The 44,153-nt window shown below is 75.0% G+C and carries 42 protein-coding genes; 21 read left to right on the forward strand and 21 right to left on the reverse strand.

The window, feature by feature from the left end; translation table 11 throughout:
* Window positions 1-145: 145 nt before the first annotated feature.
* The 4 genes from ABTZ17_RS17775 to ABTZ17_RS17790 form a co-directional block, all read right to left on the reverse strand.
* Complete coding sequence (locus ABTZ17_RS17775) at window positions 146-1,081, reverse strand: SigB/SigF/SigG family RNA polymerase sigma factor (RefSeq protein WP_352196566.1); 936 nt, start codon at window positions 1,079-1,081, stop codon at window positions 146-148.
* Window positions 1,082-1,225: 144 nt separating this feature from the next.
* Entirely contained in the window at window positions 1,226-1,639 is a 414-nt protein-coding gene (locus ABTZ17_RS17780) for an SsgA family sporulation/cell division regulator (RefSeq protein WP_352196567.1), read from the reverse strand.
* 299 nt (window positions 1,640-1,938) lie between these two features.
* Window positions 1,939-2,553 carry a 3'-5' exonuclease gene (locus ABTZ17_RS17785; RefSeq protein WP_352196568.1) on the reverse strand — a complete coding sequence of 205 codons (615 nt, stop codon included), beginning with the start codon at window positions 2,551-2,553 and terminating at the stop codon, window positions 1,939-1,941.
* Between the two features lie 63 nt (window positions 2,554-2,616).
* Entirely contained in the window at window positions 2,617-3,552 is a 936-nt protein-coding gene (locus ABTZ17_RS17790) for a GlxA family transcriptional regulator (protein WP_352196569.1), read from the reverse strand.
* A 183-nt stretch (window positions 3,553-3,735) separates the two neighbouring features.
* On the opposite strand from ABTZ17_RS17790, the gene ABTZ17_RS17795 reads away from it, so the two are divergent.
* The 5 genes from ABTZ17_RS17795 to ABTZ17_RS17815 all read left to right on the forward strand — a co-directional run bounded on the left by ABTZ17_RS17795 (window position 3,736) and on the right by ABTZ17_RS17815 (window position 8,578).
* Entirely contained in the window at window positions 3,736-5,241 is a 1,506-nt protein-coding gene (locus ABTZ17_RS17795) for an MFS transporter (RefSeq protein ID WP_352196570.1), read from the forward strand.
* Window positions 5,242-5,491: 250 nt separating this feature from the next.
* Complete coding sequence (locus ABTZ17_RS17800) at window positions 5,492-6,076, forward strand: hypothetical protein (protein ID WP_352196571.1); 585 nt, start codon at window positions 5,492-5,494, stop codon at window positions 6,074-6,076.
* A 435-nt stretch (window positions 6,077-6,511) separates the two neighbouring features.
* Window positions 6,512-7,327 (forward strand): NUDIX hydrolase, encoded by an 816-nt coding sequence (locus ABTZ17_RS17805; protein ID WP_352196572.1) that lies wholly within the window; start codon window positions 6,512-6,514, stop codon window positions 7,325-7,327.
* Window positions 7,324-7,974: a phosphotransferase family protein gene (locus ABTZ17_RS17810; protein WP_502994721.1), complete on the forward strand. Its 651-nt coding sequence runs from the start codon at window positions 7,324-7,326 to the stop codon at window positions 7,972-7,974. Before ABTZ17_RS17805 ends, ABTZ17_RS17810 begins: the two co-directional genes overlap by 4 nt.
* 163 nt (window positions 7,975-8,137) lie before the next feature.
* Window positions 8,138-8,578, forward strand: coding sequence for a hypothetical protein (locus ABTZ17_RS17815; protein ID WP_352196573.1), 441 nt, complete (start codon window positions 8,138-8,140; stop codon window positions 8,576-8,578).
* A gap of 115 nt (window positions 8,579-8,693) precedes the next feature.
* Here the strand turns inward: ABTZ17_RS17815 and ABTZ17_RS17820 are convergent, their stop codons facing one another.
* Window positions 8,694-9,638, reverse strand: coding sequence for an NAD(P)-dependent oxidoreductase (locus ABTZ17_RS17820; protein WP_352196574.1), 945 nt, complete (start codon window positions 9,636-9,638; stop codon window positions 8,694-8,696).
* A gap of 282 nt (window positions 9,639-9,920) precedes the next feature.
* Here ABTZ17_RS17820 and ABTZ17_RS17825 point away from each other — a divergent pair, with 282 nt between their 5' ends.
* Window positions 9,921-12,383 carry an AfsR/SARP family transcriptional regulator gene (locus tag ABTZ17_RS17825; protein WP_352196575.1) on the forward strand — a complete coding sequence of 821 codons (2,463 nt, stop codon included), beginning with the start codon at window positions 9,921-9,923 and terminating at the stop codon, window positions 12,381-12,383.
* Window positions 12,380-13,261 carry a tetratricopeptide repeat-containing protein gene (locus tag ABTZ17_RS17830; protein WP_352196576.1) on the forward strand — a complete coding sequence of 294 codons (882 nt, stop codon included), beginning with the start codon at window positions 12,380-12,382 and terminating at the stop codon, window positions 13,259-13,261. Before ABTZ17_RS17825 ends, ABTZ17_RS17830 begins: the two co-directional genes overlap by 4 nt.
* Before the next feature lie 136 nt (window positions 13,262-13,397).
* Here the strand turns inward: ABTZ17_RS17830 and ABTZ17_RS17835 are convergent, their stop codons facing one another.
* On the reverse strand, window positions 13,398-14,420 hold the full coding sequence (locus ABTZ17_RS17835; RefSeq protein ID WP_352196577.1) for an arylamine N-acetyltransferase family protein: 1,023 nt from the start codon (window positions 14,418-14,420) through the stop codon (window positions 13,398-13,400).
* 116 nt (window positions 14,421-14,536) lie between these two features.
* Entirely contained in the window at window positions 14,537-16,417 is a 1,881-nt protein-coding gene (locus tag ABTZ17_RS17840) for a CocE/NonD family hydrolase (RefSeq protein ID WP_352196578.1), read from the reverse strand.
* A gap of 375 nt (window positions 16,418-16,792) precedes the next feature.
* On the opposite strand from ABTZ17_RS17840, the gene ABTZ17_RS17845 reads away from it, so the two are divergent.
* Window positions 16,793-17,617, forward strand: coding sequence for an NAD(P)H-binding protein (locus tag ABTZ17_RS17845; RefSeq protein WP_352196579.1), 825 nt, complete (start codon window positions 16,793-16,795; stop codon window positions 17,615-17,617).
* Between the two features lie 208 nt (window positions 17,618-17,825).
* Here ABTZ17_RS17845 and ABTZ17_RS17850 read toward each other — a convergent pair whose 3' ends face one another.
* Entirely contained in the window at window positions 17,826-18,374 is a 549-nt protein-coding gene (locus ABTZ17_RS17850; RefSeq protein WP_352196580.1) for a MarR family winged helix-turn-helix transcriptional regulator, read from the reverse strand.
* A 166-nt stretch (window positions 18,375-18,540) separates the two neighbouring features.
* Here ABTZ17_RS17850 and ABTZ17_RS17855 point away from each other — a divergent pair, with 166 nt between their 5' ends.
* The 5 genes from ABTZ17_RS17855 (at window position 18,541) to ABTZ17_RS17875 (ending at window position 23,804) form a co-directional block, all read left to right on the forward strand.
* Window positions 18,541-19,614 carry an alkene reductase gene (locus tag ABTZ17_RS17855; RefSeq protein ID WP_352196581.1) on the forward strand — a complete coding sequence of 358 codons (1,074 nt, stop codon included), beginning with the start codon at window positions 18,541-18,543 and terminating at the stop codon, window positions 19,612-19,614.
* Window positions 19,615-19,942: 328 nt separating this feature from the next.
* Complete coding sequence (locus tag ABTZ17_RS17860; RefSeq protein ID WP_352196582.1) at window positions 19,943-21,250, forward strand: cobalamin B12-binding domain-containing protein; 1,308 nt, start codon at window positions 19,943-19,945, stop codon at window positions 21,248-21,250.
* A gap of 226 nt (window positions 21,251-21,476) precedes the next feature.
* Complete coding sequence (locus ABTZ17_RS17865) at window positions 21,477-22,754, forward strand: chloride channel protein (RefSeq protein WP_352196583.1); 1,278 nt, start codon at window positions 21,477-21,479, stop codon at window positions 22,752-22,754.
* Window positions 22,755-22,945: 191 nt separating this feature from the next.
* The gene (locus tag ABTZ17_RS17870; protein ID WP_352196584.1) at window positions 22,946-23,215 is read left to right on the forward strand and encodes a GlsB/YeaQ/YmgE family stress response membrane protein; all 270 of its coding nucleotides are present in this window, start codon (window positions 22,946-22,948) and stop codon (window positions 23,213-23,215) included.
* Between the two features lie 259 nt (window positions 23,216-23,474).
* Window positions 23,475-23,804: a thioredoxin family protein gene (locus tag ABTZ17_RS17875; protein WP_352196585.1), complete on the forward strand. Its 330-nt coding sequence runs from the start codon at window positions 23,475-23,477 to the stop codon at window positions 23,802-23,804.
* A gap of 125 nt (window positions 23,805-23,929) precedes the next feature.
* Here ABTZ17_RS17875 and ABTZ17_RS17880 read toward each other — a convergent pair whose 3' ends face one another.
* Both ABTZ17_RS17880 and ABTZ17_RS17885 read right to left on the reverse strand, forming a co-directional pair.
* On the reverse strand, window positions 23,930-24,262 hold the full coding sequence (locus ABTZ17_RS17880) for a hypothetical protein (protein WP_352196586.1): 333 nt from the start codon (window positions 24,260-24,262) through the stop codon (window positions 23,930-23,932).
* A 192-nt stretch (window positions 24,263-24,454) separates the two neighbouring features.
* Window positions 24,455-24,691, reverse strand: a complete 237-nt coding sequence (locus ABTZ17_RS17885; protein WP_352196587.1) for a hypothetical protein — start codon at window positions 24,689-24,691, stop codon at window positions 24,455-24,457.
* A 356-nt stretch (window positions 24,692-25,047) separates the two neighbouring features.
* Between ABTZ17_RS17885 and ABTZ17_RS17890 the strand changes: the two genes are divergently transcribed.
* From ABTZ17_RS17890 to ABTZ17_RS17900, 3 genes are all read left to right on the forward strand, one after another.
* Window positions 25,048-25,809 (forward strand): hypothetical protein, encoded by a 762-nt coding sequence (locus ABTZ17_RS17890; RefSeq protein WP_352196588.1) that lies wholly within the window; start codon window positions 25,048-25,050, stop codon window positions 25,807-25,809.
* Window positions 25,810-25,997: 188 nt separating this feature from the next.
* Window positions 25,998-27,773 carry a N,N-dimethylformamidase beta subunit family domain-containing protein gene (locus ABTZ17_RS17895; RefSeq protein WP_352196589.1) on the forward strand — a complete coding sequence of 592 codons (1,776 nt, stop codon included), beginning with the start codon at window positions 25,998-26,000 and terminating at the stop codon, window positions 27,771-27,773.
* Window positions 27,774-27,911: 138 nt separating this feature from the next.
* Complete coding sequence (locus ABTZ17_RS17900; RefSeq protein ID WP_352196590.1) at window positions 27,912-29,246, forward strand: LCP family protein; 1,335 nt, start codon at window positions 27,912-27,914, stop codon at window positions 29,244-29,246.
* A gap of 80 nt (window positions 29,247-29,326) precedes the next feature.
* On the opposite strand, the gene ABTZ17_RS17905 is transcribed toward ABTZ17_RS17900, so the two are convergent.
* Entirely contained in the window at window positions 29,327-29,920 is a 594-nt protein-coding gene (locus ABTZ17_RS17905; RefSeq protein ID WP_352196591.1) for a tetratricopeptide repeat protein, read from the reverse strand.
* A gap of 94 nt (window positions 29,921-30,014) precedes the next feature.
* Window positions 30,015-31,034, reverse strand: a complete 1,020-nt coding sequence (locus tag ABTZ17_RS17910; protein WP_352196592.1) for an ArsR/SmtB family transcription factor — start codon at window positions 31,032-31,034, stop codon at window positions 30,015-30,017.
* A gap of 55 nt (window positions 31,035-31,089) precedes the next feature.
* Here ABTZ17_RS17910 and ABTZ17_RS17915 point away from each other — a divergent pair, with 55 nt between their 5' ends.
* Window positions 31,090-32,418, forward strand: a complete 1,329-nt coding sequence (locus ABTZ17_RS17915) for an MFS transporter (protein ID WP_352196593.1) — start codon at window positions 31,090-31,092, stop codon at window positions 32,416-32,418.
* A gap of 116 nt (window positions 32,419-32,534) precedes the next feature.
* Here the strand turns inward: ABTZ17_RS17915 and ABTZ17_RS17920 are convergent, their stop codons facing one another.
* From ABTZ17_RS17920 to ABTZ17_RS17930, 3 genes are all read right to left on the reverse strand, one after another.
* Window positions 32,535-33,101, reverse strand: coding sequence for a DinB family protein (locus ABTZ17_RS17920; protein ID WP_352196594.1), 567 nt, complete (start codon window positions 33,099-33,101; stop codon window positions 32,535-32,537).
* Window positions 33,102-33,210: 109 nt separating this feature from the next.
* On the reverse strand, window positions 33,211-34,434 hold the full coding sequence (locus ABTZ17_RS17925; RefSeq protein WP_352196607.1) for a pyridoxal-phosphate dependent enzyme: 1,224 nt from the start codon (window positions 34,432-34,434) through the stop codon (window positions 33,211-33,213).
* Between the two features lie 306 nt (window positions 34,435-34,740).
* On the reverse strand, window positions 34,741-34,932 hold the full coding sequence (locus ABTZ17_RS17930) for a chaplin (protein WP_352196595.1): 192 nt from the start codon (window positions 34,930-34,932) through the stop codon (window positions 34,741-34,743).
* 578 nt (window positions 34,933-35,510) lie between these two features.
* Here ABTZ17_RS17930 and ABTZ17_RS17935 point away from each other — a divergent pair.
* Both ABTZ17_RS17935 and ABTZ17_RS17940 read left to right on the forward strand, forming a co-directional pair.
* Window positions 35,511-36,113: a hypothetical protein gene (locus ABTZ17_RS17935; RefSeq protein WP_352196596.1), complete on the forward strand. Its 603-nt coding sequence runs from the start codon at window positions 35,511-35,513 to the stop codon at window positions 36,111-36,113.
* Window positions 36,094-36,768 (forward strand): Fic family protein, encoded by a 675-nt coding sequence (locus tag ABTZ17_RS17940; RefSeq protein WP_352196597.1) that lies wholly within the window; start codon window positions 36,094-36,096, stop codon window positions 36,766-36,768. Before ABTZ17_RS17935 ends, ABTZ17_RS17940 begins: the two co-directional genes overlap by 20 nt.
* Before the next feature lie 7 nt (window positions 36,769-36,775).
* On the opposite strand, the gene ABTZ17_RS17945 is transcribed toward ABTZ17_RS17940, so the two are convergent.
* A complete protein-coding gene (locus tag ABTZ17_RS17945) occupies window positions 36,776-37,786 on the reverse strand; it encodes a quinone oxidoreductase family protein (RefSeq protein ID WP_352196598.1) in 1,011 nt (336 codons plus the stop codon).
* Between the two features lie 82 nt (window positions 37,787-37,868).
* Entirely contained in the window at window positions 37,869-38,255 is a 387-nt protein-coding gene (locus ABTZ17_RS17950) for a MerR family transcriptional regulator (RefSeq protein ID WP_352196599.1), read from the reverse strand.
* 110 nt (window positions 38,256-38,365) lie between these two features.
* On the opposite strand from ABTZ17_RS17950, the gene ABTZ17_RS17955 reads away from it, so the two are divergent.
* On the forward strand, window positions 38,366-39,496 hold the full coding sequence (locus ABTZ17_RS17955) for an alkene reductase (RefSeq protein WP_352196600.1): 1,131 nt from the start codon (window positions 38,366-38,368) through the stop codon (window positions 39,494-39,496).
* Window positions 39,497-39,630: 134 nt separating this feature from the next.
* On the opposite strand, the gene ABTZ17_RS17960 is transcribed toward ABTZ17_RS17955, so the two are convergent.
* Entirely contained in the window at window positions 39,631-40,353 is a 723-nt protein-coding gene (locus tag ABTZ17_RS17960; protein WP_352196601.1) for an SDR family oxidoreductase, read from the reverse strand.
* A 344-nt stretch (window positions 40,354-40,697) separates the two neighbouring features.
* Between ABTZ17_RS17960 and ABTZ17_RS17965 the strand changes: the two genes are divergently transcribed.
* Complete coding sequence (locus tag ABTZ17_RS17965) at window positions 40,698-41,681, forward strand: helix-turn-helix domain-containing protein (RefSeq protein ID WP_352196602.1); 984 nt, start codon at window positions 40,698-40,700, stop codon at window positions 41,679-41,681.
* Window positions 41,682-41,720: 39 nt separating this feature from the next.
* On the opposite strand, the gene ABTZ17_RS17970 is transcribed toward ABTZ17_RS17965, so the two are convergent.
* The 3 genes from ABTZ17_RS17970 to ABTZ17_RS17980 all read right to left on the reverse strand — a co-directional run bounded on the left by ABTZ17_RS17970 (window position 41,721) and on the right by ABTZ17_RS17980 (window position 43,958).
* Window positions 41,721-42,551 (reverse strand): hypothetical protein, encoded by an 831-nt coding sequence (locus tag ABTZ17_RS17970; protein ID WP_352196603.1) that lies wholly within the window; start codon window positions 42,549-42,551, stop codon window positions 41,721-41,723.
* Window positions 42,552-42,710: 159 nt separating this feature from the next.
* Window positions 42,711-43,511 (reverse strand): DJ-1/PfpI family protein, encoded by an 801-nt coding sequence (locus ABTZ17_RS17975; protein ID WP_352196604.1) that lies wholly within the window; start codon window positions 43,509-43,511, stop codon window positions 42,711-42,713.
* A gap of 243 nt (window positions 43,512-43,754) precedes the next feature.
* A complete protein-coding gene (locus tag ABTZ17_RS17980) occupies window positions 43,755-43,958 on the reverse strand; it encodes a cold-shock protein (RefSeq protein WP_352196605.1) in 204 nt (67 codons plus the stop codon).
* Window positions 43,959-44,153: the final 195 nt, after the last annotated feature.

The following is a 44,153-nucleotide window of genomic DNA, read 5'->3' on the forward strand; positions in this document are numbered from 1 at the left end:
GTGGCCCGCGGGACTCGGGGCCGCCGGGCCACTGTGCGCGGGGCCCCTCCCCTTTGTGGTGAGGGGCCCCGCGCTCTGTCCGTGCTTCCTCGTCGGTCCTCGTCGGGCGGCGGGCCCGGGGTCCGGCCGCGGGCCCGGGGTCCGGTCAGGCCGCCAGCAGGCCCTCGCGGAGCTGGGTGAGGATGCGGGCGAGCACCCGGGACACCTGCATCTGGGAGATGCCGAGCTCGGCGCCGATCTGGGCCTGCGTGAGCTCCTCCCCGAAGCGCATCGCGAGGATCCGCCGGTCCCGGTCGCCGAGCCGGGCCAGCAGCGGGGCGAGGGTGTGGCAGTCCTCGAACAGTTCCAGTTCGGGATCCACCGCGCCGAGGGTGTCGGTCAGGGTGCGGCGGCCCGCGCGGACCGCGCCGTCCTGGCCCTCGTTCTCGGAACCGGCGTCCAGGGACTCGGAGCTGTAGCCGTTGGCGGCCACCATGCCCTCGCGGACCTCCTCCTCGGAGAGGCCCAGGTCCTCCGCGAGCTCCGCGACCGTCGGGGCCCGGCCGAAGAGGTCGGACAGCGCCTCCTGGCTCTTGGCCAGGTCGCTGCGGAGCTCCTGGAGGCGCCGCGGCACGTGCACCGACCAGGTCGTGTCGCGGAAGTACCGCTTGATCTCCCCGGTGATAAAGGGCAGGGCCAGCGTGGTGAACTCGACGCCGCGGTCCGGGTCGAAGCGGTCGATGGCCTTGATCAGTCCGATCGTCCCGACCTGGACGATGTCCTCCAGGTCCACGCGCGCCTGCGCGGTCCGCCGGCGGAAGCGCCGCGCCGCGTAGTTGACCAGGGAGACGTTCATCTCGATGAGCACGCCGCGGACGTACCTGTACTCGGGGGTGCCCTCTTCCAACTCGCGCAGGCGCGCCAGGAAGACCTTCGACAGCTCACGGGCGTCGGCGGGAGCGAGCTCCCGCGGCTGGAGGGTCTCCGGCCCCGGCACCGTACGACCGGGTACCGTGGCGGCCGCCGTGTCCGTGGCCGGGTCGGCCGGTGCGACCGGGGCGGTGGCACGTACGGCGGCGGGGGCTGCGGCGGTAGGGGGCATGGTCCGGGCCTCTCTCGTCGGGGCCCCTCGACGGGCCCGTTGCTCCCGCGCCCTTTCCCCGAAATCGCGCGCGTACGCGGCGCCGCGCAGGATTCTTTCATCCTGCCCGGCGCCGTGCCCGTTCCGACCGCCCGGCGCGCCGCTTCAGTTGGCGAGGAGCGCGTCCAAAAGGGCGTCGATGTCAAGGACTTCGGTGCCCGGGGGCACCAGAGCGTGGGTGCCCGACAGGAACCGGGCCAGGGCCACCGCGTCGGCCAGGAACACGGCCGTACCGGGGTCGTCGGCGATCCGGCCGCGCAGTTCGATCCGCAGCGCCGGCCCCCTGCGGGTGGCCGCGGGCCGGAAGCGCACGTCCCCGCCGCCACCCGGCGCCCGCAGCCCCGCCGCCAACGCCTCCCGGTCGAAGTACCAGCAGGCCAGCGTGGCCCCCTCGTGGCGGAACTCCGCCTGGACCGCGTAGGGGTCGGTGGAGGCGTAGGTCAGCCGGAGCCGGAGCGGCACGGAAGGCTGGTCCTCGGCCGTGAGCCGTACGTCGATCTCGGCGGACACGCAGGACATGGACGGCCTCCTGGGGGTTCGGCGCGGGGGGGCGGTGCGGGGGGTGTGGTGCTGCGGTGCGGGAGCGGTGCGGTGGTGAGGGGGTGTCAGCCGCGCGCTTGCCCCGTCCCTTCCGGGTCACACAGGGCCATTGGGGGGAAAGTCACCTTCCTCCACGCGCCCCCGACGTCCGCCCCGTCCGCGCCCCCTCCCCCGAGCGCCTTCCCCGAACTCCCCCGCCACTGCTCGCGTCCCCCGCCCGCGTGCCCTCGTGCCCGCGTGCCCTTCATACCTCTCGCAGTTCGTCGCGTGCCGTCGGCTCAGAAACCCTCGGGGGCGGGGGTGGCGGCGGGCCAGGCGTCACGGCCCGCGAGGTGGAGGACGAGGGCGGCGATGTTCCAGGCGTCGTCCTCGCCCCGGTGGTGCCGGCCCTCCAGCGGCAGCCCCGCGAAGGTCAGGGCACCCGCCATGCCGGGACGCTTGCGGAGCCCGTGCGCCTCGGTGAACACGGCCTTGGCATTGGTGTGCCACCGACCGAAGGGGTACGGCGTACCGGTGGCGCGGCACTGCCGGGTGAACTGGAGCCGGTCGTAGTCCCCCCAACTCGCCCACGGCCGGGCCCCCGCCGCGTGTTCGGCCGCGAGCAGCCGGCAGGCTTCGGCGAAGCCGAGCCCGGAATCGACCTCGGCCTGGGTGAGCCCGGTCAGTTCGGTACAGAAGGCGCTGACGGCGGACCGCTGCGGGCGCACCAACACCCGGTGCCGCCCGACCCGCTCCCCGCGACGCAGGTCCACCACGGTCAGCCCGATCTCGATGATCTCGCTCACGGCCCCGGGCGGCGGCGACCCCGGCCAGCAGGTGGCCTCGACGTCCACGACGTTCAACAGGTGCGCGTCCGGCGCGAAATCGGGGCGGTGGCCCGGGTCGATGTCCATGCCCCGATCATGCGACGCCCCCCGCGCCCCACCAACCGGTTTTCGGGGTCGCGACGGCTGCCGTCAGCCCGCCTTCTCGGCCCGGAAGGCCCGGCGGTAGGCGGCGGGGGTGGTGCGCAGGGCCTCGTGGAAGCGGCGGCGGAGGTTGACGGCCGAGGAGAGGCCGACCCGGTGGGCGATGGTCTCCACGGGCAGGTCGGTCTCCTCCAGGAGGGCGCGGGTGGCGGCGATCCGCCGGTCCAGGAGCCAGCGGCCGGGGCTGATGCCGAGTTGTTCGGTGAAGCGGCGGGTCAGGGTGCGGGAGGAGACCCGGGCGCGGGCGGCCATGTCGGCGACGCTGACCGGCTGGTCCAGGCGTTCGCCGACCCAGTCGAGGAGTGGGGCGAGGGATTCGGCGACCGGTCCGGGGGCGGGCAGTTCGGCGTACTGGAGTTGGCAGCCCTCGCGGTGCGGGGCCATGACCAGGCGGCGGGCGATGCGCATGGCGTACCCGGCTCCCTGGTCGGCGCGGACCAGGTGCAGGCAGAGGTCCACGGCGGCGGCCGAGCCGGCGCTGGTGGCCACGTCCCCGTGGTCCACGTACAGCACGGCGGGGTCCACGCGGACCTCCGGGTGGCGGCCGGCCAGTTCGGCGGCGCGGTCCCAGTGGGTGGCGGCGCGGCGGCCGTCGAGGAGTCCGGCGGCGGCGAGCACGAAGGCGCCCGAGCAGAGGGCGACGACGCGGGCGCCGCGGTGGTGGGCCCGTCGGACGGCCGCCACCACGGCGGGCGGTACCTCCGTGCCCGGCGGCTGCCGCCAGCCCGGTACGAGCACGGTGTCGGCGTGCTCCAGGGCGTCGAGACCGGCCGTGACCAGGAGGTCGTAGCCGCTCTCGGAGCGGACCGGGCCCGGGTGTTCGGCGCAGACCCGGAAGGAGTACCGGACCGGCACCTCCGGGGAGTGGTCGCCGAACACCTCGCTCGCGCAGGCCAGCGGGAACACCGGCTGCGGGGACTGCACGACGGCGACCACCCGGTGGGGCGGGCGGAGCCCGGGGGGTGGGGCGGGAGGCAGTGGGGCGGGGGACGGGGACGGTGGGGCGGGGGACGGTGGGGCGGGGCGGTCGGCCATGGCGGGAAAGTACCCCATCGTGTCGTTCGGGACACTGGGAGGGGCCGAGTGGTCCAGTCCAATATCGGTGAGGTGAAGACGACCCGTACACCCTCCGACCGGCAGCCCGGGGCGCGGACCGATGCCGCGCCGCCGGATGTCGCGCCCGCCGACGCCGCGCCCACCGACGCCGCGCCCACCGGGCCCCCTCGCGAACCCGACCACGGCTCCCCGCCGCACGCCCCCCTGCAACCGCCGCTGCGCACGCCCTTGTGGGACCACCGCTTCTCCCTCTACTTCGCCTCGCGGAGCGTCTCGATGCTCGGCGACGCGATGATGCCCGTCGCCACCGCGCTCGCGGTCGGCGCGCTGTACGGGATCTCCGGGGTCGGCCTCGTCCTCGGCGTCTGGACGGGCACCTTCGTCCTCCTGGTGCTGTTCGGCGGGGTGTTCGCGGACCGGTTCGGCGCCCGCCGGATGATGGTCGGGGCGGACTTCGTGCGGGTCCTGACCCAAGGCGTGCTGGCCGCCGCCTTCTTCACGGGGACACCGCCCTTCTGGCTGCTCGTCACGATGGCGGCGCTGGCCGGCGCGGCCGTGGCGATGTTCCTCCCCGGGGTGAACGGCATGGTCCCGCTGGTGGCCCGCGAGCCGCAGCGGGCCAACGCCACCCTGAAGGTCGCCGACGCCCTCGCCCACCTGCTCGGCCCCGCCCTGGCGGGCCTGCTGATCACGGTGACCGGGGCCGGGACCGTGTACGCCATCGACGCGGGCACCTTCCTGATCAGCGCCCTGTGCCTGGGCCTGATCCGACTCGACCCGAGGGGGACGGTCGGAGCGGCGGGAGCGGGCCGGAAGGAGGCCGATTCGGATTCCGGGGCGGGATCGAGTCCCGGCTCGGGCGGATTCGGCTCAGCCGGGGGCAGGGCCGAGGGCAAGGGCAGGAGTGGGGGCGAGGGACGGTCAGCGGGTTCGTTGCGGAGCGATCTGCGCCAGGGCTGGCGGGAGTTCAAGGCCCGGACCTGGATGTGGTCGGTGATCCTGATCTGGGTGTTCTTCGGCATGCTCGTCTTCGGACCGCTCGTCCCGATCGGTTCCGCCCTCATCGGGGACCGCCTCGGCCCCGACGCCTACGGTCTGACCGTGTCCTTCCTCGGCGCCGGCACCGTGCTCGGCGGCCTGGTGGCGCTGCGGGTCCGCCCGGCCCGGCCCCTTGCCGCCGGAGCGGTGGCCATGCTGCTCTACACCGCCATGCCCCTCGCCATCGCCCTGGACGCCGGACTGCCCCTGCTCCTCACGGGACACGCGCTCGCGGGTGGCGGACTGGCCTTCTGGTCGGTGATGTGGGCCACCAGCGTGCAGACCCACACCCCGCCGGAGGTCCTGAACCGGGTCACGGCCTACGAGCTGGCCGGATCGGTCGCCGGCATCGCACTCGGTCAGATCCTCGCGGGACCCGCCACGGCGCTGGCCCCACCGGAGCGCCTGCTCCTCGTCTCGGCGGCCACCTGCCTGCTCGGCTGCACCGCCCTCCTCACCATCCCCGCGATCCGCGCCCTCCGCCGTCCCACCCGGCCCACCACACCCACCACGCCGTGAACCACATCTGCCCCTATAGCCCCTATCAGCACAAAGCACCCCGGCAACCCACCGAAACCGACACCCACGGCCACTCCTCCGCCACGAACCGTTCACCCACCCCCGAATCTGAGTCGCTTCAGTCGCTTCGGTCGCTGCGATCGGGACGACGGCCGCCACGACGGTCGCCCCGATCGCGGCCCACGGCCCGCCTCACCTTCCCGCCTCCGCGCCTCCCCGCCGCCCCCACGAGTCGAGCTACCGTGCGGCGATGTCCCCACCCCTCCTCGCCCCCAATCCGCTCCTCCTGATCGGTGGCGGCGCGGGCTCCGGGAAGACCACCCTGGCCCGTACCCTCGCGACACACCTCCCCGGCGCCGGCCTGATCCACCTCGACGACTGCTTCCACGCGGACACCTACTCGGCACCGACCGTCCCCCGCCTGGACGGGCCGGGCCGCGTGATCGATTTCAGCGACCCTCGCTCCCTCGACCCGGCAAAGATCGACGCGGCCCTCACCCTCCACGCGGACTCCGCGTTGACGATCGTCGAGGGCACGTTCGCCCTCACCCTGGCCACCTCCACCTCCACCTCCACATCTGCCTCTACGTCCACCTCAACCGGCCCGCGCCCCAGGTGGCGAGTTTTCGTGGACACCCCGCCGGACATCCGCGTCATCCGCAAGACGCTGCGGAAGCTCGCCGAAGGCCGGGACCCAAGGCCCGGACTCCTCGCACACGCCCACAGCTCCCGCTCTCACGCCCGGTACGTCGAACCCACCCGCACCTCGCCGATCTGGTACTCGACGGCGTCCTCCCCGCCGGCGCCCTCGCGACGCAGGTCGCGGCCCTCTTGAGGGTCTGACGGGCGGGGGCGCCGACAGGCGACGGGTGGGCGGGCAGACGGGCGGGCCCGCGAGAGTGGGGGCTTGAGTGGCGGACGAGAGGCGGAATCGGATGCCTCGTCAGTCGGGAAGCACTCGAACGGGTGGGAACGGCGGATTCCTCTCGTCGCGGGGCCACGGGCCGTGCCACGATCGATTCCACGTTCGAGCGATCATCCGTCACCTCTGCACTGAGCTGGGCATTCGCCGTATCGCTCGGTGCGCGTGACCCCTGACACCCACAGGAGGAGACATGAACCGAGCCGCCACCACCCCTCACTCCCACCGCCCCTTATTCGAACAGATCGCGTCACCGCACGGTGGCGATCGCCATCCGTGTCACCCACCGCCGTACTCTTCCACCTCCACCTCCACCTCCGTGTCCGTGTCCCTCACGGAGGTCGGATCGTGAGCGGCGGAGGGCGGCACATGGTGCCGGTGGACGTGCACCTCATCCTGCGCCGGGACGGGGGCGAGGCAGGACCGGAGGTCCTGTTGTCACGACGGGTCGGGCCCGTCTACGCCACGGGGATGTGGCACCTGCCCTCGGGTCATCTCGACCCCGGGGAGGACATGGTCCGGGCCGTGGTGCGGGAGGCCGAGGAAGAGACCGGGGTCCGCATCGCCACGGAGGACGTCACCCTCGCCGTCACCGTCCATCACGACCCTCCCGAGAGCAGCCGGTCCCGATTCGGCCTGTTCTTCGAGGTGCGGCGCTGGTCGGGAACCCCCGGGATCCGTGAGCCCGACCGCTGCGACGGCATGGGGTGGTACCCCCTGGACGCCCTGCCCGCCCCGATGGTGGCCTACTGCCGTGCCGGGCTGGACGCCTATCGCGCCGGCCTCCCCGGCGCCGTGCACTTCCAGTCCCCCGGGGACCCGGTGGCCCACGCCGACCACCTCCCCTCCCGGACCCGCCTCGTCCCCGGACGCCTTCCCCCGGAGACGACCACGCCACCCGAGCAACCGCCGCTCGCGTTACGAGACTTCGCCGAAAGGGCCGTGGGGCGCGTAGCCCGGATCACGGACGTGTCCTGGACCCGCTCCGGTAGCCGCGTGTGGCGGCTGGACGGGCCGGACGGAGGGCGCTGGTACCTCAAACGGCACCGTGGCCCCCGGTTCCATGACCGCGAAGTGGCCGCCTACCGCTCCTGGTGCCGGCACTCGGCCCCCGGGCACCGCGCCTGGTCGCCGCCGATCCCGCGCTCCGGGCGGTGGTGGTGACCGCGCTCATGGGACGCCCCCTCCACGGCCTGCCCTTCGAACCGACCGCGGAAGCACGGCTCCAACAGGCGTTGGGCAGTCTGATCGCCGCCTTGCACCACAGCGCCCCACCCCGACGAACCGACCATCAAGTCAGCGACGCCCACATCGCCGCCACCGTCACCGCGACCACGACCGCCCACTCCCCCGAGCCCGCAGCCGCAGCCATCGAGGCGAAGCTGGAACGGCACCTCACCACGGCCCGCCCCCACCTCCACACAGCAGACGAAGCACTCGTCCGCGCCCTGGCCCGGCAGTACGCGTCCCTGCCCGCGGCCCCTCTGGTGCCCACCCACGGGGACCTCCAGTACCGCAACCTCCTGGTCGCCCCCTGCGGCGCCCCGCGCCTCTTCGACTTCGAGCGTTCCGAATACGCGACAGCCACCCGCGACCTGGTGCGCCTGAGCGACACCTGGGCCGGCAGACCCGAGCTTCGCGCCGCCTTCCTCGACGGCTACGGCAGGGAGCTCACGCCCACCGAGGAGCTTCGCCTGCGCTGCGAGACCGCCTTCGACTCCGTCTCCGGCATCGCCTACGGCACCACCCACCAGGACCCCGAAGTCACCGAACGCGCCCACCGCTCCCTCGCCCGGCTCCACGCCGGCTGACCGCCCCGGGAGCCAGGGCCCCCGGGCCCGCGCGCTGAAGCCCCTCACGAGCGGAATTCCCTCAAGAACAGCATCCGGACCGAGCGTGGCCATCGGGTCGACTTTCGGGGAAGTCGCCCCACTCCGACACAGTGGGACGCAGACCGACGACGGAAGGCTGGTCATGTGGGAAGGCTGTCACCCGGTCCTGGGGGCGGAACCCGAAGCGTCCTGGCGCGAGATCACCGGATGGGAGGTGCCGGGCGTCGGTGAGATCGACGTCGACGGGCAGGGGCACGGGCTTTCGGTGCTCCCCTCGGACGGGCGGTTGCGCGTCGAGCTGGCGTTCCCGGGCGCGTACGCCGAATCCGACACGAGCCCGTACCGGAAGCTCGGGCCCGTGCGGCTGGTGCTGGAGGGAGTGCGCTCCCTCCGGTCGGAGACTCCGGGGGCGCCGGAGGGCCCGCTCTGGAAGCGGGTGCTGAACGGCCATTCCCGGGACGAGCTCCCGCGCATGGCCTGGGACGCGGGCTCGGACGTACTGGAGGTCCGGGACGGTGGGACCGTCTTGCGCTGCGAAGGCGGTTCCTGGCGCTGGGAGTTCGCGTCCGTCCCGGTGGGGTGAGATCGCCTCCCGGGGCGGCACCGGATGTGACGGTGCCGCCCCACCCGGGGGACACGGGGGCCGGCCCCCGTGCGCCGGCGCACCCGGTGGTGGAGGTGGGGGGACGGGCTGCGGGTCAGGGGGTGTGGGTGAGGGTGCGGGAGATGCTGGCCGTGCCGCTGGTCGCGTGGCCCGCTTCGGCCGTGCGAGCCAGCAGGGCACCGAGGAGTTCGGGCAGTTCGGTGCCGATGCCGGCGGTGCGGCTGGTGTGCAGGAGGTGCTCCATCGCGGCGGCGTGCACCTCCACGGTGCCGTCGTCGTCGGGGAAGCTGCCCTGCCGGACGTGCCGGGCGTGCTCGGTCATCATCGAGGCGATGAAGCCCAGGTAGCCCGTGGCGACTTCCGCGAAGGCGACCGGGTCCACGCCCGCCGTACCGGTCAGGGCCAGCGCCTGGTGGAAGCCCGCGAGGGCGCCCCAGACCTGGCCGAAGAGGGCCGTGTCGTAGACGGCCGCCAGCGACGGGGTCGCACCGAGGTGCACGGGCCGGCCCAGGGCCTCCAGGACCGTCCGCGCGGCGGCGAAGGTCCCCGGGGATCCGCTGAAGAGGAACAGGGCTTCGGGGCTGCCGACCAGCCGGGTACCGCTCATGGCGGCACCGTCGAGGTAGTCGATGCCGTGCCGGGCGGCCCGGTCCGCGGCGTCGAGGGCGTCCTGCGGGGTGCCGGAGGTCAGGTTCACGAGGATCCGGCCGCGCAGCGGTTCCGTGAGCGGATCCAACAGTGCGGCGACGGTCGGGTAGTCCGGCAGGCAGACCACGACCAGCGGCGCGGCCGCGACCGCCTCGGCGACCGTGTCGGCGCGGACGGCGCCCTGCGCGACGAACGGGTCGGCCTTCGCGCCGGTGCGGTTCCAGACAGTGGTCGCGTGCCCGGCGGCGAGGAACGCCTGCGCGAGACGCGCGCCCAACTGCCCCAGACCCAGTACCGCCACGGCGGACGGACCTCGGCCCGGGTCGGGGGTGATACGAGAACCGGTGGTGGTGGCGTCGTCGCCGGTGGCGTGGATGTGGTCGTCGCTCATCGGTGCGCTCCTGTTGGTCTGGGGCTGGGGCTGGGGCTGATCTGGGTCTTCGTGCGGTCCGGGGCTTCGTGCGGTCCGGGGCTTCGTCCGGGTCTGGGGCTTCGTCCGGGTCTGGGGCTTCGTCCGGGTCTGGGCCCGGGGCTCGGTCTCCGTGGCGGCCGGCGCGGGGCCTTCCGGTGTGGACATCGTGCCGGGGAGGGCTGTCGGAGGGCTGTCGGGGCGCTGTCGTCCTCCGGTCGGGGTGGCGGCGGGAGCCGGCGGGAGCCCGGTTGACGTGCCGTCATGTTCTTTTCCGTGCTGGGTCCGCTGGCCGTCCGGACCGATGGCGGGGAGGCCGTGGCCGTACCCGAGGCGAAGGTCCGGCTGTTGTTGGCCGCGTTGCTCGTGCACGAGGGGCGTCCGGTGTCGGCCGACCGTCTGGTGGAGGGGCTGTGGAGCGACAGGCTGCCGGCGCACCCGGCCGGGGCCCTGCAGACCAAGGTGTCCCGGCTGCGCGCGGCGCTGGGAGGTGCCGAGCCGGGGGCGGAGCGGCTGGTGGAGTTCCATCCGGCCGGGTACCTGCTGCGCGTCGGGCCCGAGGACACCGATTCCGGGCGGTTCGCCGGTCTGACCGCCGCCGCGGCCGGGACGGAGGACGCGCACGCCAGGGCCGAACTCCTCACCGAGGCGCTCGCGTTGTGGCGGGGAGAGGTCTTCGGTGGGCTGGGGGACGCCGAGTTCCTGCGCGGTCCCGCGGGAGGCTTGGAGGAGCGGCGGCTGAGCGCCGTCGAGGCCCTGGCGGAGGCCCGGCTGGAGGTCGGTGGTCACCCCGGGCTGGTGGCCGAGCCGGCGGAGCTCGCGGAACGGCACCCGCTGCGGGAGCGGCTGCGCGTCGTACAGCTCCGGGCCCTGTACGCGGCCGGGCGGCAGGCCGAGGCCCTGACCGCGTACGAGGAGCTGCGCGGGCGGCTCGCGGAGGAGTTGGGGGCCGATCCCGGGCCGGAGTTGGTGGCGCTGCACCGGGCGATCCTCGATCATGCCCCGTCCCTCGGTGGCGCGCCGGCCGCACGCGGGGGCCTGCCGGACGGGCTCGCGGCCCCGGTCACCGCTCTGGTGGGGCGGGCGGGGGCGTTGCCCGCCGTCGGCGGGCTGCTCGGCGCGCACCGGTTGGTGACGCTCACCGGGCCCGGCGGGGTGGGCAAGTCCCGCTTGGCGGAAGAGGTCGCCGCACGGGTGGCCGGCGGGTATCGGGACGGGGTGCGGCTGGTCGGCCTGTCGGGGTCCGCGGAGGTCGCCGAACAGGTGGGCGCCGCCCTCGGGCTCCGGGAGGAAGGGCGGGGCGGGTGGGAGGAGTCCTTGCGGTCGCGTCGCATGCTGCTGCTCCTCGACAACTGCGAGCACGTCGTGGAGGCGGCGGCCGAGACGGTGCGCCGGGTGTTGGCCGCCGCCCCGGGGGTGCGCGTGTTGGCGACCAGCCGGGAGCCGCTCGGTCTGCCGGGCGAGGCCGTGTGGACGGTGCCGTCGCTGTCGCAGGAGGACGCGGAGGAGCTGTTCGCCGTACGGGCGGCGGCCGCCGCCCCGGGATTCGTCGTCACCGGGGAGAACGCCGAGGCCGTCGCGACGATCTGTCGGCGGCTGGACCGGTTGCCCCTGGCCCTGGAGTTGGCCGCCGCCCGGGTCCGCGCGCTCGGGGTGGAGGAGCTGGCCGCCCGTCTGGACGACCGGTTCCGGCTGCTCGCCGGCGGACGGCGGGGCGTGCCGCCGCGCCAACGGACCCTCCGCGCCGTGATCGACTGGAGCTGGGAGCTCCTTCCCGCCCCCGAGATGCGGCTCCTGCGCCGCCTGTCGGTCTTCGCGGACGGCTGCACGCTGGAGGTGGCGGAAGCGGTGTGCGGCGACCGGTGGGCGGAGCCCGCACCGGGCGGGAGCACGGGACGCGACCGGGGAGACGATCGCGACAGGGAAGGGGAAGAGGAAGGAGACGGGTACCGGGGCGCGGGGATCGGGGCCGAGGAGCTCGACGTCATGGGCGCGCTGGTAGGGCTACTGGACCGTTCGCTGATCGGGGTGTCCGACGGGCCCCGCTACCGGCTGCCCGAGTCGGTGGCGGCCTACGCGCGCGAGCGCCTGGCCGAAGCGGGCGAGGCGGAACCGTACGAGCTGCGGCACCGGGCCGTCCTGACCGGGATCGCGGAGCGGGCCGCGGAGCCGCTGTTCGGGCCCGAGCAGCAGCGGTGGCTGGCCCGGCTCGACGAAGAGCGGACGGACCTCGGTGCGGCCCTGGAGCGGACCGTTCACCGGGAGGACGCCGCCGGTGCGCTGCGCCTGGCGCTCACCCTGGTCTGGTACTGGTTCCTGCGCGGCCGCCTGAGCGAAGCCCGCCGCTCACTGGACCTGGCACTGCGCGCGCCGGACCACTCCTCACGGGACCGCACCGGGTACTCCACGGAGGGGAAGGCGGCCCGGGGAGCCGATTCCCTCACGGCCCTGCGCGAGCGGGCCGCGCTGTGGCGCGCGGGGTTCGCGGTCCTGGCCGGGGACGATGCGGTCGCGGCCCGGGCGGGTCACGGCGGCGACGCGCCGCGCGCCGCGGAGGGTGCGTCGCAGGGCGGGGCGAGGGGGGCAGGGGGCGGAGGAGACGTGGACGGCCCCTCGATCGGGGGAGCCTTTCGATCGGGGGGACGGCGGGAGCGCGGGCGGTCTGGTTCCTCGGGTACGCCCTGCTCGGCGCGGGTGAGGACCTGCCGCGGAGCGAGGCTCTGGTGACCGGGGCCCTGGCCGCCTTCCGTTCGGGGGGCGACCGGTGGGGCACGGCGGCGGCGCTGAGCACCCTGGCCGGGCAGGAGCTGCTGCGCGGCGACCTCGCCGCCGCTCGGCGCAGCGCGACGGAAGGACATCGGATGTTCTCCGAACTCGGTGACCGGTGGGGGCAGTTGCGGACCGCGTATCCGCTCGCCGCACTGGCCGCGATCGTCGGGGACTACCCGCGGGCCACGGCGCTGCACGAGGAGGGGCTGCGGCTGGCGGAGGAGCTGGGCTTCTGGCCGGAGGCGGCGGACCGGCTCTCCGGGTTGGGCCGGGTCGCGCTGCTGACCGGTGACGCCGCCGGGGCGGACGGGCTCCACCGGCGGGCGCGGGCCCTGGCGGCCGAGCACGGGTACCCGGCGGGCGAGGTCCATGCCGAGATCGGGTTGGCCCTGGGGGCCCGCCGGCGGGGCGAGTTCGACCGGGCCGAGGAGCTCCTGCGCCGCACCCTGGACTGGCACCGCGGGGCGGATTTCGGTCCCGGTCCGGCCCTGCTCCTGGCCGAGTCGGGCTTCCTGGCCGAGCAGCGCGGTGACGCGGCGGGAGCCTTGGCCCTGCACCGGCAGGGTCTGGCGGTGGCGCGTCGGGGCGGGGATCCGCGGGCCGTCGCGCTGGCCCAGGAGGGGTTGGCCGGGGCCCACGCGGCGGCCGGGCGGCCGCTGCGGGCCGCCCGGCTGTTGGGCGCGGCCGCCCGGGCGCGGGCGGCGGGTGCTCCGCTGCCGGTCGGCGAGCGCGCGGACACCGACCGCATCACGGCGCGGGTCCGGGCCGCCCTGGGCCCGGAGGCGTTCGCCGCCGCCTTCGCGGGTACGGGCCGGCCGGATCCCTCCACGGCCTGAGTTCCCGCGCCCTGCCCCCTCACGGCCCTGCCGTGGCCCGCCCGGTCGGTGGCGCCCCAGTCGGCCCGTCAGCTCCCACCGACCGTCAGCCCGTCGCCCCGTCGGCTCCGGTCGCCCGTCGTCCCGTCGTCTCCGGTCAGCCCGCTTCGGCCCGGCGGGTGGCGATCGCGTCGAGTTCGTCTTCCGTGAGGGTGATGCCGAACACCTCGCGGAGGGTCCGGTCGAGGGCGTCGGGGGCGATCTCCTCGGTGGTGCGGGTGGCGTCGGGGCGGGTGGTGACGAGCCTCAGGTCGTCGAGGCTGAAGTGGGCGGCGGGGGTCATCCGTTGCGCGAACAGCCTGCGGACGAACGGGGAGCGGGGGTGGGTGCCCACGAAGTGACTGCCGACCACGTAGTCGATGGGGTACTGGGCGGTGAGGGTGAAGATGTGCCGGTCGAGCCAGCCGGCCGGTTCGTGGGGCCGGGCGGGGTCCTCGTCGGGGCCGGAGGGGCCCGGGGAGGTCTGGTACAGCCACCACTGGTCGATTCCGTGGGCGCCGGGGCGCCGTTCGAGCCGGTGTTGCCAGCCCTCGTGGGAGATGCGGGCGCCGTCGGCGAGTTCGAGCGGTCCGAGGGGGCCGGCGCCGAAGCCGACGTCGCACAGCCACCGCCGGTCGTCGTCGCGGGTGGTCACGGCGAGCAGGGCGTGGGTGGCGGGGAGGACCTTGGGCGCGCCCAGGCTGACCCGTCCGATCATGCCGGTGACGTGGAAGCCGAGACGTTCCAGGGCGGCGGCGAAGAGCAGGACGTGCTCGAAGCAGTAGCCGCCCCGGCGGTCGTGGACGAGACGGCCCTGGACGGAGGGGAGGTCGAGGGGCAGGGGCCGGCCGAGGACGGCGTGGACGTTCTCGAAGGGGATGCCGGTGGTGTGGGCGTACTGGAGCGCCCGCAGCACGGCGAGGGTGGGCTCCCGCGGGCCCGCGTAGCCGATGCGGGCGAGGTAGGCGTCGAGGTCCAGCAGTTCCCCGGACCAGCGGTCCGGATGGTGGTCGGTGGGGCCGAGGGGCGGGACGGGGGCGAGGACGGGGTCCGCTGCGTCGGTGTGCGCGGGCGCGTCGGTGTGCGCGTGCGCGGGGCTGGCGGTCGGGGTGTCCCCCGTGTCGGCTGTCCGGGTGCTCATGGCTCCAGCCTCCTCCCTCGACCTCGGTCGAGGTCAAACGCGTTCCGACATGCGGGCGGAGTTGCGGGCGGACTTTCGGGACGAGGCGCGGGACGGGCGACGGTCCGTGTGCGGCTTCAGTGCTCCGGCGGGTCGGTGATGAGCGGGATGACGGGGAGGAGGAGGTGCGCGGGACGGTCGGGTCCCCAGTGGAGGGTGCAGCGTCCCCGGCCACGGGTGGCGTACGCGGCGGGGAACTGGCCGGTGAGGGGGTTGCGCGGGGAGAGCCAGCGGCCGGCGATGACGAGGCGGAGCTGTTCGCCCGCCTGGAAGAGGGTGGCCGAGGGGCCGAGGGCGATGTCGACGGGCACGATCTCCCCCGGTGCGAGGGGCGCGCGTACGAGGCAGGCCGGGACGGGGGCGTGCGGTCGGGAGCGGTCGGGGTCGAGGGCACGGAGGGCGACGTTCTGCCAGCCGGTGGTGACGCGGTCGCGGCCGTAGCCGTAGGAGCCCTCGAAGGGGACGTAGCGGCCCCGGCTCCACTTCTCGACGCCCACGACGAGGTCCATGTCGTCGGTGCCGTGGAGTTCGAGGTGGAGGCGGAGCGCCATGGGGCCGGTGATCTCGGTGTCCTCGTCCAGGGTCCAGCCGAAGCCGACGCCGTGGCGGCGGAGCGGGAAGGAGACGGAGCCGTCGGCGGTGGGCGGGTGGGCGGTGAGGCCCTGTTCGCCGAGGTGGCGGGGGGTCCAGCGGGTCCGTTCGAGCGGCCAGGTCCTCTCGTCGCGGACCTCGGTGACGTGGTCGGCGCGGTCGCGGACCTCCAGGCGGACGCGGGGCAGTTCGGGGACGTCCAGGCCGCGCAGGTGCCGGTCGAGGAAGCGGAGTTGCGCGGTCCGGGCCTCCTCGTCGTAGAAGGCGGCCCATTTGCCGGTGCGGTGGGTGTACAGGTGTCGGGTCGTGGAGCCGATGCCTTCGAACCCGGCGAACGAACCGCGGCTGTGCAGGTTGTTGTCGGAGAAGCTGCCGCAGACGAGGGCGGGGACCTCGATCCGTGACAGGTCGGGGTCGAGGGAGCGGTACCAGTCGTCGACGACCGGCCGACGGAGGCTCTCGGCCCGGAGGGAGTAGGTCTGCCGGACCTTCTTCAGCCCGAGGTCCCAGAGCTTGAGGAAGCCGGTCTCCAGGACGCCGCCGGGGCGGACCAGGCCCCCGTAGGCGTCCGTGAAGCCCTCCCAGGGCACGATCGCCCGGAGCGAGGGCGGCCGGGTGGAGGCGGCCCGCCACTGGGTGAGCGCGAGGTAGGAGACGCCGAGCATGCCCACGGCCCCGGTGCTCCAGGGGCGGCCACCGGCCCATTCGATCAGGTCGTGGACGTCCTCGCCCTCCTGCGCGGAGAGCAGCGAGCCGGTGCCCTCGGAAGTGCCGGCGCCACGGACGTCGCAGTTCACCACGGCGTAGCCCCGGGCGACCCACCAGGCCGGGTCCGGACCCTCCCAGGTGGTGAGGGAGGAGAACCGGACGAGGGAGGTCTGCCGCAGGACGCGGTAGCGGAAGCTGACCTTGGCGCGGCCGGAGGCGGTGAACCGCGGCAAGTCGTCCTTGCCGTACGCGTGCGCGCAGAGGATCACCGGAACGGGTTCGGGGCCGCGGGGTCGAAAGACGTTGACGCGGAGGACGGTCCCGTCCCGGGTGGTGACGGGCTGGTCGCGTTCGATGACGAGCGCCGTCTCGTCGGCCCGGTGGACGGCGATCGCGGGCCGTACGGCACCGGCGAGGCGCCGGGCCGCGTACCGCGCGCGCCCCGGACGGCTCCAGGGCCTGTCCCGGCGGACGGCGTCGGCGCGGGTGTCCCCCGGCGGGGTGGGCGTCGACCGCCGTGTCGGGGTGGTGTGCCCGTCGGTGCCGTGCGCGTCGGTGGTGCGTGCCTCCGGTGGGTGCGCGTTCGGCGTGACCGCAGTCGGCGCATGTGGCTCCGGCGTGTGCGCGTGCGGCGGGTGTGGTTCCGGCGTGGTGGTCATCGGCTGCTCCCGGGGCTGCGGCACCACCGTGAGCCCGTTCCCGTGGGCCGCGGAGCGCCGCGTGGTCGCGCGCGCCACCCGCCCCGGGCCCCGTCGTGCCCGGCGTGCCTGTCGTGCCCGGCGTGCCGTCGCCCCCGCCCGGCCGGTCCGGTCCGCGCGCACGTTCCATGGTGCCACCGGGACGGGTGCGGGGCCCGTGGGAGCGGCGCGTGGGAACAGCCCGCGAGGGCGGTGCGCGGGATACGGGGGAGGGGAGACGGGATACGGCGTTGACCTCAAGTTCGCTTGAGGGCGGAAGCTCGTGGTCATCGAGCGACGCGACGAGCGAGCGCGCGAAGACGGAGGGGGTCTCCCATGGCGGGGTCCAGGATTCTGGTGACCGGGGCGACGGGGCGGGTCGGTGGGGCGGTGGTGGACCGGCTGCGCGCGGCGGGGGTGCCGGTGCGGGCGCTGGTACGGGGGCCGGCGGAGCTGCCTCCGGACGTGGAGGCCGTGCGCGGCGACCTCGCCGATCCGGCCTCCCTCGACCGGGCGCTGGAGGGGGTGGACGCGGTCTTCCTGGTGTGGCCGTTCCTGAGCGCGGAGGGCGCGACGGAGGTGGTCGGGGCGATCGGGAGGCACGCCCGGCGGGCGGTGTACCTGTCCTCGGCCGGTGTCGGCGGCGGCGGTGGGCGGCCCGGGGAGGCGATCACGGGGTTCCACACCGAGCTGGAGCGGCTGGTCGAGGGCTCCGGACGGGAGTGGACGGCTCTGCGGCCGACCGGGTTCGCGGCGAACACGCTGGGGTGGGCGGTGCGGGCGACGGGCAGGGTACGGGCTCCGCCGGCACGCCTGGCCAGACCGCTGATCCACGAGGCGGACATCGCGGCGGTGGCCTTCGAGGCTCTGACCTCGGACGCCCTCGTCGGCGCGCGGCCCGTGTTGACCGGGCCGGAGCTCGTCACCCAGGAGCGGCAGTTGGCCCTGATCGGCGAGGCGGTCGGGCGTCCGCTGCGGTTCGAGGAGGTGTCGATGGAGGAGGCCGTGGAGCGGATGACGGCGGCGGGATACCCGGCTGAGCTGGTGCGGGCCGTGCTGCCCGCTCAGGCACGGATGCTCATCGATCCGGAGCCGGTCAACGGGGAGGTGGAACGGATCACGGGCTGCCCCGCGAGGTCCTTCGGCGCGTGGGCGGTGGACCACGCGGCGGACTTCGGCTGAGGGGGCCGGGCGGCGGGGCGCCCGCCCGGGGGCGGGGTGGGGAGCCGCGCTCTCGCCGGTCGGGCCGGGCGGGGCCGGGCCGTCGGGTGCGACGCCCGTGCGCGGGGCGGGGCGTTGGTCCTGCCGGACCTCGGTCCCGGGTCACCGATGCGCTCGAACGCCGGGCGGGCTCCCGTTTCGCCCCGGCGCACACCCGTCCGTCCGCCCGTCAGCAGCCCGGGGCGGTCGTGGCGGCGTCGCAGTCCTGGTTGCCGGCGCGGGCGACCTCCGTGCAGAGGGAGCCTTCGACCTTGCCGAGCAGGCGGAGGAGTTCGGTGCGTTCGGTGGGGTCGAGGCCGTCGAGGGTCTGGCGTTCCAGTTCGCTCCAGGCTCCGCGGACGGCGACCAGGAGGCCGCAGCTGTCGTCCGTGGCCTCGACCAGGGAGGCCCGGCGGTCGGCCGGGTCGGGGCGGCGGTGGACGTGTCCGGCCTGTTCGAGGCGCTGGAGCATCTTGGTGACCGTGGAGGGGTCCAGGCCGACGGCCTTGATCAGTTCGGATTGGCGGACGGCCCCGTTGTCCCAGAGGTGCATCATCAGGAACTCCTGCCCGGGGTGCAGCCCGAGCTCTCGCAGCAGGCGCCCGGCGGCGATCCGGTGCAGTCGGGCCACCCGGCTGATCGCGTGGCTCACCGGGCCGTCCAGGGCCGCGCCGGGGGCCACGGAGCACCCGGACGTGCCGGGGCGGGCCTCCCGCACGGTTTCCGGTTCCGTGGTCATGAGGGGTCCTTCCGGTCGTCGGGGGCGGTCCGCCGCCGTGCGGGCACCCTGTCACGCACATTTTACCTTGGTCGGCCAAGTAATGGGTTACGCTGAACCCCGGAACCAATCATTGGCCGACCAATCAATGCCGATCGACGGCACCCACCCACTCTGTGAGGCAGACATGACCAGCGTCTTCGAACCGGTGCGCGTCGCGGGCACCACCCTCCCCAACCGCATCGCCCTGGCCCCCATGACCCGCAGCCGCGCCGGCGAGGGTGGCACCGCCACCGCGCTGACCACCGAGTACTACACGCAGCGCGCCTCCGCGGGCCTGATCGTCACCGAGGGCATCCAGCCCTCCGTCGTCGGCCAGGGCTACCCCTTCACCCCCGGCCTGCACAGCGCCGAGCAGATCGCCTCCTGGCGCGAGGTCACCGCCTCCGTGCACGCCGCGGGCGGCCGGATCTTCGCGCAGCTCATGCACTCCGGCCGGATCGGCCACCCCTCGCTGCTGCCCGACGGCCTCGTGCCCGTCGGCCCGTCCGCGGTGGCCCCGCAGGGTCAGCTGTACACGGCGGACGGCCCGCAGGACTTCGTCACCCCGCACGAGCTGACCGCCGCCGAAGTACGGCAGACCATCGCCGACTTCGCCGAGGCCGCTCGCAACGCGGTGGACGCGGGCTTCGACGGCGTGGAGCTGCACGGCGCCAACGGCTACCTCATCCACCAGTTCCTCGCCCCCGGCTCCAACCTGCGCACCGACGAGTGGGGCGGCCCGGTGGAGAACCGGATCCGCTTCGCGGTCGAGGTGGTCAAGGCGGTGGCCGCGGCCATCGGCGCCGAGCGCACCGGCCTGCGCGTCTCCCCCGGCAACCCGTACAACGACATCTCCGAGCCCGACCCGCAGCCCGCGTACGAGGCCCTGGTCAAGGAGATCGACGGGCTCGGCCTGGCCTACCTGCACGTCATGGAGCACGGGCCGGAGGCCCGCGAGGCCACCCTCGCCCTGCGCAAGCAGTTCTCCGGGCCGCTGATCCTGAACCCGGCCACGGAGGGCCCCACCGACCACCGCGCCCTCCCGCTCGTCGAGGACGGCATCGCCGATCTGCTCGCCTTCGGCGCGCTGTTCCTCGCCAACCCGGACCTGCCGGACCGCCTCCGTACCGCCGGCCCGTACAACACCCCGGACCCGGCCACCTTCTTCGGCGGCGACGCCCGAGGCTACACCGACTACCCGGCGCGGCAGAACGGCTGAAATTCACGCCGACCGGGACCGTTTGAGGGCGGCGGCCGGGGGCAGGCGCGGGCGAGCGCCGAGAAGGGCGGGTCCCGTCCCCTCGGCGCCGCCCGGCTCCACCCGCCCGCCCGGCTCGCACACGGGAGCGGATCCGCCGGGACTCGTGACCCACACGAGTGCAGCGGTCACGAAAACCCCCGCAGCGGCAAGGGCATATGTCATATATCTTCTGCATATGACACGCCCTCACCCCTGCGGTGAGACGAGCCAGGGCAGGCCGCCTTTGTCTGCGTCACTCTTTCCTCCCCCGCACGATCCGGCTCTCCACGCCCATCTCCGCGTCCAGTTGTGGGACGCGCTCCTCGGCTGCGACGAGACCCACGCCACGGCCCTGCTGCGGTTCGCCGCCGGAGTGGGCACCGGATCCGCCGCACAGCTCAGATCCGCCACCGAGCACACGATCACCGGGATCCTGCTGCCGGTGATGCACCGCCTGGGCACGGCCTGGGCCGCGGCCGAGGTGACCGTCGCCCAACAGCACGCCGCGACCGTCGTCGCCGAACTGGCCCTCGACTCCCTCGGCGAGGCCACCCGCCACGCGCTGCCCGCGCCCACCCGGGGTCGCCTCACCGTGGCCTGCACGGACGGCGAACGCCACACCCTGCCCGCCCGCCTCGTCGCCGAGGTCCTGCGACTGCGCGGCTGGCAACCCGAACACCTCGGCGCCCACGTGCCCGTGCGCAAGGTCCTCGGCCACGCCCTCGACACCGAGGCGCGGGCCGTCCTGCTGTCCGCCGCCGTACCGGCCCGACTGCCCGCGATACACCGGACCGTGCGCGCCTGCCAGGCCGCCGGCCTGCCCGTGATCGTCGGTGGGGCCGCCTTCGGGCCGGGCGGCCGCTACGCCCGCGCCCTGGACGCCACCTGGGCCCGCGACGCGGCCGAAGCGGACCGCCTGCTGTCGGCGCTGCCCCCGCTCGCCCCCGTCCCGGACCCGGCCGCCGCCGCGGCGCGGACCGAGGACCGTTCGTACACGCGGATCCGCGCCCGACGCCACCAGCTCGTGGCGGGCGGGCTCGAAGCCCTGCGGCACGAGTACCCGCCGTTGCGCCACTACGACGAGACGCAGTGGGAGCGGACCCGGGAGGACCTCGGGCACGTCGTCGAACACCTCGCCGCCGCCGTGTACATCGACGACGGGCACCTCTTCGCCGAGTTCGCGCTGTACACGGCCCGCGTGCTCACCGCGCGCGGGGTGCCCGCGCACTGCCTGCTGCCCGCGTTCGCCGCGCTCCGGCAGCAGCTCTCCGCCCACAGGCGGGCCTGCCGCATACTGCACCGGGCGCACCGCGCGGTGGCCGCCTTCGCGGCGGACCTCAGGACGGCGGATCTGGTCCCCGGCCCCCGGGCGGTGACGACCGGGGCCGAGACGGGGACGGGCACGGCGACGGGGACGGGCACCGCGACGGGGACAAGGCCGGACGCGACGACCGGGGCGGGCGCGGGCGCGGCGACGGGAACGGGAACGAAGAAGGAACGCGTCCCCTCCCCCGTGCGCATCCGGGCGAAGCAGCACCGGGCTCCCGCCGGCGGGGACGCGGCCGGCGGCGCCGTCCCCCTCCCCCTCGCCGACCAGGGGCGGGAGCAGCGGTAGCGCCCGGCGCGGCGAGCGGGAAGCCGTGCCGGAAGCCGAGCGGGAGCGGCGACCGACCCCGCTCCGGCCCCTCTCCGGCCCCGACCCGCCGTGGGGGCGGTCGTACCCGGTGGTGGCCACCCGTGCGTGAGAGGCTGCCGCACGCGGGCCAGGACGGACCTCGCGGGAGGAAACGGTTCGGGACGGCGGGAATCGGCGCGGCGGGGCACGGCCTGGAGGAGCACGGATGCGCGGGAACCGGATCGGACTCCGCGCCTTCCTCGTCGCGGCCGTCGGCGGCGCCCTCGTCGGGCTCATCGGGGGTGCCTTCCGCTGGTGCCTGGGCCACGCCGACGAACTGCGCACCGCGTACGTCCGGACCGCCGAGGGCCTGGGGGCCGCCGGGATCCTGCTGCCCGTCGGCCTGACCGCGGCGGGGGCCGCACTCGCCTGCCTGATCGCGCGGCTGGTGCCGTACGCGGCGGGCAGCGGCATCCAGCACGTCGAGGCGGTGTGGCGGCGACAGTCCGACGCCCTGTCCCTGTGGTTGGTCCCGGCCAAGTTCGTCGGCGGGGTCGTCGCGATCGGCTCGGGGCTGGTCCTCGGCCGGGAGGGCCCGGTGGTGCACATGGGCGCCTCGGTCGGCGCCCTCGCCGGGCACCACACCCGTCAGGACCCCGAGGACGCCCGGATGCTGCACGCCGCGCTGGGCGGGGCCGGACTGGCGGCCGCCTTCACGGCTCCGCTGGGCGGGCTGTTGTTCGTGTGCGAGGAGGTCACCGCGAGCGTCCGGCCGCGCCTGGTGCTGCTCACCCTCGTCGGGACCGTGTCGGCCGCGCTGAGCTGCCGCCTGCTGGTCGGGGACGCCCCGGTGCTGCCGATGCCGGACCTGCCCGTGCCACCGGCCTGGAGCATGCTCCTCTTCCTGCTCCTCGGGGTGGCGGCCGGGGTGGCCGGTCCCGCCTACGGTCTGCTGGTGGTCCGCACCCTCGACGCGGCCGAGGGGTTCACCCGCGTCCACCCGGTGGTCCGGGCCGCCGTGATCGGCGCGGTGGTGGGCGCGCTGATGTCGATCGAGCCGCTGCTCGCCAGCGGCGGGGACCAGTTGAGCGAACGGCTCCTGGCCGGCGGAGCACCGGCCGCCGCGGCCCTGGCCGTGTACTTCGCGGTGCGCTTCGTGGCGGGTCCGCTCAGCTACGCGGCGGGAACCCCGGGCGGGCTTTTCGCCCCCCTGCTGGCCCTGGGCGCGCTGCTGGGGGCCCTGACGCACGCGCCGGTGGCCGCGTGGCTCCCGGCGGACGCGCCCGGGGCGGCGGCCTTCGCGGCCGTGGGCATGGCGGCGCTCTTCACCGGGGTCGTCCGGGCCCCGCTGACAGGCATCGTGCTCGTCCTGGAGATGACGGCGAACGCCGCCCTGCTGCTGCCCCTGCTGCTCGCGTGCGCGGCGGCCACCCTCACGGCGACCCGCCTCGGCAGCGCCCCGCTGTACGACACCCTGCGGCAGCGCATGCTCGCCCGCCCCTGAGCGGGACCGACCCGAGCGAGGCCGAACGGTGCGCGGCGGTCCCGCCGACCGGCGCCGGCGGGGCCGCCGCGCCCGGGGAACGCCCGCCCCGAGCGGCCGGCCGGCCGTCCGCACACACGTACGTTTGGAATCCGTGAAGGCGCGCATACGCGCAGACACAACAGTTCGCCTCTCCCAGAAGGAGACCTTTCATGGGCATCATCGCGTGGATCCTCATCGGGCTGCTCGCCGGCTTCATTGCGAAGGCGCTCATGCCGGGCCGTGACCCGGGCGGCGTCATCATCACCATCCTGATCGGCATCGCCGGCGGTCTGCTCGGCGGCTGGCTCGGCAAGGTCATCTTCGGCGTCGACTCCATCGACGGCTTCTTCGACCTCTCCACCTGGATCGCCGCGATCGTCGGCTCCATGATCCTGCTGGCCCTTTACCGGGTCTTCACCGGCGGGCGACGACGCGCCTGACCCGTCCGTCCCGGAACACCGCGTCACCGCGGCACCGCGGCCCCTCAGCACCCGATCACCGGGTCGCAAGGGGCCGCGCGGCCGTTCCGGCCCGACCGTGGGGGAAGATGGGGGTCCACCCCGGCAGGGAGCCGTGGTGCGAGGTCACGACAGCGACGGGGCGGAACGCCCGGCTCGACGACGCCGGCGCGAGGACGCGCGGGCGATAGGGCACGCGGGCGCGAGGCGTGACCCACGGCGGAAGTGAAGGAGCGGGCGCGTGGCGGTCGGGGTGCACCATCCGGTGGAGGACGCGGAGTTCGACTTCGTCCTCGGACAACTGCCGGGACCGGTCCTCGCCTACTTCTGGGGGGTGTGGGCCGCCCCCTGCAAGACCCTGGAGCCGGTGGTGAAGGAACTGGCCCGGGAGTACGCGGGGCGGGTGGCCGTCGTCCGCACGGACATCGTGCGCTGCCCCGCGGCCGTCAAACGGTACGGGGTCCTCGGCGCCCCCACGTTCGTCCTGCTCCGCAACGGCGAGGCCGTCGCCTCGACCACGGAGGCCGTCGACGCCCCCACCCTCCGCGCCTTCCTGGACGCCCACCTCTGAGGGGGAGGACGGGAGGCGGGGGCCCTTCAGTCTCCGTTCGGGCTTCCCTCGGCATCCCGTCGGCATTCGTCGGCATTCCGTCGGCTCCGCTCGGTCCCCGCGGCCTCCCCGGGTAATCCCGCGGACTACGGCCCCGCGTCCGGCTCGGGTGCGACCTGCGGGGTGTCGTAGCGGGTCGTCAGCTCCTCCATGACCTCCCAGGGGATCTTGAGGGCAGCGTCGATCATCCCGGCCGCGTGCCACAGGCCGATCGCGTCCAGGGCCTCCGCGGACCGGCGGCAGATCAGCTCGTCGAGCTCCGCCATGCGCGTACCGGAACGGTCCCGTTCGGCCAGGTCCGCCGGGGCCGTCGCCTCCCGCAGCCGCTCCGCGACCGCCGCCATCCGCTCCCGCTCCTCGGTCAGCGGGTACAACGGGCGCAGCGCAGCGAGGATCTCCTCGTCCGACACCTCACGCACGGGAACCACTCCTCCGCTCCGGGCCCCCGACCCAGCGTCCTGGGGCGCACCCCGGCGATCATGCCAAAGCGGGTCGAAGCCCCGAGGCGCGACACCCGCGCCGTCGACGGCCCCGAGGGCTCGGAGTTCGGGGCCGTCGGCGCGCCTGGGTGGGGTGTACCGGCTCGCCGGCGCGGGGTGAAGGGTCCGGTGTCAGGTGGAGGAGATGGCGTAGGCGACGGCCCCCAGGGCGGAGGCGCACGGCCAGGTTCGGCCGCCGCAGCCGCAACAGCGGGGTTCGGTTCGGTTGCTGGGAGCGTGTTTGTCGAGTGCCCGGCCGGTGATCCGGCGGACCGTGCGCTCATCGGCGCTCAGACCTGGGTGGTTGTCCCTGCAGAGGGCCACCGCTTGGTCGTACTCGTGCAGATCCTGTCGTAGCTGCCCGTCCACGGCGCTGAGCGTACGTCCGCCGGGCCTGCGGGGACACCCCACGGAACGTCACGATTCGGCCAGGAGGGCCGGGTTGTGGCCACGGGTGCCGCTGCGCGGGGACTTCTCCCCGACTCGTCGCTCCCGGAATCGGGGCTGCGGCGGGTCGTGGGCCTCGGGCCGCTCACGCGCCCTGCCCCCGCACAGCCCCGACCGGGCACGGGGACGGTTTCGTGACAGGAGGCGGAGATACCGGTCGTACAAGATCCATAGAGTCCTACCAGCAGCCCGCCAGACCTGACCGGATGAAAGCCCGACAGAGACAACGCGGCATGCGGCTCTCCCTGCCCACCAGACGAAACGTTTCAGGAGTCGTTATGCGTACCGCCACCCGTTCCGCCCTTTCCGCCGCCCTCCTCGCCGGGGCGCTCCTCGTGCCCGCGGCCTCCGCCACGGCGGCCGGCTCCGGCTCCGCGCCGTCGAAGGCCCCTGCCTCCCCGGCCGTCTCCGCCGCCGCACGCGGGGCCGCCTCGGCCGTCGGAACGGAGCCCCTGACCGAGAGCCGGTACCTGGGGCAGGCCGTCGCCATCGGCAACGGGATCGTCGCGGTGCTGCGCAACAACGACAAGAGCGGTCCGGAGGCGTGGCTGCGGTACGTCGGCCCGAACTGGACCCCCGCGGACACGTACATGGTCCGGGTGGAGGGCCTGCTGGACACCCGCACCCCGGCCCAGCGGCTGCGCGGCCTCAAGACCGCGCTGGTGAAGCTGGACTCGGCGCGTCCCGAGCTGAAGGTCACCAAGGACGGCAGCACCAAGGTCGCCACGTACAAGCTCCCGGTGCGGAACTCGGACCACGGCCGGGGCTGCGTCTCGCAGGTCACCCGGACGTCGATCGGCGCGGGCGCCTTCGCCGACCTCACCACCTCCACCAAGGGCCCGCGGGCCGTCATCCGGGAATGGGCCGAGCCGACCGGGACGGTCGCCGTCATCGACCGTGACCACAGCCCCGTCGCCTACGCCCGCATCCTCAAGGCCGACTCCGCCAAGCCCGTCTTCGAGTGGCGGACCCAGCCGGGCACCCCGGGTCGACTCGCCTTCCCGAAGCTGCCGCAGGGCTGCACCGCCACCCCGCGCTGATCCGTCGGGGGCCGCCCACCCGGCGGGGCCCCGACACCCCGTCCTACTCGCAGCCCTCCCGGTGACCTCGTGCCTTCGAGGCCACCGGGAGGGCTTCCGTCGTCCCGCGTGGTGCGGTTCCGGTCGGCGGGGCGCGGCGTACGGTGTGCGGGCCGTGGGGACCAGCCCGCCCGAGTCGAGGAGGTCCGGTGGACGACGAGCGCACGAAGGGCAGGGGGGAGCCGGCGGGTGAGGCGGGCGGGCCGGGACGACGCCGTGTCCTCGGGCTCGCGGCGGCCCTCGCCGTCGCGGGGGCGGGCGCGGCCGGTACGGGCGCACCCGCCCGAGCCGCGGACACCCCGCACGCCGGCCCTCGCACCGCCCCTCCCGCCTCCGGCACCGGCCCCGACCCCGCCCGCGCCCGACGGGCCGTCAGCGGGTGCGCCGGCGTGGACGTGCGGGCGGAGAACCGTCTCCCCGGCGCCTCGGACTGGCGGATCACCACGCCCGGCAAGGCCCGCGCCCTGGAGGGGTACGCGGAACGCTGCTCGGTGCTGCCCGGCGAGACGATCGGGCTCCGGATCTCCACCTCGGCACCGCGCCACACCGTTTCCGCCTACCGCATCGGCTGGTACGGAGGGGCGGGGGCGCGTCTGGTGTGGCGGTCGGGGGAGTTGCCCGGTCGGCTACAGCCTCCGGTGCGCACCGATCCGGCGACGCGGACCGCGCGGGCGGACTGGGAGCGGACGGCGGAGATCCGTACGGAGGGCTGGCCCGAGGGGTGCTACCTGCTGCGGTTGGACGCCGTCGGGGCGCCGGCGCCGGCGCAGCGGTTCGTGCCGCTGACGGTGCGGTCGGCCTCGGCGGCGGACCGTACGGTGTTCGTCAACGCGGTCGGCACCTGGCAGGCGTACAACCGGTGGGGGGACGCCGACCTGTACGGCGGTCCCGACGGCAAGGCGGCCTCGCGCTCGCTGGCCGTGTCCTTCGACCGCCCGTACCGGAGCGCGAACGGCGCCGGCCAGTTCCCGCGCTACGAGGAACCGCTGCTCAGGCTCGCCGAACGCCTCGGTCTGCCGTTGGCCTACGCCACCGGACCCGACCTCGCCCGCGAGCCCGCCCTGCTGTGTGGGGCGCGGGCCGTGCTCTCCCCCGGCCATGACGAGTACTGGAGCCCGGAGCACCGGCGGGCCGTGGCGGCCGCCCGGGACGCCGGCGCGAACCTGGCCGTCTTCGGGGCGAACTGCTGCTACCGGCGCGTGCGTTACGAGCACTCGGCGGTGGGCCGGGACCGGCTGATGGTCTGCTACAAGGACGACCACGCCCGCGACCCCGGCCGCCGGCTCGGCCTGCCGCCGACCAACGACTTCCGACGGCAGCCGCTCCCGGAGCCGGAGAGCGAGCTGCTCGGCGTGCTGTACGCCGGCTACCCGGTGGACGCCCCGTACGTGGTGGTGCGGCCGGAGCACTGGCTGCTGGCGGGCACGGGCGCGGTCGCCGGGGACTCGTTCGCGCACCTGGTGGGCGTCGAGTACGACCGGGTGGACCTGCGGTACCCGACGCCGCGGCCGATGGAGGTCCTGGCCCACTCCCCCGTCCTGCGCCGGGGCGTGCCCGGTACGGCGGACAGCGTGTACGCCTCGCTGCCCTCGGGGGCCGGGCTGTTCGCGACGGGCACCATGCGGTGGGTGGAGGCCCTGGAGGCGCGGGGCCCGGGCGGCGGAAAGGGCAACCACGGGCTCGACGGCCGGGCCGGGGACTTCGTCCGCACCGTCACGGAGAACGTGCTCCGGGCCTTCGCGGCGGGCCCCGCCGGCCGCGCCCGCCCCGCCCGGGACTCGGTCGACCTGCACTACGGCCGCGACGGCAAGCCCCTCGCGGAGGGCGGAGCGGGTGCGACCGGCCGGGAGGGCGGCGAGCGCGGCGAGGGCGGCGAGGCGGATCTCGGTGACGCCGGTGAGGGCTCCGCGCGCGAGAAGGAGTGAGGAGCGGCGCGTGTCCCCGGTGAAGGGGTGGTGCCGGTGAAGAGATGGTGCCGGTGAAGGGTGGGGCCGCTGCCCCGGCTGGCCCAACGCCCGGCGTGTGGCCGAAAACATATGTCCTTATATGGCTATTTTCATGGGGTGCGTCGACTCGTCACCGCCCTCACCGTCCTCACCACCCTCGCCACGGGCGCCGTCCTCGCGGACGCCCCCGGCGGTCGGGCCGCCACCGGCCGCGGCACCAACGTCCTGATCGTCGGCACCGACAGCCGCGCCGGGCTCTCGAAGGCCGAGAAGAACCGGCTGCACGTCGGCGGCGAAGGCTGCAACTGCACCGACGTGATGATGCTGGTGCACCTGTCCGCGAACGGCCGCCGCGCCACCGTGGTCTCCCTCCCCCGCGACTCCTACGTGGAGTACGCCGACGGCAGCGGAGTCCGCGGGAAGATCAACGGCGCCTGGAAGCGGGGCGGTGCGGCCCTCACCGTGAAGACGGTGGAAGCGGTCACCGGGCTGCGCGTGGACCATTTCCTCGAAACCGGCTTCCAGGGGTTCGAGAAGGCCGTCAACGGCCTCGGCGGGGCCATGGTCTGCACCGACCGCGCCGTCAAGGACGAGAACTCCGGCCTGGACCTCACCCCCGGCATCCACCACGTCGACGGCAACGGCGCCCTGCGCTACGTCCGCGCCCGCCACATCCAGCCGCGCTCGGGCGACCTGGGCCGGATGCGCCGTCAGCAGCGGGCCGTGTCCGACCTCCTGACCCGGCTCACCCTGGAGGGCGCGCTCGCCGACCCCGCCGCGGCCGCCGCCACCGCCCGCACCCTGCTGAAGTCCGTACGGCCCGCCGAGGGCACCACCCTCTCCGACCTGGTCCGCCTCGGAACGGCGCTGGGACGGCTGGACCCGGGGCAGACGGAGTTCGCGACCGTCCCGCTGCGGGAGTTCGACCACCGGGTACCCGGGGTGGGCTCCACCCTGCTCTGGCACGAGGAACGGGCCGGCGCCCTGTGGAAGGCCATCGCCGAGGACCGGCGGATCCTCGGGGACCGGCGGATCCAGCCCGCGGCCAACGCCCCGGCGAGCCCCTCGTCGGTCCGGGTCCGCGTGGACGAGGCGGAGACGGCCAAGGCCCTCAAGGCCGCCGGGTTCGTCGTCACGGACACCTCCGCCAAGGCACCGAAGACCCGCCCCGACGGCCCGCCGGTGATCCGCTACGCGCCGGGGGCCGAGCTCCAGGCCGCCACGCTGGCCGCCGCGCTGCCGGGCGCCGGACGTCAGGTCGTACCCGGTCAGGACACCACCCTCGACCTGTCCGTCGGGACACGGCTCCCCCGCGTGCAGCGGGCCGTCTGGGACCGCAACGTCGCCGACGGCGCCCCGATCACCGGCGCCCGCCTCGGCTGCGCCGGCACCGCGACGGCGGCCGCGGGACCGACCGCCGCCAAGAAGCCCACCACGACGCCCCGGGGCTGAAGGGCCTCGGGTCTGAGGGGTCGGTCGACTGAGAGGTCGGTCGCCCGGTCGGCTGAGGGTCGGGGCCGGCGGCGGGCCTCTCAGACCGTCGCGTCGAGATCGTCCGCGTAGTACTCGATGGCCCGGCGGTACCTGCCCACCGCCGGATCGGTGCTGCCGGCCGCGAGGAGGCGCAGCAGGAGCCGCATCGCCTCCTGGTGCTCGCCCGTGTTGTGGAGGGCCATGGCCAGGAAGGCGCGCAGGGCTCCGTCGTCGGGGAACTCCTCGGTCCCCCGCCGCAGGGTGGTCACGGCGTCCTCGTAGCGGCCCAGGATCCGGTAGGTGCTGCCGAGTCCGAGCAGGGCGCCGCTGCGGCTCTCGGGGTCCAGCCCCGGGGTGAGGGCCAGGGCGCGCTCGTAGTGGGGCACGGCCTCCGCTTCGAGTCCGAGCACGTCATGGGCCCAGGCGGTCTGGTAGGCGGTCTCGGCGTGCTCAGGGTGCGCGGCGGAGAGCGCGAGGAGCCGCTGCCGGGCCTCCTCCTGCTGCCCCTCCTCACGGAGCCGTACGGCCTCGGCCAGTGCCGACGCCCCCACCCAGGGGCTCCCGCTCTCGCCCCCGTTCCCGCGGCCGTTCCCGCTGCCGTCGCCGGTCTGTGCCCGGCCTGCTTCCCCGGACTGCGCACGCTGCTCGCTCATGCCGACGATCCTCGCACGACCGAACGGATGAACGGCGGAGCAGCGGAACGGCGGAGCGGCCGCCCGCAGGGCCCACCCTCCCCTGATCGCCCCGTCACACGGTGCCCGTCCCGTCCACCGGCCCGGCTTCGGCGAGGGCGTCGCCGAGAGGGGTGCGGCGGTAGAGGACCCGGCGGCCCTGGCGGGCGCGGGCGACGAGGCCGGTGCCGTGCAGGACGCGCAGGTGCTGGGAGACCGCACTGGGCGTGACCCTGAGGCTGCGGGCCAGCTCGATCGTGGCCAGGGGTTCGGCGAGCAGGGCCAGCAGGCGGGTCCGCGGGGCCCCGATCAGCCGTTCCAGGTCCGGGCTGCCCGGCCCCGGCGCCTCGCCGACCGACCACAGGGTGGCCACGCCTCGGCTCGGGTAGAGCAGCGAGGGGGCCTCCTCCGGGCCCGTGGGCGGAGCCGGTTTGTGCGCGAAGACGGAGGGCACGAGGAGCAGCCCGCGGCCTCCGGCGCGGGTCTCGTACCCGCCGATCGTGCGGTGGACGCGCAGGACGCCCCGGCTCCCGCCGTCCTCCCAGCGGACGTTCGGGTGCACGTCGGCGAAGAGCAACCGGGCGCCGCCGCGCGCCAGTTGGCCCGCCCGGTAGGTCATGTCCGCCTCGGCGACGGAGCGGATCCGCGGCCAGTACGGGCGCACCGCCGCCTCCCAGTAGCGCTCCAGCAGGTCGCAGACGGTGTCCCGGAGCTCGGCGGCCCGCTCGTCCCCGCTCTCGGCGGCGCGGACCGGTTCGGGCAGCGGATCCGGGGCGTGGGCGGCGGCCAGGTCCCGACGGACCAGCTCGGGCGGGGTACGGCGGACCCGCGCCAGCTCCTCCCCGAAGGGGGCTTCGAACACGGCGGGCGGCGGGGTCAGGAAGTCGGGGAGGGTCAGCCGCTCCGCGACCAGGGCCATCAGCAGGCCGGTGTCGAGGCCCCCGATCCGGCCCAGTACGGACCGCCGCCACGGCAAGTGCAGGGCCGACAGCCCCGGGTCGCGCAGCACCCGCAGGCTCAGCACGGTCTCGCCGAGCGGGGACAGGGCGAAGCGGGTGCGGGCCAGGTCCTCGACCCCGAGCTCGAAGCTGATCATTAAGCCTCAGGCTACATCCATTGGCACCGCGCGGCCGGTGGCGTGGACTCTCCCCGTGACCACCCCGACCCCGCACCCGCCCCACGCGTCAGCCGTCCCCCCGGCCGTCTCTCCGCCCGCCCCCCCGTCGGCTCCCCCGGCCGCCTCCCCGTCCGCCTCCTCCGCGGCACCCTCCCCCGGGCCCGGCGGCGGCCTGGGGCGTCGCCTGCTGCTCCTCCTGTCGGTGGCGTGCGCCGTGGCCGTCGGGAACCTGTACTTCCCCCAGGCCATCGGCCCGCTGATCGCCTCCGACCTCGGGGTACCGGCGGACTCCGCCGCCACGGTCGTCACCGCCACCCAGATCGGCTACACCGCTGGCATGGTCCTCCTGGTACCGCTCGGCGACCGCGTCCGGCACCGCACCCTCCTGGTGGTCCTCCTCGCCCTCACGGGCGTCGCGCTGCTCGCCGCCGGCTGCGCCCCCGCCCTCGCTCCGCTGGCCGGGGCGAGCGCCCTGGTCGGCCTGTGCACGGTGGCCGCGCAGGTCATCAGCCCCCTCGCCGCCGGGCTCGTGGCCCCGGACCGGCGCGGCGAAGTGGTCGGCACCCTGCTCAGCGGCTCCACCGGCGGGATGCTCCTCGCCCGGACGTTCGGCGGTTCCCTCGGGGAGTGGCTGGGCTGGCGCGCCCCGTACCTGGTCGCCGCCGTCACGGTCCTGCTCCTCGCGGCCGTCATGGCCTGCGCCGTACCCGTCACCGAACCCTCGCCGGAGGCGGTGCGCCGCCCCTACCCCGCCTACCTCGCCGAACCCTTCCGCCTGCTCCGCACCGAGCCGGAGCTGCGCCGCTCCTGCTGGTACCAGGCCACCGTCTTCGGCGGGTTCTCCGCCGTCTGGACCTGCCTGGCCCTGCTCCTCACCGGTCCCGCGTACGGGCTGGGCGCCCACGCCGTCGGCCTGCTGGCCCTGGTGGGCGCGGCGACCATGCTCGCCACTCCCGGCATCGGTCGTCTGACGGACCGTCACGGGCCGCGCCCGGTCAATCTGGCCGCCCTGCTGGGCACCCTCCTGGCGGCGGGGGTCCTCCTGGGCGGTTCGGCCGGCGGGGCCCGGGGGCTGGTCGCCCTGACCGCCGGGACGCTGCTGTTGGACCTGGCCATGCAGGCCGGGATGGTCGCCAACAAGACCCGCGTGTACGCCCTCCGCGACGACGCCCGCAGCCGCCTCAACACCGCCTACATGACCTGCGGTTACCTAGGCGGCACCCTCGGCTCCTGGCTCGGCCTGCGCGCCCACGCCGCCTTCGGCTGGCCCGGGGTATGCGCCCTGACCGCACTCCTCGCCGTCGTCGCGCTCGCCCGTCTCCTCGTCCCGAGCGGCGCGGAGCGGCCCGCGGCACCCGCCTGATCCGGCCGCGGGGCACGGTCCGGGCCGGGCGACACGCGAGCGCCCCCTCCCGCTGTTCGGCGGGAGGGGGCGCGGTGCTTCGTCCGACGGGGGCGCCGGGGCGACGGCGGCGAGGGCTACTGGCCCACGCGGCCGTCCACGCATTCGCGGAGGAGGTCGGCGTGACCGGCGTGGCGGGCGTACTCGTCGATGCGGTGCACGAGGAGTTCCCGTACGACGATGTCCTCGCGGCCGATCCGGGCCCCGAGGTCGTCCTCGTGGCGGGCGAGGGCCGCGTCCGTCTCGGCCTGTTCGCGGGCCAGGTCCTCGTACGCCTCGTCGACCACGGCCGGGTCGGCCACGGCTCCGAGGAAGTCGTCGTCCTTGTCGCCGTAGAGCTTGGGCTGCGGTTCGCCGTCGGTGATCCAGTTGCGCCAGTCCCGTTCCACCTCGGCGAGGTGCCGGAGCAGGCCGAGGAGCGACATCGTGGACGGGGGCACCGAGCGGCGGGCCAGCTGCTCGGCGTCGAGGCCCTCGCACTTCATCAGGAGGGTGAGGCGGTAGTCCCGCAAGAAGTCGTGGAGGGTGGCGAGTTCGCCCTCCGGCCCGTCGTCGTCCCGGTCGCGGGGGTCGTCGTCAGGGTCGGCCCACATGTCGGGGTACACGGTCGCCTGCGTCCACCGCTCGGGTGCGTCGGTACTCATGCGGTCATGATCGACGGCGGGGCGGGCCGCCGCCACCGATTTTCGGACCGGGACGGGGGCAGCGGCGGCGGCCACGGCCGGGGGCGCGTCGGGTGGTGGCCCGCCGCGTTCAGTCGGCTCGTCGGGCGCGTTCGACGTTCTCGGTCCCTTCGGCGTGCTCGGCGTGCCCGGCGCTCTCGGCGCGTTCCCCGTGCGGGTTGGCCTCCGGGCCCTCGGTGCTGAGGAGGACGACCACCGCGTCGGCTCCGAGGCCGAGTCGGGCGCGACGGTCGGAGGCCCCGGGGCCGGTGAGGGCGGTGCGCAGGCCGGCGAGGGCCGCCGCGCCGCAGGGGCCGGCGGGGAGGCCGAGGGTCGCGAGGTCGGCGGCGGCGCGGGTGGCGGCGGCGTCGGTGACGGAGACGGCCGCGTCGATCCCGGCGGAGAGGTACGGCCAGGCCAGCGCGGACACGGTGCCGCAGTTGAGGCCCGCCATGACCGTGCGGCCGGTGTCGACGGTGACGGGTGCGCCGTGCAGCAGGCTTTCGAGGAGGCACGGGGCGGCTTCGGGCTCGACGGCGAGGAGGGCGGTGGGCGCTGCCCCTCCGCCGGCGGGGTGGGCGGGCCGGTGGGTGGTGGGGCGGGCGGTGTGCGTGCCGCGGTAGTGGGTGACCACGGCTTGGGCCAGGGAGCCGACCCCGACGGGGACCGCCACCAGCGCGGGCGTTCCCGCGCCGGCGACGGCCAGTTGCTCGTCGATCTCGGCGCAGAGGGTGGCGTAGCCCTCGACGATGCGGCCCGGGACCTCCTCGTAGCCGGGCCAGGAGGTGTCCTGGACGAGGGCCGTGTCCGGCAGCTCGGCCTCGCGCGCGGCCCGGAGCACGGCCTCGTCGTACGAGCCGGGTACGGGGACCACTTCGGCCCCTTCGGCGGCGATGGCCGCGACGGCCGCGGGGTGCACGCCGTCGGGTGTGAAGATCCGCGCGGGCCGGCCGGCGAGGCGGGCCGCGCGGGCCACGGCGCGGCCGTGGTTGCCGTCGGTGGCGGTGATCAGGGTGGGGCCGGGGCCGGGTCGTCCGTCGAGGATCCGGTGCACCGCCCAGAAGGCGCCGAGGGCTTTGAAGGCGGGCAGGCCCAGGCGGGCGGACTCGTCCTTCACGAAGACCCGCCCGAGATCAAACTCGGCAGCGAGGGACGGGAGTTCGACCAGAGGGGTCGGGGCGTACCCGGGCAGCCCGCGGTGGAAGGCCCGGGCCGCGGGATCCACGGGCGCGCAGGTCCACTCCCTGGCGGCGGGGCGCGCGTACCAACGGGGCGCCCGGGGCGGAGGGGAATCGGCGGCCGCCGCGGAGCCGATGGCCTGGGCGCTGGGTCCGGCACTGCCGCCGGGAGTGGTGATCACGCGGCCCAGCCTGCCGTGCCCGCCCCGGGCGGGCCCGGCGAACGGCGGGAGCGGCCGGTGATGCCGATCACAGTCCGATCGTTCGGGCCGGGCACGGACCCCCGGGAGCGGCAGCGAGCCGCGGCCGGAGGAAGATCCCCTCGCCCCCGGAACGACCGCGGCCCCCCGCCCGAGCGGCATCCGGCGAGGGATGCCGCAGGACGAGGGGTCCACGGGTTCGAGGCTCAAGCAAGCACCGTGACAGCCTTTGCTGACGAGTCGTCAGTTGTTGGAGCCCACGATGTTGTTGTGGCCGGCGTTGAAGACGTCGTCCGCGGCGAACTGCAGCCAGTCGCCGAAGACGATCGTGTAGGAGGGCTGCGGGCGGAAGTCGACGGCCACATCGGCGCTCGCGATGCCCGCGGAACCCATGACGATGGCGCCGGCGGCGAGGGCGGAGAGGAGAGTACGCATGATGACCTCTTTCAGCAGGGCGAAAAGGGACTGGCCCCACCCTGACCCGCCCCGCGCGCTCCCCCACGGCTCCCGAGCGGTGCGGCGCCCGCCTTCAACCGATCGGCGGCGGCCGATCGGCCCCAACGGCGCGGCAGATGGACGCACCCAGGCCGCGACCCGCGCCTCGACCGCACCACACGCCCGGCAACACGCCTTCCAGCACACCGGATCACACACATCTCATGTGTCACACATGATGCATGAATCACATCTGCCACACGGATCGCCGCCACCGGCCGTCGGGCGCCCGGCCCGAAAACCTGTCGCGGTGCGGGGTCGTTCGAGCGGAGACTTACGGGTGGAGCACGACGCACGGCACCCGGGCACGAGAGACGCACGGCACCCACGCACGAGGAGAGTGACCGGAGCTGACGTACGACCGGGACACCCTGCCCCTCCCCGAGAACCGCGTCCCCCGCGTCACCTACGAGTTCCTCCGGAGCTGGGACGCCTTCGACCCGGCCCGCCACGCGTTCGCCTGGGACGAGGACGAGGAGGCCCGGCTCCGCGACCTGGTCCGCGAGTGGGTGCCGCCGGTGCTCTCCGGCACGGCCGGCTGGTGGCAGGGCGAGAGCTGGTGCGAGAGCCAGATCGACGGGATCCTCCGGGAGCGCTACGGCCCCTGGGCCTGGGGATGGAACTGGATCCATCGCGACGGCGGGCCCGTCGGCGGCTGGACGGGCCGGACCACCTCGGTGACGACCCCGGAGGAGACCGCGGAACGGGTCGTGAACGCGCTGTTGGAGTGGCGGGAGTGGCTGGAGTGGACGGCCCGCCGCTTCGCCGAGCTGGCACCACCGCCCGATGCCACGCCCGAGGACCGCAGTTGGCACCTGGAACGGGCCTGCGTCCGGCTCGTGAACCACACGATGGACTCGGGCGCGGACAACGCCTGGCGCGGTCAGACCTCGATCGTCCTGTGCTGGTTTCTCACCAGCACCGGCCTGACCGCGGCCGAGGCCGAGCGGGCCGTGGAGGAGGCCATCGGGGGACGGTTCGAGAGCTGGGTCGTCCCGGAGCCGATGCTCGTCGAGTCCGTCGGCGAGGACCTCGCCCTCGACCTCACCGGCCACGCCCCGTACCGGGACCACCGCGAACGGGCGGCGCTGGAGGCCTTCCATGACCGCGGCCGTCGCTGACAGCCTGTCGATCTGGCTGCGGGTACGCCGAGAGGCCGACTGGCGGGGCGCTCCGGACCTCCGACCCCTGCCCGTCGACCGGGACGGGTTCCGCTGCTGGTGCGCGGGGCCCGTGCGGCGGCGGGACCCGGTCCGAGCCGAGCGTCTGCTCGCCGCCTACGCCTCGGCCCGGGAGGACGCCGCACTCCGCGCGCCCCTGGACTTCGCCCTGCTCGCTGGGTGGCAGTGCCGGGTCCTCGGTACCCCGGAGGCGCCGTTCCGCCGGGGCGACGCCTACGCGAAGGGCGGTCGCGAGCGGTACGGCCTGACCCCGCGCACCCGGGCCGCGTTCGAGTCCTGCCTGCGCGCGGCGACCGATCCGGACCTCCCCGCGGCGGCGCGCGCGGCCCGGGCCGCCCTCGACGTGGCCTTCTTCCACCCCTTCGCGGACGGCAACGCCCGCGCCTCGCTGCTGGTCCTGGTCCACGTCCTGGCCCGGGAGGGGATCGTCCTGCCCGAGGTCGGCCCCCTCCTGACCACCCGCTACGCGGACGACCCGGCCGGCGCCGCCGACCTCGCCCTCCTCATCGGCCTCCTCCACCGCGGCCGCACCGGGCCGCACCGGAGGCGTCCTGGAGCGGCGGACCAGGTCCCGGCGCGCTCCCCGAGCCCGTGATCCGCGCTCAGCTCCGCGTCTCCTCGCCCCGTCCGACCGCGGCCGCACCGGGTATGACGAGGAGCTTGCCGGTGGTCCGCCGAGCCTCCAGATCGCCGTGGGCGCGGGCGGCCTCGGACAAGGCGTAGCGGCCCGTCACGGTGACCTCGAGTGCCTTGGACCGCACCCACTCGAACACGTCGGCGGCCCGTCGGAGCAGTTCGGACCGATCGGCGACGAAGTCCCCGAGGCTGGGACGGATCAGGGTCAGCGAACCGCCCTGGGCGAGCCGCATCGGATCGAACGCCGGTACGGCACCACTCGCCGCGCCGAACAGCACGAGATGGCCGCGGGCCCGCAGGGCGGCGAGACTCGCGTCGAAGGTCTGCGCGCCCACGCCGTCGAAGACGACCGGCAGTCCCTGACCGCCGTTGAGCCGCCTCACCTCGGCGGCGAGATCGTCGACCGAGGAGGAGAGGACCACCTCCGCGGCCCCGGCACGCTTCGCCCGCTCGGCCTTCGCCTCGGTCGACGTCGTACCGATCACCCTGCCGCCGAGATGGGTGACGAGCTGGGTCAGGAGCAGACCCATGCCACCGGCGGCCGCGTGCACGAGCACCGTGTCGCCCGCCCGGACCGGGTAGGCGTCCTTGACGAGATAGTGCGCGGTCATGCCCTGGAGGAGCACGGCGGCGGCGGTCTCGAAGTCGATGTCGTCGGGCAGCGGCACCAGTCGGGAGGCGTCCACGACGGCCCGCTCGGCGTACGAGCCGGGTATCTCCACCCAGCCGACCCTGTCCCCCACGGCGACGTCGACGACGCCGGGTCCGACCTCGACGACCGTGCCGGCGCCCTCCGTGCCCGGGGTGAAGGGGAGCGGAAGGCTGTACCGGCCCTCGCGGTGGTAGACGTCCAGGAAGTTGACCCCGGAGGCGGCGACGGCCACGACCGCCTCACCCGGACCCGGGCGCGGCGGGTCCACCTCGGCCTCCCGCAGTACCTCGGGACCGCCCACCTCGTACACCTGAATCGCTCGCATGACCCCTCCGTTGTCGGTTCACCTCCCACCAACTCCGCTGGTGGCGATCCGATTCCCGGCGGACGGTTCGGGTGCCGGCGGTTCAGGCGGAGGCGGTTCGGGTGGGGGCGGTTCGGCCGGCGGCCGTTTCGATGACCTCGTCCAGGACCTCGCGCGACCGGACGAGGTCGCCGATCATCCGGTCGATGCGGTCCCGCTCGGCGGCCAGTTCGGCCACCAGGGCCGGGGTGGCGCGCACCGACGGGCCACCGTCCTCGTCCCGCATGCAGGGCAGGATCTGTCCGATCTTGGCGCTGTTCAGCCCGGCCGCGTACAGCTCCTGGATGCGGATCACCCGGTCCACGGCCCGTTCGGAGAAGTCCCGGTGGCCACCGGGCGTCCGGTCCGAGGCCAACAGCCCCTGCTGCTCGTAGTAGCGCAGCGAACGCTCACCGACCCCGGTGCGCGCCGCCAGTTCACCGATCCGCATGGGCCACCTCACGCGTGGGTCCGTCGGTCCGTGTCGGGCACCCCGGTCCCTCGCACCCGGACCCCTGAACCCTTGAACCTGACACTGATGTCAGGTTCTACGGTACCGGCATGACGCAGACACGACAGACCCCCGCCGCCGCCTCCCGCCTCCTCTCCCCCGCCCGCCTGGGCCCCCTCGCCCTCCCCAACCGCCTGGTGATGGCCCCGCTGACCCGCAACCGCGCCGGAGCGGACGGAGTCCCCGGCGCGTTGATGGCCACCTACTACGCACAGCGCGCCTCCGCCGGCCTGATCATCGCCGAGGCCACCACCCCGAACGCCGTCGGCCGGACCTACCCGCACATCCCCGGCATCCACACCCCCGCGCAGACCGCCGGATGGCGCCGGGTGCGCGACGCCGTCCGGGACGCGGGCGGACGGATGTTCCTCCAGCTCCAGCACGGCGGCCGGATCGGCCACCCCGACACCAGCGGACACCTCCCCCTCGCGCCCTCGGCGGTCCCGCTCCCGGAACCGCTCCACACCCCCTCCGGCCTCCAGGACTCCGTCACCCCGCGCGCCATGACGGAAGCGGACATCCGGTCCACCATCGCCGACTTCGCCGACGCAGCCCGCAACGCCGTCGCCGCGGGCTTCGAGGGGGTCGAGGTGCACGCGGCCAACGGCCTGCTGCTCCACCAGTTCCTCGCCCCGAACACCAACCTGCGCACCGACCGCTGGGGCGGGTCGATCGAAGGGCGCCTCCGGTTCGCCGTCGAGGTGGTCCGGGCCGTCACGGAGGCCGTCGGCCCGGAACGGGTCGGGGTGCGGATCTCCCCCGGGGTGGAGGTCAACGGCGTGACGGAATCCGACACCGAGCGGCTGTACCCGGCACTCCTCGCGGCCCTCGTACCCCTGGAGCCCGTCTACCTGCACCTGGAGTACGCCGACCCGGACGACCCCGGCTTCGCACGACTGCGCGCCGCCTGGCCCGGCACCCTCGTCGCCAACCCCCGGCTCTCCCGCGAGGAACTCGCCGCCGACGCCGGCGCGGGACGGGGCGAACGGCTCCTGGAAGCCGGCGCCGACCTCGTCGCCCTCGGCCGCGGCTTCATCGCCAACCCCGACCTCGTGGAACGGCTGCGCACGGGCGCGCCCCTCAACGCCCTCCGCCCGGAGTTCCTGATGCACGTCCACGGCCCGGAGGGCTACACCGACTACCCCGCGCTGGACCGCGCCTCCTTCACCGCCGTCGTCTAAGAACGACGGGGCGGTGGCGGGGAAAGGGCGGCCGGCGAAGCGGAGGCGAGGGATCGGGGCGAGAGGTCGGGGCGAGGATCGGGGGCGAGAGATCGGCACGTGCCCGGGGCGCGGGCCTGCGGCCGGCGGGGCGGTCAGGCGGCCTGGCCGGTCGCGGCGAGGACGATCTCGCGGATCGTCACGTTCTGCGGCTGACCGTAGGCGTAGGCGACGGCCTCCGCGACGGTCACCGGGTCGAGGACCCCGCCCGCGGACTCCTTCCACTCCTCGTAGTCCCGCTTGATCCGCTCATCGCTGGTGTGGGAGAGCAACTCCGTCTCCACCGCGCCCGGGGCGATCGTGATCACGCGGACCCCGGTGGGGGCGACCTCCTCGCGGAGGTTCTCCGAGAGGGCGTGCACCGCGAACTTGGTGCCCACGTAGGCGGTGTGGTCGGGGAAGGTCTTGCGGCCCGCGATGGAGCTGATGTTGACGATCGTGCCCCGGCCGCGCTCGACCATGCCGGGCAGGACGGCGCGGATGCCGTACAGCACGCCCTTCACGTTCAGGTCGATCATGCGCTCCCACTCCTCCGGGGACTGGTCGACGATCCGTCCCAGGAGCATGGCCCCAGCGTTGTTGACGATCCCGTCCACCGGACCGAACCGTTCCTCCGCCTCCGCGACGGCCGCCACCAGCGCCTCGCGGTCGGTGACGTCCACCTTCCGGCAGAGGGTGTCGGGCAGGCCGAGCGCTTCGAGGCGGTCCAGCCGACGGGCGAGGAGCAGCAGCGGGTGCCCCTGCGCGGAGAGCAGGCGGGCCGTGGCCGCGCCGATGCCGGAGCTGGCGCCGGTGATGACGATCAGGGGCTTGGACATGTGATCCCTCGGTCCTCGGAGTGGTTCTCGTCGTCGTTCTGGTTCCGGTCCGGGTTCCAGACTTGGTTCCGGTCCTGGTTCCGGTCCGGGTTCCGGTCCGGGTTCCGGTATCCAGCAGAACACTGCGGGCGGAGGTCCGCGCCCCGGCAGCCGGGGAAGGCCGGACCGGGGGTCCGGCAGACCCCCCTTCCCGGCCACCGCTCCGGCCGGTACCCCCCTAGCCTGGAGGAATGAGCACGTCAGACGGGACAGCGGGAATTCCGGGCCCCTCGGGAACCGGGGGCGGGAACGACCCGGAGGGCTCCGGTCCGGACCTCGGGACCCGGGGTCCGGGAACGGGGGACTTGGGAACGGGGGGCTCGGGAACGGGCCCCGGCGCGGCCGGCGGGCCGGGCGCGCCGGCCGCCCATGCCGACCTCCGCGAGTTCCTGCGCTCCCGGCGGGCCCGGATCGGACCGGCCGAGGCCGGGCTGGGGCCGGAGACCGGGGGACGCCGCGTCCCCGGGCTGCGCCGCGAGGAGGTGGCCCGGCTGGCGGGCATCAGCGTGGACTACTACGTGCGCCTGGAGCGCGGCCGCAACACGAACGCCTCCGACACCGTGCTGGAGGCCGTGGCCCGGGCCCTGCGCCTGGACCCGACCGAACGCGCCCATCTGTTCGCCCTGGCCCGTCCCGGCTCCGCGGAGGGTGCCGTTCCAGGCCGTCCGGGGCGCGCGGGCGCCGAGGGCCCGGCGGCGGCACGGCGCCGGGTCGGGAGCCCGCAGCGGGTCCGTCCCGGCCTGCTCCGACTGCTGGACTCCCTCATCGACACCCCGGCGATGGTCATGGGCCACCGACTCGACGTACTGGCCGCGAACACCCTGGCCAAGGCCTTCTACACGGATTTCGACGCCCTGCCGCACCGCGAGCGGAACCTGGCCCGGTTCCTCTTCCTGGACCCGGCCGCCCGCACCCTCATCGGGGACTGGGACACCGCCGCCCGCGGGGCCGTGGCCGCCCTGCGCCTCTACGCGGGTCGGCACCCGCAGGATTCCCGGCTCACCGAGCTCATCGGGGAGCTGGCCGTGCGCGACGAGGACTTCCGGCAGTGGTGGGCCGACCACGAGGTGGCCGCGTACACCCACGGCACCAAGCGGTACCTGCACCCGGTGGTCGGCGAGGTGGTCCTGGAGTACGAGTCCCTGAGCCCGGCCGACGACCCCGACCAGGCCCTGTACCTGTACACGGCCGAACCCGGCAGCCCCTCCGCCCACGCCCTGCGCCTCCTCGGCAGCTGGTCGGCGACGCGACGCACCACCACCGAGCCGGGCCGCCCGCCGGGCGCCTGAGCGGGCCGGCCCGAGGGGGCACGTGACCGGTCCTGACCTTCAGGACCGTTCCGGTTCGAGTGTCGGTGTCGGTGTCGGTTTCGATGTCGGTTCCGGACCGGTCAGGCGGGCGAGGCCCGCCGCGTACCGCTTGAGGCCGGGCGAGATCTCGCCGCCGGCCGCGAGCAGGGCCTGGGCTCGGGCGGACTGTTCCCGCAGGCAGGTCGGCGTGGTCGGACCGGTGCCGTCCCGTACGGAGCTCTCGGCGGCGTACAGGACGGGGCGGGTGTCGGCCGGGTTGAGCAGGGTCAGGGTCGGGGTGGTGACGCGGGAGCCGTCCGCCGCCGAAAGGGTGACGGTGAAGCTGAAGACCACGGGCAGCGAGCCGTCCGGGGAGGCTTCGGGGCCCACCGTGAAGGCGAGGTCGCGGGCCCCGCCGGCGGGCAGCGTGAGGTCGAGCGGGCGGGTGAGCGTGAAGGGCAGGGTCCGTCCGGAGGGCACGCGCACGTCGTAGCGCGGCAGGATCCGGGAGGTGCCGGCCCCGTAGGGGCAGCCCAGCTCGGTGGCCGTACCGAACAGGAACCCGGCGCCCGTCAGCCGCAGCGGTCGCGCCCCGTCGTTGCGGACCTCCACGGTGGCCACCGCGGACCGCCAGCCCGGGATCGGCGGCTGCGAGGCACCGTCCAGGGTCCAGTCGGCGACGACGTCCGTCTCCCGGTCCACGTCCGCTCCGGCCAGGACCAGGCCGGAGCCGGTACCCGCCCGCTCCCCCGGCGGGTCGCCTCCCGGCGGACGGAGCTGGAGCAGGGCCAGGACGGCGGCGGCCCCACCGAGACAGGCCAGGGCGGCGACGAGGACCGTGCGCCGACGACTCCGGGCACCGCGCGGCACCGCCGGTCCCCACCCGCCTGCTCCCCGCCCGTCCCCGCTCCGCCCCTCGCCGCCCCGTGTCCCTCGCCTTGCGCTCACCGCGCCTCCCGATGCCGGTCGGTCCCTCCAGATCAGCACTCGGGGCGGCCGGGCGCACCACGGGGCGCGGTGCGGGCCGGCTCAGCGGGACCAGACGGTGCCCCGGGCCTCGTATTCGAGCATCGCTTCCAGTCCGAAGGCGGTGTCGGGGCCGAGCTCGCGGCGTACGAGCCACAGGGCGAGTTCCAGGCCGGAGGTGATGCCGCCGGCGGTGACCAGGTCGCCGTCGTCCACGACCCGCGCCTCCTTCACCCGCCCGCCCTGCGCGGCGAGGTCCGGGCGGGCCTTGTGGTGGGTGGTGCAGGGGCGCCCGGAGGTCAGCCCCGCCGCGGAGAGGAGCATCACGCCCGTGCACAGCCCGCTGAGGGTGAGTCCGGGCCGGGCGGCCTCGCGCAGGGCGCGCGGCAGGGTGCCCTTGCGGATCTCGGCCCACACGCCCGGGTCCTCCCGGCGGGCGTACCCGCCGCCGGGTACGACGATCACGTCCGCCGCTCCGGGCTCCCAACCGTGCTCGACGCGGACCCGGGTGCCGTACGCGCCCCGGACGTACCCGGGCCGGCCGGCCGTCACGTACCGGACCGCCACGGGTCGGGTGGTGAAGAAGCGGGCCGCCGAGAACACCTCGTACGGTGCCGCGAAGTCCAGCTCCTCCACGCCGTCGAACATCACGACGTGCACGCGCAGCGGCCCGCTCCGGTCCGCTTCGACCGCGGAGCTCTCGTCGACCGCGGAGCTCTCGTCGGTCGCGCCGGCCGCGCCGGGCCCGGACAGGGTGGCCGCGTGGGCGCCGGTGAGGGGGCCCGTGAGAGGTCCGGTACCGGTGACCGCCGCGCCGGTGGCGCCCAGGACGGCGGAGGCGCGGAGAAGATCCCGTCGGTTCATTGCAGCTCCTGCTCGGTTCCCGGCCGCCGGAGCTTCCGGCGGCCTTCTCCGGACAGGTCGGGCGACCACGCGCCCGGGTTCCCCGCAGCCTGCTCCGGAGCGGCTCCCCCGGGACCCGTCGTCCGCCGCCCGCCGTCCTGACGGGCGCGGGCACGCCGGTGCCCCCGGAACCGAGGGTTCCGGGGGCACCGGCGAACGCGTGCGTACGGCCGAGGGGACGGCCGGGGCAGCTGCCCGAAGGGTCTAGAGGGTGATGACGTTGCCCGCCTGCGGGCCGCGCTGGCCCTGGGTGATGTCGAACTCCACCCGCTGGTTCTCCTCCAGGTTCCGGTACCCCGTACCCGAGATCGCGCTGAAGTGGACGAACACGTCCGCCTCGCCCTGGTCGGGGGAGATGAAGCCGAAGCCCTTCTCGGAGTTGAACCACTTGACGGTGCCCTGCGCCATCGACGTACCTGCCTCTAGTTGAACCGGACCGCTTCCCGGCCCGCCGCGCCGATCCTGCCCCACCTGCGCAAAGGGACCAACGCACCGCGCCGGGGGGCGGGGTCCGGATCCATCCGGGACCGGGGATCGGTCCCGGACCCGGGGTGTGGCGCACCCCGCGGGCGGGCCCCGGCCCCAGACGGCTTTCGACCCACA

This window comes from Streptomyces sp. NPDC097619, assembly GCF_040302735.1.
GTDB lineage: Bacteria > Actinomycetota > Actinomycetes > Streptomycetales > Streptomycetaceae > Streptomyces.

Bases quoted from the DNA above. Each gene is read 5' to 3' on its own strand.
- ABTZ17_RS17775 (WP_352196566.1), bottom strand. From the start codon at position 1,081: ATGCCCCCTACCGCCGCAGCCCCCGCCGCCGTACGTGCCACCGCCCCG.
- ABTZ17_RS17780 (WP_352196567.1), bottom strand. From the start codon at position 1,639: ATGTCCTGCGTGTCCGCCGAGATCGACGTACGGCTCACGGCCGAGGAC.
- ABTZ17_RS17785 (WP_352196568.1), bottom strand. From the start codon at position 2,553: ATGGACATCGACCCGGGCCACCGCCCCGATTTCGCGCCGGACGCGCAC.
- ABTZ17_RS17800 (WP_352196571.1), top strand. From the start codon at position 5,492: ATGTCCCCACCCCTCCTCGCCCCCAATCCGCTCCTCCTGATCGGTGGC.
- ABTZ17_RS17815 (WP_352196573.1), top strand. From the start codon at position 8,138: ATGTGGGAAGGCTGTCACCCGGTCCTGGGGGCGGAACCCGAAGCGTCC.
- ABTZ17_RS17820 (WP_352196574.1), bottom strand. From the start codon at position 9,638: ATGAGCGACGACCACATCCACGCCACCGGCGACGACGCCACCACCACC.
- ABTZ17_RS17825 (WP_352196575.1), top strand. From the start codon at position 9,921: ATGTTCTTTTCCGTGCTGGGTCCGCTGGCCGTCCGGACCGATGGCGGG.
- ABTZ17_RS17835 (WP_352196577.1), bottom strand. From the start codon at position 14,420: ATGAGCACCCGGACAGCCGACACGGGGGACACCCCGACCGCCAGCCCC.
- ABTZ17_RS17840 (WP_352196578.1), bottom strand. From the start codon at position 16,417: ATGACCACCACGCCGGAACCACACCCGCCGCACGCGCACACGCCGGAG.
- ABTZ17_RS17850 (WP_352196580.1), bottom strand. From the start codon at position 18,374: ATGACCACGGAACCGGAAACCGTGCGGGAGGCCCGCCCCGGCACGTCC.
- ABTZ17_RS17855 (WP_352196581.1), top strand. From the start codon at position 18,541: ATGACCAGCGTCTTCGAACCGGTGCGCGTCGCGGGCACCACCCTCCCC.
- ABTZ17_RS17865 (WP_352196583.1), top strand. From the start codon at position 21,477: ATGCGCGGGAACCGGATCGGACTCCGCGCCTTCCTCGTCGCGGCCGTC.
- ABTZ17_RS17870 (WP_352196584.1), top strand. From the start codon at position 22,946: ATGGGCATCATCGCGTGGATCCTCATCGGGCTGCTCGCCGGCTTCATT.
- ABTZ17_RS17890 (WP_352196588.1), top strand. From the start codon at position 25,048: ATGCGTACCGCCACCCGTTCCGCCCTTTCCGCCGCCCTCCTCGCCGGG.
- ABTZ17_RS17905 (WP_352196591.1), bottom strand. From the start codon at position 29,920: ATGAGCGAGCAGCGTGCGCAGTCCGGGGAAGCAGGCCGGGCACAGACC.
- ABTZ17_RS17910 (WP_352196592.1), bottom strand. From the start codon at position 31,034: ATGATCAGCTTCGAGCTCGGGGTCGAGGACCTGGCCCGCACCCGCTTC.
- ABTZ17_RS17920 (WP_352196594.1), bottom strand. From the start codon at position 33,101: ATGAGTACCGACGCACCCGAGCGGTGGACGCAGGCGACCGTGTACCCC.
- ABTZ17_RS17930 (WP_352196595.1), bottom strand. From the start codon at position 34,932: ATGCGTACTCTCCTCTCCGCCCTCGCCGCCGGCGCCATCGTCATGGGT.
- ABTZ17_RS17940 (WP_352196597.1), top strand. From the start codon at position 36,094: ATGACCGCGGCCGTCGCTGACAGCCTGTCGATCTGGCTGCGGGTACGC.
- ABTZ17_RS17945 (WP_352196598.1), bottom strand. From the start codon at position 37,786: ATGCGAGCGATTCAGGTGTACGAGGTGGGCGGTCCCGAGGTACTGCGG.
- ABTZ17_RS17950 (WP_352196599.1), bottom strand. From the start codon at position 38,255: ATGCGGATCGGTGAACTGGCGGCGCGCACCGGGGTCGGTGAGCGTTCG.
- ABTZ17_RS17955 (WP_352196600.1), top strand. From the start codon at position 38,366: ATGACGCAGACACGACAGACCCCCGCCGCCGCCTCCCGCCTCCTCTCC.
- ABTZ17_RS17960 (WP_352196601.1), bottom strand. From the start codon at position 40,353: ATGTCCAAGCCCCTGATCGTCATCACCGGCGCCAGCTCCGGCATCGGC.
- ABTZ17_RS17975 (WP_352196604.1), bottom strand. From the start codon at position 43,511: ATGAACCGACGGGATCTTCTCCGCGCCTCCGCCGTCCTGGGCGCCACC.
- ABTZ17_RS17980 (WP_352196605.1), bottom strand. From the start codon at position 43,958: ATGGCGCAGGGCACCGTCAAGTGGTTCAACTCCGAGAAGGGCTTCGGC.